50 protein-coding genes and 2 pseudogenes (1 of these 52 running past the window's edge) are annotated in these 57,671 nt (G+C 44.4%); 47 read left to right on the forward strand and 5 right to left on the reverse strand.

Translation table 11 applies throughout. The annotated features are described in order from the left end of the window. A partial coding sequence (locus WBS51_RS00005) for a transposase domain-containing protein (protein WP_342694028.1) occupies nucleotides 1-319 on the forward strand: 319 nt, incomplete at its 5' end. A gap of 337 nt (nucleotides 320-656) precedes the next feature. On the opposite strand, the pseudogene WBS51_RS15195 reads toward WBS51_RS00005, so the two are convergent. Next, nucleotides 657-905: pseudogene (locus WBS51_RS15195) on the reverse strand (IS66 family transposase); the annotation flags it as partial. A gap of 291 nt (nucleotides 906-1,196) precedes the next feature. Here WBS51_RS15195 and WBS51_RS00015 point away from each other — a divergent pair. From WBS51_RS00015 to WBS51_RS00065, 11 genes and pseudogenes are all read left to right on the forward strand, one after another. Continuing rightward, a complete protein-coding gene (locus tag WBS51_RS00015; protein WP_294462515.1) occupies nucleotides 1,197-2,699 on the forward strand; it encodes a CAP domain-containing protein in 1,503 nt (500 codons plus the stop codon). A gap of 45 nt (nucleotides 2,700-2,744) precedes the next feature. Beyond that, nucleotides 2,745-4,166 (forward strand): InlB B-repeat-containing protein, encoded by a 1,422-nt coding sequence (locus tag WBS51_RS00020; RefSeq protein WP_291682071.1) that lies wholly within the window; start codon nucleotides 2,745-2,747, stop codon nucleotides 4,164-4,166. Nucleotides 4,167-4,608: 442 nt separating this feature from the next. Continuing rightward, on the forward strand, nucleotides 4,609-5,877 hold the full coding sequence (locus WBS51_RS00025) for a lipopolysaccharide biosynthesis protein (RefSeq protein ID WP_291682072.1): 1,269 nt from the start codon (nucleotides 4,609-4,611) through the stop codon (nucleotides 5,875-5,877). Nucleotides 5,878-5,984: 107 nt separating this feature from the next. Beyond that, nucleotides 5,985-6,245 (forward strand): YfhO family protein, encoded by a 261-nt coding sequence (locus WBS51_RS15200; protein WP_370779770.1) that lies wholly within the window; start codon nucleotides 5,985-5,987, stop codon nucleotides 6,243-6,245. A 289-nt stretch (nucleotides 6,246-6,534) separates the two neighbouring features. Further along, nucleotides 6,535-6,756 carry an IS66 family insertion sequence element accessory protein TnpB gene (gene tnpB, locus WBS51_RS00030; RefSeq protein ID WP_291682073.1) on the forward strand — a complete coding sequence of 74 codons (222 nt, stop codon included), beginning with the start codon at nucleotides 6,535-6,537 and terminating at the stop codon, nucleotides 6,754-6,756. Nucleotides 6,757-7,048: 292 nt separating this feature from the next. Further along, nucleotides 7,049-7,362 (forward strand): annotated as a pseudogene (locus WBS51_RS15205) (hypothetical protein); the annotation flags it as partial. Between the two features lie 128 nt (nucleotides 7,363-7,490). Then, the gene (locus WBS51_RS00045) at nucleotides 7,491-8,429 is read left to right on the forward strand and encodes a glycosyltransferase family 2 protein (RefSeq protein WP_173747209.1); all 939 of its coding nucleotides are present in this window, start codon (nucleotides 7,491-7,493) and stop codon (nucleotides 8,427-8,429) included. Next, nucleotides 8,423-8,854, forward strand: coding sequence for a GtrA family protein (locus WBS51_RS00050; RefSeq protein WP_173747210.1), 432 nt, complete (start codon nucleotides 8,423-8,425; stop codon nucleotides 8,852-8,854). Before WBS51_RS00045 ends, WBS51_RS00050 begins: the two co-directional genes overlap by 7 nt. A gap of 33 nt (nucleotides 8,855-8,887) precedes the next feature. Further along, complete coding sequence (locus tag WBS51_RS00055) at nucleotides 8,888-9,841, forward strand: glycosyltransferase family 2 protein (protein WP_173747211.1); 954 nt, start codon at nucleotides 8,888-8,890, stop codon at nucleotides 9,839-9,841. 60 nt (nucleotides 9,842-9,901) lie between these two features. Continuing rightward, the gene (locus WBS51_RS00060) at nucleotides 9,902-12,454 is read left to right on the forward strand and encodes a YfhO family protein (RefSeq protein WP_330026894.1); all 2,553 of its coding nucleotides are present in this window, start codon (nucleotides 9,902-9,904) and stop codon (nucleotides 12,452-12,454) included. Then, nucleotides 12,447-14,240: a DUF6020 family protein gene (locus tag WBS51_RS00065; RefSeq protein ID WP_294462524.1), complete on the forward strand. Its 1,794-nt coding sequence runs from the start codon at nucleotides 12,447-12,449 to the stop codon at nucleotides 14,238-14,240. Before WBS51_RS00060 ends, WBS51_RS00065 begins: the two co-directional genes overlap by 8 nt. Here WBS51_RS00065 and WBS51_RS00070 read toward each other — a convergent pair. After that, nucleotides 14,174-15,745 (reverse strand): DUF6020 family protein, encoded by a 1,572-nt coding sequence (locus WBS51_RS00070; RefSeq protein WP_342694029.1) that lies wholly within the window; start codon nucleotides 15,743-15,745, stop codon nucleotides 14,174-14,176. The two genes, WBS51_RS00065 and WBS51_RS00070, sit on opposite strands and share 67 nt — an antisense overlap. A 739-nt stretch (nucleotides 15,746-16,484) precedes the next feature. Here WBS51_RS00070 and WBS51_RS00075 point away from each other — a divergent pair. From WBS51_RS00075 to WBS51_RS00085, 3 genes are read left to right on the forward strand one after another with little or no spacing between them, the layout of a single operon-like run. Beyond that, nucleotides 16,485-16,739 carry a hypothetical protein gene (locus WBS51_RS00075; RefSeq protein ID WP_294462527.1) on the forward strand — a complete coding sequence of 85 codons (255 nt, stop codon included), beginning with the start codon at nucleotides 16,485-16,487 and terminating at the stop codon, nucleotides 16,737-16,739. Beyond that, nucleotides 16,705-17,160 carry a hypothetical protein gene (locus WBS51_RS00080; RefSeq protein ID WP_342694030.1) on the forward strand — a complete coding sequence of 152 codons (456 nt, stop codon included), beginning with the start codon at nucleotides 16,705-16,707 and terminating at the stop codon, nucleotides 17,158-17,160. Before WBS51_RS00075 ends, WBS51_RS00080 begins: the two co-directional genes overlap by 35 nt. Nucleotides 17,161-17,202: 42 nt before the next feature. After that, the gene (locus tag WBS51_RS00085) at nucleotides 17,203-18,042 is read left to right on the forward strand and encodes a PLAT/LH2 domain-containing protein (protein ID WP_294462535.1); all 840 of its coding nucleotides are present in this window, start codon (nucleotides 17,203-17,205) and stop codon (nucleotides 18,040-18,042) included. Nucleotides 18,043-18,128: 86 nt separating this feature from the next. On the opposite strand, the gene WBS51_RS00090 is transcribed toward WBS51_RS00085, so the two are convergent. Together WBS51_RS00090 and WBS51_RS00095 are read right to left on the reverse strand one after the other, a co-directional pair. Continuing rightward, complete coding sequence (locus tag WBS51_RS00090) at nucleotides 18,129-19,301, reverse strand: MFS transporter (RefSeq protein ID WP_173747217.1); 1,173 nt, start codon at nucleotides 19,299-19,301, stop codon at nucleotides 18,129-18,131. Between the two features lie 15 nt (nucleotides 19,302-19,316). Continuing rightward, nucleotides 19,317-20,204, reverse strand: coding sequence for a LysR family transcriptional regulator (locus WBS51_RS00095; protein WP_173747218.1), 888 nt, complete (start codon nucleotides 20,202-20,204; stop codon nucleotides 19,317-19,319). 216 nt (nucleotides 20,205-20,420) lie between these two features. Between WBS51_RS00095 and WBS51_RS00100 the strand changes: the two genes are divergently transcribed. Beyond that, nucleotides 20,421-24,188 (forward strand): phosphoribosylformylglycinamidine synthase, encoded by a 3,768-nt coding sequence (locus tag WBS51_RS00100; protein WP_173747219.1) that lies wholly within the window; start codon nucleotides 20,421-20,423, stop codon nucleotides 24,186-24,188. A 49-nt stretch (nucleotides 24,189-24,237) separates the two neighbouring features. Here WBS51_RS00100 and WBS51_RS00105 read toward each other — a convergent pair whose 3' ends face one another. After that, entirely contained in the window at nucleotides 24,238-25,131 is an 894-nt protein-coding gene (locus WBS51_RS00105) for a LysR family transcriptional regulator (RefSeq protein WP_173747220.1), read from the reverse strand. A 130-nt stretch (nucleotides 25,132-25,261) separates the two neighbouring features. On the opposite strand from WBS51_RS00105, the gene WBS51_RS00110 reads away from it, so the two are divergent. The 31 genes from WBS51_RS00110 to murD all read left to right on the forward strand — a co-directional run. Beyond that, nucleotides 25,262-26,620 carry an MATE family efflux transporter gene (locus WBS51_RS00110; RefSeq protein WP_173747221.1) on the forward strand — a complete coding sequence of 453 codons (1,359 nt, stop codon included), beginning with the start codon at nucleotides 25,262-25,264 and terminating at the stop codon, nucleotides 26,618-26,620. A 180-nt stretch (nucleotides 26,621-26,800) separates the two neighbouring features. After that, nucleotides 26,801-29,401 (forward strand): YfhO family protein, encoded by a 2,601-nt coding sequence (locus WBS51_RS00115; RefSeq protein ID WP_342694031.1) that lies wholly within the window; start codon nucleotides 26,801-26,803, stop codon nucleotides 29,399-29,401. Between the two features lie 123 nt (nucleotides 29,402-29,524). After that, nucleotides 29,525-30,487, forward strand: coding sequence for an NADH:flavin oxidoreductase (locus tag WBS51_RS00120; RefSeq protein WP_330489586.1), 963 nt, complete (start codon nucleotides 29,525-29,527; stop codon nucleotides 30,485-30,487). Next, the gene (locus WBS51_RS00125; protein ID WP_330489587.1) at nucleotides 30,426-30,746 is read left to right on the forward strand and encodes an NAD(P)-binding protein; all 321 of its coding nucleotides are present in this window, start codon (nucleotides 30,426-30,428) and stop codon (nucleotides 30,744-30,746) included. Before WBS51_RS00120 ends, WBS51_RS00125 begins: the two co-directional genes overlap by 62 nt. Before the next feature lie 15 nt (nucleotides 30,747-30,761). Next, complete coding sequence (locus WBS51_RS00130; RefSeq protein ID WP_330489588.1) at nucleotides 30,762-31,430, forward strand: FAD-dependent oxidoreductase; 669 nt, start codon at nucleotides 30,762-30,764, stop codon at nucleotides 31,428-31,430. An 8-nt stretch (nucleotides 31,431-31,438) separates the two neighbouring features. Continuing rightward, entirely contained in the window at nucleotides 31,439-32,251 is an 813-nt protein-coding gene (locus tag WBS51_RS00135) for a shikimate dehydrogenase (protein WP_334295089.1), read from the forward strand. Beyond that, entirely contained in the window at nucleotides 32,229-32,396 is a 168-nt protein-coding gene (locus WBS51_RS00140) for a hypothetical protein (RefSeq protein WP_173747230.1), read from the forward strand. Before WBS51_RS00135 ends, WBS51_RS00140 begins: the two co-directional genes overlap by 23 nt. A 100-nt stretch (nucleotides 32,397-32,496) precedes the next feature. Next, nucleotides 32,497-32,730: a hypothetical protein gene (locus WBS51_RS00145; protein ID WP_173747231.1), complete on the forward strand. Its 234-nt coding sequence runs from the start codon at nucleotides 32,497-32,499 to the stop codon at nucleotides 32,728-32,730. Between the two features lie 84 nt (nucleotides 32,731-32,814). After that, complete coding sequence (locus WBS51_RS00150) at nucleotides 32,815-33,153, forward strand: LPS biosynthesis protein (RefSeq protein WP_173747232.1); 339 nt, start codon at nucleotides 32,815-32,817, stop codon at nucleotides 33,151-33,153. Next, entirely contained in the window at nucleotides 33,150-34,103 is a 954-nt protein-coding gene (locus WBS51_RS00155) for a tRNA dihydrouridine synthase (RefSeq protein ID WP_291682089.1), read from the forward strand. The genes WBS51_RS00150 and WBS51_RS00155 overlap by 4 nt, the downstream gene beginning before the upstream one ends. A 37-nt stretch (nucleotides 34,104-34,140) precedes the next feature. Next, nucleotides 34,141-34,908 (forward strand): sugar phosphate isomerase/epimerase family protein, encoded by a 768-nt coding sequence (locus tag WBS51_RS00160; RefSeq protein ID WP_291682090.1) that lies wholly within the window; start codon nucleotides 34,141-34,143, stop codon nucleotides 34,906-34,908. 107 nt (nucleotides 34,909-35,015) lie between these two features. Next, a complete protein-coding gene (locus WBS51_RS00165) occupies nucleotides 35,016-36,488 on the forward strand; it encodes a UDP-N-acetylmuramoyl-L-alanyl-D-glutamate--2,6-diaminopimelate ligase (protein ID WP_173747235.1) in 1,473 nt (490 codons plus the stop codon). Continuing rightward, complete coding sequence (gene priA / locus WBS51_RS00170; protein WP_173747236.1) at nucleotides 36,485-38,716, forward strand: replication restart helicase PriA; 2,232 nt, start codon at nucleotides 36,485-36,487, stop codon at nucleotides 38,714-38,716. Before WBS51_RS00165 ends, priA begins: the two co-directional genes overlap by 4 nt. A gap of 21 nt (nucleotides 38,717-38,737) precedes the next feature. Then, entirely contained in the window at nucleotides 38,738-39,217 is a 480-nt protein-coding gene (gene def / locus WBS51_RS00175; RefSeq protein WP_173747237.1) for a peptide deformylase, read from the forward strand. After that, nucleotides 39,214-40,146, forward strand: coding sequence for a methionyl-tRNA formyltransferase (gene fmt / locus WBS51_RS00180; protein WP_173747238.1), 933 nt, complete (start codon nucleotides 39,214-39,216; stop codon nucleotides 40,144-40,146). Before def ends, fmt begins: the two co-directional genes overlap by 4 nt. A 3-nt stretch (nucleotides 40,147-40,149) precedes the next feature. Beyond that, nucleotides 40,150-41,514, forward strand: a complete 1,365-nt coding sequence (gene rsmB, locus WBS51_RS00185; RefSeq protein ID WP_294459937.1) for a 16S rRNA (cytosine(967)-C(5))-methyltransferase RsmB — start codon at nucleotides 40,150-40,152, stop codon at nucleotides 41,512-41,514. Continuing rightward, nucleotides 41,502-42,548 carry a dual-specificity RNA methyltransferase RlmN gene (gene rlmN, locus WBS51_RS00190; protein ID WP_291682095.1) on the forward strand — a complete coding sequence of 349 codons (1,047 nt, stop codon included), beginning with the start codon at nucleotides 41,502-41,504 and terminating at the stop codon, nucleotides 42,546-42,548. The genes rsmB and rlmN overlap by 13 nt, the downstream gene beginning before the upstream one ends. A 1-nt stretch (nucleotide 42,549) precedes the next feature. After that, nucleotides 42,550-43,293 (forward strand): Stp1/IreP family PP2C-type Ser/Thr phosphatase, encoded by a 744-nt coding sequence (locus WBS51_RS00195; RefSeq protein ID WP_173747241.1) that lies wholly within the window; start codon nucleotides 42,550-42,552, stop codon nucleotides 43,291-43,293. Further along, complete coding sequence (pknB, locus tag WBS51_RS00200; protein WP_173747242.1) at nucleotides 43,287-45,506, forward strand: Stk1 family PASTA domain-containing Ser/Thr kinase; 2,220 nt, start codon at nucleotides 43,287-43,289, stop codon at nucleotides 45,504-45,506. Before WBS51_RS00195 ends, pknB begins: the two co-directional genes overlap by 7 nt. A gap of 150 nt (nucleotides 45,507-45,656) precedes the next feature. Further along, the gene (gene rsgA / locus WBS51_RS00205) at nucleotides 45,657-46,535 is read left to right on the forward strand and encodes a ribosome small subunit-dependent GTPase A (RefSeq protein ID WP_294459944.1); all 879 of its coding nucleotides are present in this window, start codon (nucleotides 45,657-45,659) and stop codon (nucleotides 46,533-46,535) included. A 5-nt stretch (nucleotides 46,536-46,540) separates the two neighbouring features. Then, nucleotides 46,541-47,197 carry a ribulose-phosphate 3-epimerase gene (rpe, locus tag WBS51_RS00210; protein WP_294459946.1) on the forward strand — a complete coding sequence of 219 codons (657 nt, stop codon included), beginning with the start codon at nucleotides 46,541-46,543 and terminating at the stop codon, nucleotides 47,195-47,197. Then, nucleotides 47,197-47,850 carry a thiamine diphosphokinase gene (locus tag WBS51_RS00215; protein ID WP_173747245.1) on the forward strand — a complete coding sequence of 218 codons (654 nt, stop codon included), beginning with the start codon at nucleotides 47,197-47,199 and terminating at the stop codon, nucleotides 47,848-47,850. Before rpe ends, WBS51_RS00215 begins: the two co-directional genes overlap by 1 nt. A gap of 33 nt (nucleotides 47,851-47,883) precedes the next feature. Further along, nucleotides 47,884-48,981 (forward strand): redox-regulated ATPase YchF, encoded by a 1,098-nt coding sequence (ychF, locus tag WBS51_RS00220; RefSeq protein WP_173747246.1) that lies wholly within the window; start codon nucleotides 47,884-47,886, stop codon nucleotides 48,979-48,981. 11 nt (nucleotides 48,982-48,992) lie between these two features. Then, the gene (locus WBS51_RS00225) at nucleotides 48,993-49,163 is read left to right on the forward strand and encodes an aspartyl-phosphate phosphatase Spo0E family protein (RefSeq protein ID WP_173747247.1); all 171 of its coding nucleotides are present in this window, start codon (nucleotides 48,993-48,995) and stop codon (nucleotides 49,161-49,163) included. A 245-nt stretch (nucleotides 49,164-49,408) separates the two neighbouring features. Beyond that, complete coding sequence (gene mraZ / locus WBS51_RS00230) at nucleotides 49,409-49,840, forward strand: division/cell wall cluster transcriptional repressor MraZ (RefSeq protein ID WP_173747499.1); 432 nt, start codon at nucleotides 49,409-49,411, stop codon at nucleotides 49,838-49,840. Nucleotides 49,841-49,858: 18 nt separating this feature from the next. Beyond that, nucleotides 49,859-50,800 carry a 16S rRNA (cytosine(1402)-N(4))-methyltransferase RsmH gene (gene rsmH / locus WBS51_RS00235; protein ID WP_291681646.1) on the forward strand — a complete coding sequence of 314 codons (942 nt, stop codon included), beginning with the start codon at nucleotides 49,859-49,861 and terminating at the stop codon, nucleotides 50,798-50,800. A gap of 30 nt (nucleotides 50,801-50,830) precedes the next feature. Further along, on the forward strand, nucleotides 50,831-51,313 hold the full coding sequence (locus WBS51_RS00240) for a hypothetical protein (protein ID WP_173747249.1): 483 nt from the start codon (nucleotides 50,831-50,833) through the stop codon (nucleotides 51,311-51,313). A gap of 54 nt (nucleotides 51,314-51,367) precedes the next feature. Continuing rightward, on the forward strand, nucleotides 51,368-53,482 hold the full coding sequence (locus tag WBS51_RS00245) for a peptidoglycan D,D-transpeptidase FtsI family protein (protein ID WP_173747501.1): 2,115 nt from the start codon (nucleotides 51,368-51,370) through the stop codon (nucleotides 53,480-53,482). A gap of 107 nt (nucleotides 53,483-53,589) precedes the next feature. Further along, nucleotides 53,590-55,314, forward strand: coding sequence for a peptidoglycan D,D-transpeptidase FtsI family protein (locus WBS51_RS00250; protein ID WP_173747250.1), 1,725 nt, complete (start codon nucleotides 53,590-53,592; stop codon nucleotides 55,312-55,314). Nucleotides 55,315-55,374: 60 nt separating this feature from the next. Further along, complete coding sequence (mraY, locus tag WBS51_RS00255; protein ID WP_173747251.1) at nucleotides 55,375-56,334, forward strand: phospho-N-acetylmuramoyl-pentapeptide-transferase; 960 nt, start codon at nucleotides 55,375-55,377, stop codon at nucleotides 56,332-56,334. Between the two features lie 25 nt (nucleotides 56,335-56,359). After that, on the forward strand, nucleotides 56,360-57,671 hold the 5' portion of the coding sequence (murD, locus tag WBS51_RS00260; protein ID WP_173747503.1) for a UDP-N-acetylmuramoyl-L-alanine--D-glutamate ligase. Its footprint extends 47 nt past the window's final position; only the first 1,312 of its 1,359 coding nucleotides appear in the window; the start codon lies at nucleotides 56,360-56,362; its stop codon lies off the right edge, out of view.

A 57,671-nucleotide genomic window follows, 5' to 3' on the forward strand; every position in this document is an offset into this window, starting at 1 on the left:
GAATCAGGAAAAATATCTCCGGGTATTTCTCACAGATGGAGATGTTCCGATTGATAATAATGCATCCGAAAGGGCAATCCGGGGTTTCTGTATCGGAAAGAAGAACTGGCAGATGATCGATACGATTCATGGATCCAAATCTTCCGCAATCATTTACAGTATTGTAGAAACTGCAAAAGCCAATAATCTGAAACCTTTTGATTATGTGCAGCATCTCCTGGAAGAGATTCCGAAACACATGAATGATAAGGATTGTTCTTTTCTGGAAGATCTTCTGCCCTGGTCAGGAAAACTTCCGGCAGGGATCCGCAAAGCTTAAATATCGGTGGCTGCAAAGCAGCCGCCTAAAAATGTCAAGGTACTCGCTATTTTGCGTTTACGAGAGTATGAAACTTTTTCTGTAAAATAAGAGGGGGTAAGTTGAGAAGTACCCGCCAAAATATAATGCGGTAGAATATAAAATCGCTCCAGCCCTTTGCGAGTTGGAGCAATTCACTATAATTCATATGCGATTTTTGATAGACTGGAGTTTTCACTCCAGGGTGCAAGTTCTGCGAGCTGTTCGTCCGTAATTTCTTTTGTGGGCCGATGCTCCAGTAGAAATTTCAGGCATCCGTATATATTCAGATTATGTACCTTTGCCATTTCAACCATTGTGTAGACCATTGCATTGGCATAGGCCCATCCACAGAATTACTAAACAGCCAGTTCTTCCGATTAACGGCAAACACGCGGATTTCATTCTCGCTGAGATTGTTGGTAAAGCTACAGCGTCCATCTTCCAAACAGGTCTCTGCAGTATCCCGGCAGTTAAGCACATAATTCACTGTTTTTTTCATACGAGTATTCCGGACTGGCTTGCGAGGCCTGCTGGTGGCAGTGTGAAAAGGAGAAATAAAAGACACTGGAACAATTTCATCAGGTAGATGGCATTTTTAAGAAGTTCAAGAAACGCATATTTATCGTTATCAAATTTATTTTGGCAATCGGTAAAAAATCTGCCAAAGAAAGCGGTTTGTATGGTATCGTGTAAATATAACTCCTTTACTGGTAGATATGGTTAATTGTTATTGGACGTCTCAATTTTAGCATAAATCAGTGAGGAGTTATTTTGTAGTAAAAAGAATCCCGTATTTATGCGGGTTCTGGCGTTTCGCAAACGCCTAAGAGAGATATTAAATAGGAGGAGAGAAAGGATGTACAAATTTTTAAAAAATACCGTAGTGTGTATTCTGGTAATGACATGTTTGGTTATGTTGGGAAACAGCAGAGTTCTTGCAGAAGGTGATATGAATGACAACATGCAAAACATGAATAGGTCCGGAATGGAAGAGGGAATAAACATTGGAGAGGCATTGAATGCAGGACAGGAGGTTTCGGTTTCTCAGTATGGGGCAGAGTGTACTGATATCTGGCTGGAAGGAACTTATTTGTACGAAGAGGCGTGGCAGATACTTGAATTGGTAAATCAGGAGCGGGCGAAGATTGGTGTACCGAAAGTTACTATGGACAAAGAGTTACTGCATGCTGCGATGACAAGAGCAATAGAAACTCAGATAGATTTCTCTCATACACGGCCAAATGGAGAGAGTTGTTTTTCTGTTTCGGATAAGGCATTTGGGGAAAATATCGCAGCGGGGAACTCTACCGCAGAGGGAACAATGAGACAGTGGATGAATTCACCAGGGCATAAAGCAAATATACTCGATAAAGACTTTTCAATCATGGGAGTAGGATGCTTTACGCAAGGCGGGATTAGATACTGGGTACAATTATTTGGAACCTCAGAAGCTGTATCTACAGATGAAAGACAAAACATTGACACACAAGAAGCGGTTCAAGTGATTACGGATAATATTCAATGTCAAATGAATGTGGGAGATCCGTATCGATTGGCAAGAGGAGAAAAAGAGGACTATGATGGAAAATTTGTGTTGTTAAATAATGGATGGAATATAGCCGTCACATGGATTTTGCCGTCAACAATTGAGTGGAGTAGCTCTGATACAAAAATATTTCAAGTTGATACATTGGGACATCTGACAGGAATAAAAGTCGGTTCAGGAACACTATCAGCAAAGCTGAAGGCAAGACCAGAGATACAGGGCACACTTGGAATTAATGTATATGATCCTTATGGTTTAGAAAATGTAAAAAATCTAAAAGCTGCTTCATCGGGGAAAAATAAAGTCTTTTTATCATGGCAGACAGCTGGGAATGCGGAAGGCTATTTGATTTACGCACAGAAGAATGGGAAATACGGCTATGTAGGAATGACAACAAAGGGAACTACATTTACAGACACAAAGGCATTAGATACAGATTACAATTATTATTGGGTATTCCCATATGTTACGGATCAGAACACAGGAAAAATGATTCCAGGCCCATGTGAAAAATACGTGTATGCAAAAGGAATCATTCCGGCAGTAGAAAATCTGAAAGCATCTTCTGTAAAAGGTGGAGTAAAACTGACATGGACAGAACAAAAGGATGCCGAAGGATATCTTGTCTATGGACAAAGAGTCGGTGGGAAATATGGTTATGTAGGGATGACAACGAAGGGAACTACATTCACAGATACGAAGGCTTCCAAAACTGCATATAACTATTATTGGGTATTTCCATATCACAAAGATGGCCAGGGGAATATGATTGTTGGTGGAACACCGAAGTATACATATGGACGTGCGTTATAAAACGAATTTTAAGAAATAGAAATTTATTATATTAGGGGTAAGCTTATGAAAAAACGAATGATTACATTAGGAACAGGTTTGATGCTAGGCATTTCATTGTTGTACAATCCTACGGCAACTGTTGTGTTTGCAGAGGAAACAGAGACGATGAATGAAACACAGGAAGTAAATGCACCTGAACAGATGGATCAGAAGTTTCATATTACAGTGGTACAGCCGGAAGCCGGAACCGTGACGCTGAGTAGTAACACAGCAAAAGAAGGAGAAACGGTTACAGTAAAAGTGGAACAAAGTGAGGGAATTCGCGTTGAAACTGTAGAGGTTACAGATGCTTCTGTATCAAAACAAGATGATAATATTTACACATTTCAGATGCCTGCAAGAGATGTTACAGTTGAAGTTATCAATCAATCGCTAGATGAAAAACACAAGGTATATATATCAGTGTCAAATCCTGCAACAACAAAGGTACCGGTGGGAACAGATTGGCATGAGGTAGTTGCAGGAGTTACTGAATGTAAAGCATGTGGATTTAAAGGAAGTAAAGAAAACATACGTCTGATAAGTGGTTCTTTTAACCAAGTAGGCAGTGCAACATTGAAGTTAGCATATTCAGAGGAGCATAACGGAATCCTTCATGAAACAACTGAGGAGTATACTTATACTGTAATAGATGGCTATAATGTCTATATATATCAGGAACCTGAAGCGGGCTGGCTTTCTGTTGATAAGGAAATAGCAAAAGCCGGCGAAATTGTTACTGCGACCGTAAAACCAAACCAGGGATATAAAGTAGATGCCGTAAGAGCATATGACAATAATGCGAAAAAAGTAAGTGAAAATACTTATACATTTGAGATGCCAGCAGAGAATGTAACAGTGTTTGCGATATATTCAAGGACATCTTTTACAACAGCAGTGACCAATTTAAAGAGTGTTCCAGCTGGAAAACAAAAGGTAAAACTTACTTGGAATTCCGCAGAAGGGGCAGAAGGTTATCTCGTTTATGCGCAGAAGAATGGGAAGTATGGTTATGTAGGAATGACAACAAAGGGAACTACATTTACGGATACAAAAGCATTAGATACTGATTATAATTATTATTGGGTATTCCCATACGTTACGGATACTGATACTGGAAAAATGCTTCCTGGAAAATGTACAAAATATGTATGGGCAAAAGGTGTGATTCCGGCAGTGCAGAACCTGAAAGCATTTTCTGCAAAAGGTGGAGTAAAACTGACATGGACAGAGCAAAAGGATGCTGAAGGATATCTTGTCTATGGACAAAGAGCCGGTGGGAAATACGGCTATGTAGGAATAACAACAAAAGGAACAACATTTACAGATACTAAGGCTTCCAAAACAGCATATAATTATTATTGGGTATTCCCATATCATAAAGATGGTCAGGGAAATATGATTGTGGGTGGAACACCGAAGTATACTTATGGAAGAGCATTATAGAAATTATTTATAGTATGAATCAAACAAAATAGTGGGGTGTTAAAGTATAAAAATAACCATTGGAAGATTTGATGAAAGAACATCCCCAAGGAAGATATTAAAATTCAAAGCAGAATCAACAGGTAAAAATAAAGTGAGGTTGTCCTAGGAAAAGGTGTCGGAGTCAGAAGGATATGTTATTAATAGGCAGACTGGTAATGGAGAGGCAGAGGCTATAGGCGAAATAAAAGGGGGAAATACAACACAATTTGTGGATACAGCGACATCTACAACAGAGAGAAATTATTATGGATTTGTTGACAGAAAAGCAGGAAAAGAATATACTCGGAATGTTATAAAAATAAGAAGTTAGGTTTGAAAAGTGTAAAAAAAGATAATATACTGCGTATATACGATATCTGAAAAAATAAAACATTAAGAAACAGAAGGGTAAAAATATAACATGATAAAATCTTTTTTATATGGAAGTAAAGATAAAATGAAGTCAGCATATTTGTGGAATACCAGTGCAGCTATGCTAAACGCATTTCAGACAGTCTTTATATTGATGTTGATTTCCAGAATTGATCCCATTATAGATGCGGGGGTATTTACTATAGCATTTGCCATCGGAAATCTTATGCTGGCTGTGGGAAAATATGGAGTCAGACAGTTTCAGGTATCAGATATAAAGGAAAAATATAGTTTTAGAGAATATGTCTTTTCACGTGTTCTGACTAGCATACTGATGATTACTGCGTCGGTTGTTTATGTGGGATATTATTATGTGATGGGAGTATATAATACAGAAAAGTGCTTGGTAATCCTCCTGGTATGCATGACCAAAGTTGTAGATGCTGTAGAGGATGTATTCCACGGTCTGTTACAGCAACATCTCAGATTAGACATAGCAGGAAAAATTCTTACTATAAGAATCGTCAGCTATATTGTTGTGTATCTTATCGTTTATACAGTTACGCAGGATTTGCTTCTCACTTCCTTTATTGCATTTGTAGTATCTGTAATCCAATTTTTGTTATTAAATTACATAGCATTTAAAGCATTTGATATACAGCGAAAGAAAGAACTGAGGCGTGCCCAGGTGAAGAACCTGTGCATAGAATGTCTCCCTTTATTTATTTCTTCGTATTTAGTGATTTATATTGGAAATGCACCTAAATATGCGATTGATAAGGTGATGTCCAGCGAAGCGCAGGCTTGTTTTACATACATTTTTATGCCGGTATTTGTAATAAGTCTTTTAAGTCAGTTTGTTTATCAGCCTGTTATTAGTAAAATGGCATTGCTTTGGCATGAACAAAATATTCCGCAGTTAAAAAAACTGATTCTTAGACAGATAGGGCTTATTTTATTACTGTCTCTGGTAGCTGTTCTGGGCGGGGATGTGTTGGGAATTCCGGTGTTGTCGATTATTTATGGTATAAACCTTGATGCATATAAAACATCATTGGTAATTTTATTGATAGGTGGTGGAGCTTTAGCTTTTGTAAATTTTCTTCAAATGATTATTACAATAGCTCGAAAACAGAAATTATTAATTATAGGATATCTTCTGGCATTTCTAGCATTTCTGTTTTTTGGGAAAACAGTTGTAAAATATTATGGAATTGTTGGTATTTCTGTTTTTTATACTGCAGTTGTAAGCGGTATAGGGCTAGTGTTTGCACTGTTAACTATTGGAATTATCAGTAAAGGGGAGAGAAGACGATGAGAAATGATGCATTTTTAGTTCCGTTATGTATTATTCTTCTTTATATGAATTTTTTATGGGGTGTCACCAAGTGTTAAATGGAATGGAAAGCTGGAAGTATTCTTTCCATGCAAGATTGGAGGAAATACAACGGTTTTGGTTGTCTATTATTTAGCTTCGCCATTAAATCTACTGCTATTATTTATACCAGTGGGAAAATAGCCCAGTTTCTTACTCTTTTAATTATTTTAAAGATGTCCTTATGTGGAGTTACGACTTATTTGTATTTGTGGCAGATGAATTTATCAAAAGGTGTATTTGCGCTTTTTCTGTCAACAGGATATTCACTGATGGGATATAATATCCTTCAGTGTAGCAATATTATGTGATTGGATGGTGTTATTATTGTAACAGCAAAATAGCAAGTATCTTTTCAAAATCGTCATATATGAGATAATAGGCTCATTACTATAAAGTCAAAAAAGTTTAGTAATCAACTTTCTTGACTGGACTACAGGAGGTGAGTCATGAAATCTCACACAAGCTTAGTTACACAGCAAACACGTTTGAGTGAATGGGTTGAACTGGTCAGAGACTGTCAAAACCGCCCCAGGGTATGAAGATTGATGAATGGTGTCAACTACATAACATTACGAAAGCAAGCTATTATTGGAGACTATGAAAAGTACGGGAGGCATTTTTAGCAACTGTCTTGCCAGAATCATACGTTTTCAGTTTCATCTCGATCCTTATGATAAGAATACATTATTCTTGTTTTGTGGCAAGCGTACGGACCGGATAAAAGGACTCCTCTGGGAAGGGAATGGGTTCCTGCAAGGTTTGGAAATCATTGCCAAAAGTCCAATTGAAGAAGTTCCGAATCTGGCGTTTTCCATGTGATTTGTGCAAAACGTAGAAAATAAAACCATTTTTATTCATGTCGATTTATTCTGTGCGATATAAAATTTAAAGTTATTCACATCATGAAAGTTGATTATGAGTTTTTATATTCTCATGATTCAAAAACTTTTCAGATTATGGATAACAGTCATAAATATCTGAATTTCCGGCAGTTATTTTCAGGTATTCATGACTGTTATCCACCGTCAAAATGACGAAGGATACAGAAAGCAAAAATGGTAAAAACTTACCATTTCTGCTATAATACCACTCAGAAAGGCGAGGTTCGGTTATGGCAGTTGAGTATACGGAAGAACAATTAAATACAGTTGATAAGTCGCTTCTTATCCATCTGCTTTTGCAACAGCAGGAACAGTTGGAAGCCTTAACAAAGGAACTTTGTGCATCAAATGAAAAATGCAGCTTCTGATGGAAACAGTTACCGGATGCAATTTCCAGGTATATGCCAGCAAAACGGATGAACATATGGTCAAAGCAGACTATCCAAAGACCTTGTTACATGGAAGCCTGGTATCACTATCTCTGGTAGCTGCAATCATCAATGGAAAGTATGTGAATGCAGTCGGTTATGCTCTGAACCAGGAAAAACATCAAGGTACTCGCTATTTGGCGTTTACTTACAAATAAACTTACACTTCCCTTTTCTCACAATCTGTAGTAAGATTACAAAGGAAAATGAAAGTTTATAATAGAAATTTAGAAGGAGTACAAAAGTGGATAAAATAGCAGTTTTAATTCCATGCTATAATGAAAGCCAGACTATCGAAAAGGTAGTAAAGGACTGGAAACGAGAGCTTCCAGAGGCTGTCATTTATGTGTATGATAACAATTCAAAGGACGGAACGGATGAAATTGCCAGAGAAGCCGGAGCGGTGGTTCGTTACGAATACCAGCAGGGAAAGGGAAATGTCATTCGCCGTATGTTCCGGGAAATTGATGCCCAGTGTTATATTATGATAGACGGAGACGATACGTATCCGGCAGAGATGGGCAGAGAAATGGTAAATAAAGTGTTGGAGCGAAATGTGGATATGGTGGTTGGTGACCGTCTGTCTTCTACTTATTTTGAGGAAAATAAGCGGCCTTTCCACAATTTTGGCAATAGTTTGGTAAGAGGAAGTATTAACCGACTGTTCAGAAGCAATATCCGGGATATTATGACAGGGTACAGAGCGTTCAGCTATGAGTTTGTAAAGAGTTTTCCGGTATTGTCTAAAGGATTTGAAATTGAAACCGAGATGAGTATTCATGCGGTAGACAAAAATATGGCCGTGGAGAATATAATCATTGAATACAGAGATAGGCCGCAGGGAAGCGAATCAAAGCTGAATACGTATTCAGATGGCTTTAAAGTATTGAAAACCATTGGAAGGTTATACAAAAATTATAAGCCCATGCAATTTTTTGGTATGGTATCTTTACTGTTGTTTATTATAGCAGCCTGTATGTTTGTACCGGTATTGATTACCTATTTTGAGATTGGGCTGGTACCGAATTTCCCTACCTTGATTGTCAGTGGATTTATGGCATTGGCTGCTCTGCAATCACTGTTTTCCGGCATGATATTATCTACCATTGCGGAACGGGAAAGACAGGAATTTGAATTCAGACTACAGCTGGTTAGAAGAATGAAAAAGGATGAATTATGTTAAAAAAACTGATGAAAAAATATGAGGAGCTTATTATGTACATCATAGTAGGGGTATGTACTATGATAGTTTCTCTTGTATCGTATTTTATTATGGCAAATACTTTGCAGATGTATTATCAGGCAGCCAATATTATCAGTTGGGTGCTGGCTGTGGCATTTGCTTATGTGACCAACAAAAAGTATGTGTTTAAATCTCCTTATACCAGTGTTCAGGCGACAACAAAGGAATTGGTCAGTTTTGTATCCAGCAGGGTGGCCTCTCTTCTTGTGGAAATTCTGAGTATGTTTTTCTTTGTTCAGGTCTGTCAGATAGATGATAATATTGTGAAACTGATGAACCAGGTGTTGGTAACTGTGTTGAATTATATTTTCAGCAAATTCTGGGTTTTCCGAAAGGAGAAGCAGCACAGAGGACAAGCTGAATAAAGTATGGCACTGTACAAAGGAGGAAGAAGAAATATGTCAGAAAAGATATCACTGGTAGTTCCGTGTTATAACGAAGAAGAGGTTCTGCCCTACTTTTACGAAGAATTTTGTAAAGTTGCGGAAAAACTTTCGGAATTTCAGTTAGAAGTGATTTTTGTAGACGATGGTTCCAAAGACAGGACGCTGGCTATTGTAAAAGAGCTGGCAGAGAAAGATACCAGAGTAAAGTACCTGTCTTTTTCCAGAAATTTTGGAAAGGAAGCTGCTATCTATGCCGGATTTCAGCATGCAGACGGAGATTATGTGGCAATGCTGGATGCGGATTTGCAGGACCCGCCCTCGATGCTGCCGGAAATGCTTCGCGGTATCCGGGAAGAAGGCTATGATTCGGTAGCTACCCGAAGAGTCAGCCGGAAGGGGGAACCGCCTATCCGTTCTTTTTTTGCAAGACGCTTTTACAGGCTTATGAATCGGATTTCCACTGCGGAAATTATGGACGGTGCCAGAGATTATCGTTTGATGACCAGACAATTTAAAGAGGCAATTCTGGAAATTTCAGAATACAATCGCTTTTCTAAGGGGATTTTCGGCTGGGTCGGTTTTAAGACAAAATGGATAGAGTTTGAAAACGTGGAGAGAAAGGCGGGAGAAACCAAGTGGTCTTTTTGGAAGCTCTTTAAATACAGCCTGGAAGGGATTATTGGATTTTCTACGGCGCCCCTGGCTATGGTTTCTATGTTGGGAGTCGGTGTATGCTGTATTGCTTTTCTATTTTTAATCTTCATCCTTATCAGAACCCTTTGCTTCGGTGACCCAGTGGCAGGCTGGCCCTCTATGACCTGCATTATCCTCATGCTGGGGGGAATCCAGCTTTTGTGTATAGGAATTTTAGGTATGTATCTTTCAAAAACCTATTTGGAAACAAAGAAAAGACCCATTTACATCTGTGGGGAAACAAATATAAAAGATAAAAGTATACAAGAATAATGAGAGAGGTTGTTCTTTCCGATGATAAAGAGAGGACAGCTTCTTTTGAATGTTTAAAATATGAAGAAAAATGGAGAAGCAAATATGAGGAAACGATATGAAAGCTGGATATGGGCAGGAATTATTTTTTTCATAATTGTTGGGTTGTTTGTACTCATACAGGCAGCCAGTGGCCTTTATCCGTTTGGAAGTAAAACGAATTTGCTCTGGGATGAGGAGATTCAGTATGTGGATTTTTTTGCCTATTATCGTGATGTGTTGCTGGGGAAGGCGAAACTTGGCTATTCTTTTTCTAAGTCGGCTGGTGGTTCATTAGTGGCATTGTTTGGATATTATCTGGGCAGCCCCTTAAATTTGCTGGTTGTCTTTTTTGAAAAGGAACAGATTCCTTTGTTTTTGTTTTGGCTGACGGCAGGAAAACTGGGATTGGCAGGAATTACATGTTCTGTTTTTATCAAAAAGCGATTCTCTGGTATTTCCAAAGAAATGGTGTGCATGCTTTCCGTTGCCTATGGTTTGATGCAGTATAATATTCTACAGCTATCCAATATTATGTGGTTGGATGGGGTGATTTTACTCCCGCTGCTATTATTGGCTGTCTATGAATTTGTGCAGAGAGACAGAAAACTAGGGCTTTTTCTGGCTGTATTTTTTAGTATCGCGATCAATTGGTATACGGGATATATGATAGGACTTTTTTCGGTATGCTATTATTTTTATGAGAGAATTCTTGCATTTCATCAGATTACAAAAAAGGAATGGGGACGTTTTATTCTGGATACAGTAAAGTGCGGAGTGACTATGCTTTCAGGACTTTTGGCAAGCTGCTTTCTGTTTTATCCGATTTTTGTAGGGCTGAAAAAGGGAAAACAGGCCTTTAACCCGGAAATTTTTCAGTTTGGGACGTATGATTCTTTTATAGATGTCTTTCAGGGATTTGCATTGGGGAGTATCGTTCCTACGGTCTCCTTGTATTGTGGTCTTCTCTTTTTTGGCTTTTTTATTTATTTTTTTATTACGAAAGAGATAAAAATAAAGGAAAAAGTGTTGGCGCTTTTGGCTGTAGGCTTTATGTTTACAAGCTGCTGGCTGATTCCGCTGGATTGTATTTGGAGCGGTATGCGCTATGCTGGTACTTACCGTTTTCGATATAGCTTCATTGTGACTTTTCTGGTGCTCTATCTGGGATGCAGAGGTGTACAGATTTACCAGCAGAAGAAAAATGGAAGGGCTATGGGGCTGATATTTGCAGTGGGCATTTTAATGATTCTGTTTTTTCAGAAGAAGAACGGATATTATGAAAAGCAAAATTTGTATGCTACGATAATTTTTCTTGTGGTATATGGGATTTTGTTTTGTGTGCTTGGAAAGAAAAAAATTCTGGAAAGAGTCCTGCCGGGGGTGCTGGCAGCAGAATTAGTCCTTAATGGCGTATTTACTTTTGTGATTAATTATGGCGCAAATCCGGATATTCGTGTTTATACGGACTATGTATCTCAGTCCCAGCAGCAGATAGAGCAGATTCAGGAAAGAGAAGAATCCGTATTCTATCGAATGGATACACTGGAGAAGAGGAATGATGCAGGGGATGGCTGTTCTGCTTTTCTAAATGAAGCTATGGTTTATGGTTACCATGGATTAGCCCATTATTCGTCTACTTATGATACGGATATTTCCAAAATGATTTTCGATGTGGGATATTCTACACTCTTGGATTTAAGCGTAATCCAGGAATCTATTATACCATCTGATGCGCTTTTCGGGGTGAAATATCTGCTTTCCCAAAAAGAGGTAGCGGGTTATGAGAAAGTGGATGAAATACCGGAATATAATGGGAAATCGGTATACTTGAACCCTTATGCGTTGGACGTAGGAATTGGAACAGGAAAAGAAATTTTGGAAAATATAGAAAATGCAGACCCGTTTGCCTTTCAGAATGAGTTATTTTCTAATTTACTGGGCCGGGAAGTTGAAATTTTCAAGAAGACAGAACCTGTGATGAAAATAGAGAATGGACAGGCGGAATTTCTACTTTCACAGGGAAATCCGGAAGATATTCTTTATGGTTATGTGGATTCCTGGATTACGGAACTACAGCTTTTTATTGATGGAACTTACCGATGTAATTATGCTACCTGGTTAAGTGAAAAGGTATTTTCTGCAGGATATGGAAGTCAGGACCATACGGTAACATTGACAAATTATACGGGGACAGAGCAGGAAATTTTTCCACATTTCTATTTTCTGGATATGGATGTATTTCAGGAGGTAATAGAAGAACTGAAAAATAAGGAGATGCACACAGAAATTTTTGAGGATGGGTATGTAAAAGGTACCTATGAGTCCGGCAGCGAAGGATATCTGTTGCTATCAGTGCCGTATGATGAGGGGTGGAGTGCCAGTGTCAATGGAGAGAAAGTAGAAATACAGAGAGGTGCCAACGCACTTTCATTGATTCCAGTATCAGCAGGAATCAATGAAATTGAACTGCACTATCATGTACCGGGAATCAAAATGGGAATCGTTCTTTCTGTAATAGGAGTTTTGTTGTTTGTGGGAATGTGTCAGACAGAAAAGTATTTTTGCAGACCAGGAAGGAGAAAGAATGGGTAACAGGAAACGGTTAAATGCAAACCAGGATATTTTTCTGTTGATTTTGGGAATCGCATGGGCAAATCTTATTTTTTTTCACCAGGAAAACTGGAAAATGGACCCATGGAAAGTGGGAATTATAGGCCTGGGCATTTATTTTTGTATCAAATGGCTTGGGGCAAGGAGAGAAGTCTTAAAAGATAGCCGGATGAGAGCTGGAAGTATTTTTTTTGGTCTGTTATTTGCGGCTATGGTAGTTGTCGGGGAAAAAATTCATGCAGGGGATTGGGAATTCCAGATGTTTTCTGCGGGAGATATTGTCTGGTTGATAGTATATTTTGGGACAGGAATGCTGCTTTTTCTCACACTGTCAACGTTTTTCTTTGACGGGAGGATGCGAAATTTGATGGAGAGGACTGGAAAAGATGAGAAAGGGGGAACGTGTAGGAAAGGAAATTGGTTGTTGTACAGCATTGTTTTCATGCTTTTCTGGACTCCGGTACTGTTTATTTACTATCCGGGGATTGTGCCGGAAGACGCCACAGTTTCTATAGCTATGGTATTGGGAGATTTGCCTTGGGATAACCATTTTCCGGTCTTTTATTCATTGCTTGCAGGAGGCAGTGTCTGGCTGGGCAGGGCTTTAGGAAATCCTAATCTGGGAGTGTTGTTGTATTCTCTGTTGCAGTTGGTTTCTATGGCATTTTTGTTGGGATATTTTTTAGAGTGGATGCAGAGGCGAATTCATCGGTTTTGTACATATTTTGCGCTGGCCTTTTTCTGTACTATTCCGGTATTCGGAAATTATGCCATTGTTATGTGGAAGGATCCATGGTATAGTGGGCTTTTGCTTCTTCTTGGTATGTTTTTATATGATAAAGCAGTTCTCGATAGAGATGCCTTTTTGAAAAGAAAAAATCTAGTATTGTATGGTGTGTTGGGAGTCCTAATTTCTCTTATGCGCAATAATGGGATATACATCATGATTCTTATCAGTGTGGTTCTAGTTTATATGTACCGAAAGAGGGTAAAGAGAGTGGCTCTTACTTGTGCTGTGACGATTCTTTGTATTTGTACTATAACAGGTCCGGTTTACAAGGGCGTATTTTCGGCTGAGAATGAGTTTGTGGAGTCTATAGGAATCCCTCTGCAGCAAATGGTACGAGTAGTGATAAAAGATGGAAATATGACAAAGGAAGATAAAGAATTTCTGAATCATCTTATGCCTATGGAAAAGTATCAGGAGTATTATAATCCCTTTTTGGTAGACCCCGTGAAGTGGGCACCGGAATTCCATACAGACTATCTGAATGCACACAAAGCAGCATTTTTTCAAACATGGTTTTCGCTTTTAAAATCTAATTTTGGAATTTATGTGGAACAATATCTTATGGGAACATATGGATTTTGGCATATTGGCGGAGATACGCCATATGAATTCGTAAAAACGCAAATTGCTGCAAACGACTGGTGGCTTTACCAGATAGCGCCATTTGAAAGCTATTTTAATTATGCCATGCAGGAAAAAATGAGTGGAAAGTATGATTTTATGGCCTCAGGGCTGTTGGTTTGGATTGCTCTTTATGACGTACTGCTATGCTGGGTAAAGAGAAAGTCCAGATACATTCTGCCGTTGTTGATTATGGTGGGGAATTGGCTTACATTAATGATTGCTACGCCTACAGCATTTGGATTGCGGTATATTTTTATTATGATGCTGGGAGTCCCTTTGTTGGTATTTTATCCTCTGTTGCTGCCTCCTTCTGAGGAGGAGGCAACAAGCAGAAAAAAGCACATCAGCATGTGATAGCTGTCAATATATCTAGGGTCCTGGGAAGGATTGGCAAGAAAGAGTATGCCTGTTAAAAGCAAGGCAGGCAGAAGCGCCAGCAATTCCCGAGACCTTTTTTTCTTTATGAGAAGACAACTGCATACAAGCAGGACAAAAATGGAAAAACCGCCACGCCAGCAGATAGAGGACCATACAGGAATCTGGTCAGAGTGACCAAAAAAGTTCTGTTGAATTCTGGTGGACAGGTTTGATTGAATCTGTAGCTCTGCAAGTCCTGGATAATTATCCAAGGCAGAACTGTAAATTGTGACAGGAATCCATTCATATCCGTCAGCCGGCGTTCCCATTTCCCAGATAATACTGGTCATATCAAAGTATGCAGTAAGATAAGTCACAGGATATTTGAATAAAAATTTTGCATTGAGCAGAAGAATTTTCTTCTGAAAATCTTTATCTCTTAGTTTTAAAGCATCGTCTCCTATGGCACCCCAAGTCCGGGACAAGGAGTCAGCATAATATTTGTCATAGCAGGACTGCCATTTTTCTAAAGGCATGATTTCTTCCAAAACAGCAATATCTTCTGCGTCTAAAGTTTCTTTGGAGGCCACAGCACCAGCCATGGATACTGGGACACTGTATTTTACATATTCTTCATTGGGTACCATGTGAAGAACATGGCTGCCCAGTATGTTGATTAGAAATACAGGTATCAGAATGGACACACCCAGAAGAAAGAGCAGCTGTTTTTTTCGTTTTTTTGTGTCAGTGTATTTCGACTTCCATTCATAGAGCAGGAGCGCCAGCAGGGTTATCAGAACAATTACGTTTCCCATATGCCGTATGGTGCAGACCATACAGGCAATCAAAGTAAATCCCATTATTTTATACCATGCAAACAGCTGCTTGGATTTGATAAAATCAAAGAGGAACAGGCAGAATAAAAACAGAGCAATGTTCCACAGAGTGTCTTTTTCGATATTTCCAAGTGCGCGGTAGCTGTAAATAAAAATCACACTGAATAGCGTATACAGAATATCGCCGTACCGGATGGAAGTGTATTTTTCCAAAAGATACACCGCATATTGACTGGCAAAGAGCCAGAGGAGTGTTTGCAGGATAACCAGGGGAAAGGGATTTCCGAAAATTCGCTGGATAATCTTTAAAATATACAAATAGGTAACAGGATGCCAGTTGCTGAAGGTATTGGTAGCAACGTCATTCCAGTTGCTGGCGGAGTCAGTGGAGAAAACGCCGGGATAGCAGCCTGCAATGATGAAAATGCTCAGTAGTGTAATGGGAATCATGACCAGATAAACCGGTGTTTTCCCAATTTTTCTAAAGGTAACGGGAAGAACAGTTTTCTTTGGAGAAAAGTTTCCTATGCGTAAAAGTAACAGGTAACAGGCCATAAAGCTGCAAAGAAGTAGAAACAGTTTTATGGTAAGCGGCAGTTTTTCTTTTAGGACTTCTGTCATAGAAGACATGCATAGATAAAGCAGGGAAAGAAATAAGGCAGTCATTTTCCAAGGGAGAGAAATGGTTTTAGAATGCGCTTGTGAAACAGGGAAACACAGGCTTTGGATAATTAGAATCAATATGGGGAACAGGCACATATAGAAGGCCTCATGAAAAAATGGTGTCATAATGGTAATCCTTTCGTTTTTGTTGATAGCTTTATTATAAGGGAAGAGACATGGGGATACAAGAAGAAAGAAAAATTGAGTTTTCCGATATTCATTATATATAGCCTTGCAGATAAACGGAAGATGTCTCCAGCCAATGTGTACAAAATATTAAATTCAACGATGTGCTTCATACGCAGGGTGTTAGTAGCCGCAAAATGCAGTACACAGATTAAGACGGGATTTTTATCGAAAAAGCGATAGAACAAGAGACAAATGAGGAACTGAAAAAAGTACTGATAGACCTGGATGAGTTTATGTTTGGGTAAAGGGGAATATCAGATGACCGAATGAATAAAAAAGTATTCAGTCATCTGCATAATTTCTTTATCCGACAATTTTTTTAATGGGAAATACGGATAATAGATAAACAGTTTTTTGAGAGCAAAATTAAGTTCATAGTTTTCCATGTTGTCTGTGTTATATTTCAGACAGTAACAAAATTGTTGCAAAACAAAGGTTGATGCAAACCTCCCGGGAATGCTTGGAACAGAGAAGGTGATGAAGAAAAAGCGAACAGAAGAAAGAACTGTGAAAGATAAAAGCAAACGCAAAGGATAAAAGAAAGGAATAGTAAATGAACAATGGAAAAATAAGAGATTGGCTGAAACAGCATGCGCTGGTTTTGGAGGAAGGGTTTTGCGACAGTTTGAGAAGCATTGCGGAAGAGTATAAGACCCGGTATGGCTATGGAACGTTGAACGAAGTATATAGGCTTCTGGGAATCAGCAGACAGCAGGTGACTTACTGGAAGGCTAATCCATGCAGTACACAAACAAAAAAAAAGGTATTTTACCGTGTTAGAGGCAGCGGAACTGTTTTGTTTGTCTGACGAAGCAGCAGAACTTCTGGCTAATAAGGCAGGTTTGTCTTTACAGGGGGAACAGGAAGAAAATACAGGTGTTCAGAAACTTTTTAAGCAATACACAGACAAGCAGAAAAAACTGTTTACAGAGGCCAATGTGACGGAACGTATGCTTTATTACATAAAGGCGGACAGAAAGCCGTCCAAGGAAAGTCTGCTTGCCCTTGTCATATCCATGGGAATGGAAACAGAGGAAATTCAGCAGGTATTGAGGACAGCGGGGTATGTGTTATCCAAATCCCTGCCGACAGATATGATTGTTTTGTATTTTCTGGAACATCAGTCAGAATGGAACAAAAATATTTCGCTGGTCTGGCAGATTAATGAGGTTCTGGACGAACTGGAACTTCCATTACTGGGAACCATACTGTACGGAAATTTTACGTAGCTGTTTCTTTCAAAATGTATACAAAATATGAGGAGAATGAGGATGGGAAAAACAAAATATGAACTGAAATTTCACACAGGAGATGAATGCTATGCGGGAACAGATTCCTGTATTTTTGTGACACTTTTCGGCACACTGGGGCAGTCAGATGAGTATGAGGTCAGCGAACGTATCCGCGGAAATGCGTTTGAGAGAAATCAGACGGATAAGTTGACATTAGAGTTGCCGCAGTCTATTGGCGACGTGTATAAAGCGGAACTGCGGAGTGACTGCAGATGGGGCGGTGCCGGCTGGTATCTGGATTATTTTGAAGTGCGGCGCCAGGAAAATAATGCGCCGACAGCACATTTTTCCTGCAGAGAGTGGATTGAAGACCGTAAAGTGAGAAAATACAGGGTGACTTCAGGCTTGAAGTATGAAGACCATAAAAGGGCAGAAGTGGTATGTGTACCCAGCGGTAAAAAAATTTATGTTCAGCCACATGGAAAAGTGGAATATAAGGAGCAATTAGAAGTAGCGGTAGGATATTCTCTGAGCGAAACGGTGGTTTCGCAGATAGGTACGAATACTTCTATTTCGTTGGAGGGAGGAGCTGGTCCGGGACAGGGATGTACTTCTGACCTGACGGCCTCTGTAAAGGGAGCCATTGGATTTGCGCTTACAAGTTTAAATTCGAATACCAAGGAAGAGAGCATTCAGTTCAATGCTTCTAAAAAAACAGATATTCAGACAACCATCGCAAACGATACAGATGAAGAAAAAATATACCAGGTTATGATGAATATTGCAAAAGATGTGCATAAAATTACCCTGGGACAGACACAGTTTGAAATTCCTGAATACATTAGCAATGAATTTGGTGGAATTCAGGAAATTAAGTAATCATGCAATCCCCTTTTTATTGATATACCCAAAAGTCTTGCAGGCCCCGAAGAATCCGGGGCCTGCAGTATATGCAGACAGAAAACTTATCCTCTCCGTTTTCCCAGTCCCCAGCTAAGCCCCCAAAGCCCTATGGGAAAGACCACGGCAGCCAGGATACCCAGATTTAATTTCCCTGTCATATCAGACAGGATTCCTACCACCGCAGGGCCGGCGGAGCAGCCCACGTCTCCGGCCAGGGCAAACATGGCGAACATGAAAGTACCGCCGCCCTTCAGATAGGAGGCCCCAAGGGAAAAGACTCCCGGCCACATCAGTCCCACAGAAAATCCGCAGAGGGCGCATCCTGCCAGAGAAAGCAGGGGCAGAGGCGAGAGGGCGGTAATCAGATATCCGGCCACACAGAGCACGGAGGTGGCTTTCAGGGACAGCAAAATATTCAGCTTTTCTCCCTTTCGTCCATAGAACAGGCGGCTCAGTCCCATACAGAATGCAAAGGCACAGGGGCCAAGCAAGTCCCCCATGGTTTTGGAAACTTTTAATCCTTCTTCAGCAAAGAGGGAGGACCACTGGCTGACTGCCTGCTCGGAGGCACCGGCGCACACCATGAGGAGAAACAGCACCCAGAAAACTTTATAGCGGAAAATGCTTTTAGGCAGTTTTGTTTCTTCGTCATCGCCGTGTACGGCATAAATGGGGACTCTGGTAAAAAGCAGGAAAGTGCCCAGAGGCACCAGAGCCCAAAGAGGCGGCAGAAACCGCCAGTTTTCAATGCCCGCCAGGGCAAAATACAGGGTGGAGAGCAGTACCACGCCCATGTGGCCCCAGCAGTAAAAGGAATGAAGAAAACTCATGCGGGCCTCTTTGTTCTCTCCGGGGCAGGCCTCTACCATGGGGCTGACAATCACTTCTAAAATACCGCCGCCAATGGCATTGCAGACCATGCAGAGGAGAATTCCGGCGTAGGGAGGCAGGACAAAGGGAATCCAGTAAAATCCCGTAAGTCCCAGCATGACCGTGAGAAAGGCGCACAGAGCGGCTTTCCGATAGCCTGTTTTTTCAATAATTTTGGGCGAAATCAAATCCACCAGAATCTGCACACAGAAATTCATGGTGATGAGAAGACTGATTTGATCCAGGGTAACGCCGAATTCCCTGCGGAAAGTGAGGAAAAGCAGAGGCGGCAGATTGTTTACAATGGCCTGGGTAATATAGCCCAGATAACAGCCGTAAATGGTGGCTTTTGCAGATAGTTTCATGTTAGTAAATCTCCTTTAGGTTGTTTCCGGCACCAGATACTGAAGAAACTTCTGAGCAGCCGGAGAAGTCAGAAGCTGTGGATTATAAGCCAAAATCAACTTCCGTTTGGGAATGGTTTCTTTTAGCTGTAGCTGGTAAAATTCTTTTTTGCGGTGTTCCAGCACATAATCCGGAACTGTGGTGATGCCCAGACCAATGCGGGCCAAATCCAGCAGTAAATCATTGCTGGAAAGTTCGGCCTCCGGTGTAAGGGAAAGTCCGTGTTTGCTGAAAGTCTGCTGCAGAAATCCGCTGGTGGTGCTGGTTTTGTCCAGCATCAGAATGGGATACCGGGTAAGCTGGGCCAGGGATAAAGTCTGTCCCTCCAGGTTGAAAAAGCGTTTTCCCGCAACGAAAATATCCTGAAATTCCCGAATGACACAGCAGGTATCTTTGGAAGTCAGATAGGGATTGGGCGCATTGGCTACAATGAAGTCCACCCGGTTGTTGTGCAGCAGGGAAACACATCCCCCGGAAGTGGAGTTGGTTACCTTAATGTGCACATTGGGAAATTCTTTATGAAACCGCTTAAAATACGGAATCAGAAAATAGCGGCATATGGTGTCGCTGGCCCCGATGCGCAGGGGCGTTTCCTGGGAAGGAGAATTTAAAATCTGGTTTTCTCCTTCGTACAGAAGATTCACCGCCGGCTCGACATGGCGCAGGAGTGCTTCTCCTTCCGGTGTCAGAGTGACTTTTTTTGTATTTCTGAGAAAAAGCGCATGCCCCAGCTTCTGCTCCAGTGCCTTTATGGACTGGCTGACTGCCGACTGGGAAATGTAGAGCTGCCGGGAAGCCTCAGAGAAACTCAGGGTGGTGGCAACGTAGTAAAAAACTTTATAAAGTTCAAAACTGATATCCATATAGAGTAAAATCCTTTCCTGAAAATGAATGGGAAACAGAAACTTCAAAGTATACTATATAAAGAGGAAAGGAAGATGTCAATGCATAAGTTTTACTTATAAAAAATATTAGTCATATTAATTTTACTTATAAAGTTTCCTATGCTACACTATCCATAGAAATGCAAAAGAAATGCAAAAATACCATTTGTCCCCATCGGGCAGAAAGGAGTCAATATGAGCAGCGTAAAGCGTGTCTATGTTGAGAAAAAAGCAGATTTTGCCGTGCAGGCAAAGGAATTACAGCACGAAATTGAGAGCTACCTGGGAATTAAAGACGTTACAGGCGTCCGTGTGCTGATTCGTTATGATGTGGAGAATATTTCCGAAGAGGTGTTTGAAAAAGCATGTACCTGTGTCTTTTCCGAACCTCCGGTGGATGATTTATTTAAAGAAACTTTTGAATGCAAAGAGGGAGACCGGGTATTTTCTGTGGAATATCTGCCGGGACAGTTTGACCAGAGAGCAGATTCAGCCGTACAGTGCGTACAGTTCTTAAAAGAGGACGAGCAGCCGATTATCCGCTCCGCAACCACTTATGTTATCGAAGGAAACATTTCTGACGGAGAACTGGAAGCGATTAAAAACCACTGCATTAACCCGGTGGATTCCAGAGAAGCAGAGGCTGAAAAACCGGAAACTCTGGTGACAAACTTTGACGAACCTGCAGATGTGAAAATTTTCGAAGGATTTGCAGACATGGCCGAGGCGGATTTAAAGGAATTATACGATTCCCTGAATCTGGCTATGACGTTTAAAGATTTCCTGCATATTCAGAATTATTATAAAAACGAAGAAAAACGCGACCCGTCCATGACGGAAATCCGCGTACTGGATACTTACTGGTCTGACCATTGCCGTCACACCACATTTTCTACGGAATTGAAGCATGTGACCTTTGGCGAAGGAGACTATAAAGCCCCCATCGAAGAAACTTACAAAAAATATCTGGCAGACCGTCAGGTGATTTACAAGGACAGAGACGACAAGTTTGTCTGCCTCATGGACCTGGCTCTTATGGCTATGAAGAAATTAAAAGCCGAAGGCAAGCTGCAGGACCAGGAGGAATCCGATGAAATCAACGCCTGCTCTATCGTGGTACCGGTAGATGTAGACGGAAAAGAAGAAGAGTGGCTCATTAACTTCAAGAATGAAACACACAATCATCCTACAGAAATCGAACCATTCGGCGGTGCAGCTACCTGCCTTGGCGGCGCTATCCGTGACCCGCTTTCCGGACGTACTTATGTATATCAGGCCATGCGTGTAACCGGTGCGGCGGACCCTACGGTTTCCGTCAAAGAAACCATGAAGGGCAAACTTCCTCAGAAGAAGCTGGTGCGCGGCGCTGCTCACGGCTATTCTTCCTACGGAAACCAGATTGGTCTGGCTACCGGTTATGTAAAAGAAATTTACCATCCGGATTATGTGGCAAAACGTATGGAAATCGGCGCAGTTTTAGGTGCAGCCCCAAGAAGAGCTGTTATCCGTGAAAATTCTGACCCGGGCGATATCATTATCTTACTGGGCGGACGTACCGGACGTGACGGCTGCGGCGGTGCAACCGGTTCTTCCAAGGTACACACAGAGGAATCCATCGAAACCTGCGGTGCAGAAGTACAGAAGGGAAATGCTCCCACAGAGAGAAAAATTCAGAGACTGTTCAGAAGAGAAGAAGTCAGCTATCTGATTAAAAAATGTAACGATTTCGGTGCCGGCGGTGTGTCTGTTGCTATCGGCGAACTGGCAGCAGGACTGAAAATTGATTTGGATAAAGTGCCGAAGAAATACGCAGGTCTGGACGGAACAGAAATTGCCATTTCCGAATCACAGGAACGTATGGCCGTTGTCATTGACCCGAAAGATGTGGAAACTTTCTTAGGTTATGCAAAAGAAGAAAACCTGGAAGCCATTCCGGTGGCAGAAGTTACCGAAAGCCCAAGGCTGGTGATGAACTGGAGAGGAAAAACCATTGTTGACTTGTCCAGAGCATTCCTGGATACCAACGGCGCACATCAGGAAACCGATGTCTATGTGGAAATTCCGGGAAAAGAAGGAAATCTGTTCGCGCATACAGAAGAAGTCTCAGATGTGAAGACAAAATGGCTGAATACCCTTGCTGACTTAAACGAGTGTTCCCAGAAGGGCTTAGTGGAAATGTTTGACGGTTCCATCGGCGCAGGCAGTGTGTTTATGCCTTACGGCGGGAAATATCAGCTGACGGAGACACAGGCTATGGTAGCCAAAGTGCCGGTATTAAACGGAAAGACAGAAACGGTTACTATGATGAGCTACGGCTTTGACCCATACCTGTCCAGCTGGAGTCCATACCACGGCGCTGTTTATGCAGTGACAGAATCTGTGGCAAGAATCGTGGCAGCAGGCGGAGACTACAGCAAAATCCGTTTCACCTTCCAGGAATACTTCCGCAGAATGACAGAAGACGCACACCGCTGGAGCCAGCCGTTCGCAGCGCTTCTGGGTGCTTATGCAGCGCAGCTTGGCTTTGGACTTCCGTCTATCGGCGGCAAGGACTCTATGTCCGGTACCTTCAATGAAATTGATGTACCGCCTACACTGGTTTCCTTTGCTGTGGATGTGGCAAAACAGAAAGATGTGATTACACCGGAACTGAAAAAAGCAGGCAGCAAGCTGGTATGGCTGCGTATGCCGAAAGCAGAATACGATTTGCCGGATTTTGAAGCCTTAAAAGAGCAGTATGCAAAACTTCACGAGGACATCCAGGCAGGCCGCGTGCTTTCTGCTTATGCCTTAGACCGTCAGGGTATTGCAGCGGCTGTTTCCAAAATGGCATTTGGTAATCAGATGGGTGTAAAAATAGAACAGAATGTGGACGAAAGAGACTTGTTCGGCGCAGGCTTTGGCGATATTATCTGTGAAGTGGCAGAAGGCAAAGTGGGCGAGCTGGCTATGACCTATACGCTGATTGGTGAAGTGACAGACCGCGCATCCATGGAGTACAAGGATATGAGCATTTCCATGGCAGAGGCTCTGGAAACCTGGAAGGCGCCGCTGGAAAAAGTGTTTAAGACACGCTCCGGTTCAGAGACCGACGATGCAACGGTAAGCATGGACAAGGGTGTTTACGACACAAAGGATATCCACATCTGTGCCCATAAGATTGCGCAGCCTACGGTATTTATTCCGGTATTCCCGGGTACAAACTGCGAATATGACAGTACAAAAGCCTTTGAACGTGCAGGTGCAAAAGTCATTACCAAAGTATTTAAGAATCTGGACGCAGCAGATATCCGCGATTCTGTGGAGACCTTTGAAAAAGCCATTGACCAGGCCCAGATGATTATGTTCCCAGGCGGATTTTCCGCAGGTGACGAACCGGACGGTTCTGCTAAATTCTTTGCAACCGCATTCCAGAATGCAAAAATCAAAGAAGCGGTTATGCGGCTGTTAAATGAGAGAGACGGTCTGGCCCTTGGTATCTGTAATGGTTTCCAGGCGCTGATTAAGCTGGGACTGGTACCGTACGGGGAAATCGTGGGACAGACAGAACAGTCACCAACCCTGACCTTTAATACCATTGGACGTCATATTTCCAAGATGGTTTACACAAAGGTAGTGACAAACAAATCCCCATGGCTGCAGAAAGCAGAGCTTGGAAAGGTTTACACCAACCCGGCTTCTCACGGAGAGGGGCGCTTCGTTGCCAATGACGAGTGGCTGAAAAAACTCTTTGAAAACGGTCAGGTTGCCACACAGTACTGTGATGTAAACGGCAATATTACTATGGACGAAGAGTGGAATGTAAACGGTTCCTACTGTGCAATCGAAGGTATCACAAGCCCGGACGGCCGTGTACTTGGTAAGATGGCACATTCCGAAAGACGTGGTGACGGCGTTGCCATGAACATCTACGGAGAACAGGATATCAAGATCTTTGAGTCCGGTGTGGAATACTTTAAATAAAATTCAAAATGTTATCAAAAAAACTGCTGTGTCTGACACAGCAGTTTTTTTATGGGGTTGGGAATTGTTCTGTGAAAATTTTCAGAAAATCTTTCATTTTCTTCACGCCTTCTCCCTGAACCCGCAGGCGGTGGAAGGTGAGATAGATATGGCGGCCTTCTTTCAGCCAGTTTGGACGGATGGTGCGGACACGGTATTGAGACAGAGATTCTGTCTGAGCCACAATGGAGATTCCCAGTTCTTGTTCCACCAGGCGGGCAATGGCATCCTCACTGTAGGCGAAGTGGGTAATGGCAGGTGTCAGCCCTTCTCTCTGAAAGAGAGCGGAAATCTGGCGGTACATGGGATAATCCTTCCGGTAGGATACGAAGGGATAGGCACACAGGTCTTCTAAGCGGTCCAAAGAACACTGGGCAAAGGCTTTGGTATCCGGCAAAAGCACCACCAGAGGCTGATACAGAAGAGGAATCTGTACTAACTCCGGCTCCGGTTTTATTTTGGAACAGATACCTAAGTCAAACCGGCCGCTTTTTAGTCCCGCGGCAATATCATCACTGGGCATTTCATCTGAATAAATCACATATGCTTTTCCGGCTTGGGAGAGAAAGTTTTTAAACAGCCGGGGAATGTAGCCGTAGGCCATGGACGCAGTATAAGCTACCCGGATTTCGCCGTTAAAGCTGTCTGCACAGGCGTTCATCTGTTTTTTGGCCTGTTGGGCCTGTAAAAGAATACTGTCCGCATAAGGAAGAAATGCTTTTCCCTGTGAGGTCAGCTCAACGCCTCGTCCGTTTGGTTTGAAAAGGGGGACGCCAAATTCCGTTTCCAGTTTTTTTATGGCAATGCTGAGGCTGGGTTGGGAAATGTTTTCCTGCAGGGCGGCCTTTCCCATGTGCTGCAGCCGGGCTGCTGCCTGAAAATAGCGTAATTGTTCCAAGGTCATAAAGAGCGTTCCTCCTAAAATTCATAGTAAAAATAAATGAATCTATAGAAATCATATATTTTATCTTTAGAAAAGTCAATGATACAATACCAGTTGGGAAAAATTTAAAGAAATTTGGGAGAATATGAAAATGGAAGATATCAAAACAAGCGAAAACAAAAAACAGAAAAGTATGGATTTGACGGTGGGACATCCGTTAAAGCAGATTCTTCTCTTTGCCCTGCCCCTGGTATTCGGAACCATGTTCCAACAGCTTTACAGTTTTGCAGATACCGTGATTGTAGGACGGTGTCTGGGTATTGACGCTCTGGCAGCAGTGGGGGCTACCTATTCCCTGCATTTTCTCATTCTGGGGTTTGTACAGGGGGCTTGTGTGGGATTTGGCATTCCTCTGGCCCAGAGTTTTGGAGCAGGAGAGAAGAGGGAACTGCACCGTTTCTTGTGGAATGGATTCTGGGTGGGAAGTTTTTTCAGCGTTCTGTTGACTGTGGGAACAGTGATACTGGCAGCGCCTCTTATGGCTGCTATGAATACGCCGGAAAATATTTTTTCTATGGGAGTATCCTATATTCGTATTTTATTTTTGGGGATTCCGGCCAGTATTCTGTATAACTATTCTGCCAGTGTGCTGCGGGCGCTGGGGGATTCCAGACATCCCTTTTATTTCCTGCTGTTTTCCAGTATCTTAAATGTTGTACTGGATTATGTATTTATTACAGATTTTCATACAGGTGTGGAGGGAGCAGCAGCGGCTACCGTTATCAGCCAGCTTGTCAGCGGGCTTTTGAATACCTGGTGGATGTTTCGGCGCATGGAATTGATAGAAATCCGAAGAGAAGATATGAGTCTTTCCTTTCGGCATATAAGAAAGCTTTGCATAATCGGACTGCCTATGGGGGTGGAGTATTCCGTATCAGCAGTAGGGGCCATTCTTTTGCAGGACGCCATTAACATCCTGGGCAGTGGAGCTGTGGCAGCGCAGACGGCAGGAGAAAAAATCCGCCAGATGTTTACGCTGCCTATGGAAAGCATAGGAATGGCCATGGCAACTTATGCAGGGCAGAACTTCGGCGCCGGCCGTATGGACAGAATTAAAAGAGGAATTCGGGACGGTATAGTCATACAGGCGCTCTACTGCGCGGTAGTCTGGGTGATTTTACTTCTGATGAAAGGGATTCTGGTACAGCTTGTGCTGGGCAGCGGCAGTATACAGGTTGCCCGGAATGCAGAAAAATATCTGATGATTTGCAGCTGCCTGTTTCTTCTTCACGGGCTTTTGATGATATTCAGGAACGTGCTGCAGGGTATGGGATATGCAGGACATGCCGTCTTATCCGGTATCTGGGAACTGGCAGGAAGAGGCCTGGGAGGCTGGATAGCGGTAAGCGGAGCTGGATTTACTGCCGTCTGTTTTGCAAATCCCATGGCATGGGGATTTGCGTTGTGTTACTGCGCGGTCATGGTACTGTGGTTTTTAAAAAGAAAATAAGAGTTTGATTTGCGTCTGAAAGCAGGTGTTGCTGTTTTTGGACGCATTTTTATGGTTTGATAAGGTATGAAAAACAGGAAATTAAAAAAAACTTAAGAAAAATATCAGAATTTTTATAGAAAAAAAGTCGCTTTTTGCTGTTATAATGGGGGTCGTAAAAGAGACAGAAAGGAAAACATCATGAAAAAAAGAATATTTGACCTTACGGGAATTGTACTGATACTGGGAACCTGGGTATTGTGCTGGCTGTTTGTTATGCAGTATGGCGTTTTCGGCTCAAAGGTAGACTGGATTAGCCAGCACAGCGTCATTCCTGATTACTTCCGGCAGAGGTTTTACGCAACCGGAGATTTGTTTCCGGATATTGCGTGGAACCTGGGAGGCGGGCAGAATATTTACAATTTTTCCTATTACGGACTGTTCAGCCCGGTGATTCTGCTTTCCTATCTTCTGCCTTTTGTGGAAATGGACCATTATATTATGTTCACCAGCATACTTTCTTTTTCAGCCTCCTCCTTTCTTTTCTACCAATGGCTGAAAAGAAATCTTTCCGACCGGGTTCTGTCAAGGGCAGCAGCCGTTTTATTTACCCTGGCGACACCACTTTTGTATCACTCTTATAATCAGCTGATGTTTGTGAATTATATGCCTTTTTTATGTCTGGCGCTGCTGGGGGTGGACGCCTATTGCCAAAAGCGGAAAAAAGGATTGGTGATTGCAGGGGTGTGCGGCATGATTCTGACGAGTTTTTACTTCAGTATCGGAGGCATGGCTGCCATTATGCTCTATGTACTGACAAAATTTGAGCGCAGGGAGAACTGGAAGAAAACGGGAGTGAAAATGTTCCAAAGAGGAACGAGGACGGCTGGTGTTTTGTTTCTCTGCGTCTGTATCTGCGGAATCCTGCTGGTTCCTACCGCTTTGGTGCTGTCCTCCAGAGGGCAGTCAGGAGGAGGCGGGATTTCGAGTTTATCCTGGACGCTTATGTCTCCTCTGCGGCTGCTTTACAGCCCTTATGGAGTGGGGATGTCTGCTCTTGGCATTGTAGCGCTTTTGGGGAATATTTTTCCGGGAAGCAGGAGACAGGACCGCCTGCTTTCTCTGGGCCTGGTGATTCTGTTCACAGTGCCGGTCTTTGGCTGGATTTTAAACGGCGGGCTGTATGTAAAAGACAAGGTCTTTATTCCTTTTCTGCCCCTGGTGGTTCTGGAAATTGCCAGGTATATACAGGAATTGAAACGTACCGCATGGATAAAGAATAAGCGGCGCATGGCGTTCCATATTCTGCCTTATCTGGCCGCCGCAGCCTTTATCTGCATACAGCGTGATACTGCGGGATTCCGGCAATACTGGCTGCCGGCTCTGGCAGACTGTGCGCTTATGCTGCTCTTGTATCTGGTGTATCTGAAATTTAACCGCTATCCGCTTCCTGTGTTTGGAGCCTGCCTGATTCTGTTTTTTTCCGGATGGATGGTGAACAAAAACAGCGCCAATATGATTCCGGCAGAAACTTACGAAAAGACGGTGCAAACAGATGTCACCAAAGCTATGAAGGAAATTTTGGAGGAAGACACGGGCTGGTACCGCATGGAAGAACAGGCAGGAGGGGCAGAGGAACTGGCGGATATTGACCGTATCCGGGATATCCGGCAGAATGTAACCTCCATGTATTCTTCCGCTTACAATGAGGATTATATGGAATTTAGAAACAAAACCTTTGGGCTCAATCAGCATTTCCGAAACTCTATGATGCAGGCGGTCTCCGACAATCCTCTGTTTTTGCAGCTTATGGGAGTAAAATATGTCACCGGTCAAAAAGCGCCGGCCGGCTATCAGCTTCTCAAAGAGGGAAAAGACGGCAATCTGTATGTGAATGAATCGGTATCTCCTCTGGCCTATGTGACTTCGGACACCATGGGAGAAGAAGCGTACCGTACTTTGCATTTTCCGGAAAATCAGACAGCGCTTCTGCAGAAAGCCGTGGTGAAGAACGCAGACAGTACGGCTAAACAGGGGGAAACCTTAGAGTCCATGTCAGCCTGTGGGTTTTCCATACCGGAACAAAACACAAAGAAAGGAAAGATTGAGAAAACAGACTATGGCTGGGAAGTGGAGGCAAAGGAAGAACTGCAGCTGACGATACCCCTCGACAGCCTGGGAGAAAACCAGGATTTGCTGGCTCTTTCTTTCAGGCTTACAAACAAAAAGCCCAACCAGGATGTATACATACGTCTCCAGGGACAGACAAACCGTCTGACCGCAGAAAATCATGAATATGCAAATCATAACAGAGATTTTTCCTTTACGGTGCAGCCGGATATGGAGAAGCGGCAGGTTACGCTGATTCTGGGAAAAGGACATTATGAAATCAGCAATCTGAAGGCCTATGGGGGCAATTTGGAAAGCCTGCAGGCAAATTCCAAAAAGCTGTATCAAAATCCGCTGGAACAGGTTTCCATAGAAGATAACCAACTGACTGGGAAAGTGGAGACATCCAGGGCAGGATATCTGATTACCAGCCTTCCCTTTGACAAACATTTCCGGGTATATGTGGACGGGAAAGAAGTACAGACCGAAAAGGTAAATACTGCTTTTCTGGGTGCCCAGGTTCCCAAGGGAAACCATACCATTACCATTGCATACAGAGCGCCGGGAAAAACCGCAGGACTGCTTCTCACCGGCGGAGGAGGTTTTCTGCTGTTTCTGGATAAAGTAAAAATCAAGAGAAGAAGCAGGAAGAAGAAAAACGGTATGAGAAGAAATGTACAAAAAGCAGCATAAAAAGGAAAAAGCAGTCGTCTCCAAAGCGGAGATGGCTGCTTTTTAAGCGTGTTGTTTATCTGAGTTATCCGTATAATGTTCTGCCACATAGTCATGAAAGTTTTTTACGGAGGAGGATAAGAGATGAAATTTGAAGCAATGTTTCAGCCAATCAAAATCGGAAACGTAACAATTCCCAACCGTTTTGTTATGTGTCCCATGGGAAATAACTTTGCAAATACAGATGGAAAAATGAGCGAACGTTCCATCGCATATTATGAAGCAAGAGCGAAAGGCGGCTTCGGACTGATTACCTTTGAAGCTACGGTGGTTTACGAACAGGCAAAAGGCGGCCCCAGAAAGCCTTGTCTGTTCTCAGACGATACGGTGGGCAGCTTTAAGGCGGCCATTGCCGCCTGTCATCAGGCAGGAGCAAAGGTATCCATTCAGCTGCAGCACGCAGGACCGGAGGGAAATTCAAAAGTAACCGGATATCCGTTGAAATCAGCAAGTGCGATTCCGGCTTCCGTAAAGACAGAGATACCGGAAGAGATTTCCACAGAAGAGCTTTACCGGTTGATTGAGGCTTACGGCGACGCGGCCCTGAGAGCAAAGAAAGCAGGAGCAGATGCCGTGGAAGTGCATTGCGCCCATGGGTATCTTGTAAGTTCTTTTATTTCCGAAAGAACGAATAAACGGCAGGATGAATTTGGCGGATGTTTTGAAAACCGTATGCGTCTGGCCAGGTTAATTATTGAAAATATCCGAAAAAAAGCGGGAAAGGCGCTGGCAGTTATCTGCAGAATCAATGCCTCTGATGATGTTTTGGGAGGACAGACTCCTCAGGACGCGGCAGCCGTGGCTTCTTATCTGGAGAAAGAGTGTGGTGTGGACGCCCTGCATGTATCCAGAGCCGTACATCTTCACGATGAATATATGTGGGCGCCAAGCGCTCTTCACGAAGGCTTCAGCGCAAACTGCGTGACGGAAACATATTCCGGTGATTACGGTAGGACGTTATACAGAGCCTCAGTATGCAGAACTGATGGTGGAGGAAGGAAGAGCGGATTTGGTTGCTTTTGGACGCCAGAGCATTGCAGACCCTAATCTTCCCCAAAAGGCAAAAGACGGAAAACTGGATTTGCTTCTGCCTTGTATCGGATGCCTGCAGGGCTGTGTGCCTCATATGTTTAAAGGAGAGGCTATTACCTGTCTGGTGAACCCTCTTGTGGGAAGGGAAATGGAACTGTTTCCCGCAGAGCAGAAAAAAGACGTGGCGGTTATCGGCGGAGGTCCGGGAGGACTGTATGCTGCCTATATCTGTGCACTTCGGGGACATAATGTTACCTTATACGAAGAAAAATAGAAGCTGGGCGGAAATATGCGTCTGGCGGCTTATCCTCCGGGAAAAGGATGTATCAATGGCATGATTTGCGGGTATATCAATAACTGTAAAGCCCAGGGTGTAAAAATCGAAACCAATACACCGGCAACACCGGAACTGATTCGCGAGAAAAATCCGGATGCAGTGATTGTGGCAACCGGCTCCAATCCTCTGGTGCTTCCGATTCCGGGAATCGAAAAGGCAGTCCATGCAGCGGATGTGCTGGAAGGGAAAGTAAAACCTGGAAAACGTGTGCTGGTAGTCGGCGGCGGCATGGTCGGCTGCGAAGTGGCAGATTTTCTCGGGGAACTGGGACATCAGGTATCCATTATCGAGCTGCGGAGTGAACTGGGAGCAGATGTGATTCCTGAGCATAAAAAATTCCTTATGAAAGAACTGAAAGAATACCAGGTAGAGGGAATTACAGGGGCAAAAGTGACAGGCTTTTATGAAGACGGTGTTTCCTATGTTCTGGAAGACGGAACGGAAGGCCGTGTCGAGAACATGGATAGTGTGGTGCTTGCCATGGGATACCGCAATCATGAAGTACTGAGTGAAGCGATAAAAGATATTGTCAAAGAAGTCGTTGTGATAGGCGACGCAGTCCGTGCGCGCAGGGCTCTGGATGCCACCGATGAAGCCCTCAAAGCGGCGATGTCAATTTAGAAAGGAGCATACATATGGAAATCAATGGAAAAACAGAACTTTTTTGTCTTATCGGCTCTCCGGTAGGACACTCCGGTTCTCCGGCTATGTACAATTACAGCTTTCAGAAGACAAATCTGAACTGTGCGTATCTGGCTTTTGATGTAAAGCTGGAAGAAACCGAGGCTGCTGTCAATGGTTTGAAAACCCTTGGCTGCAGCGGCTTCAATGTGACTATGCCCTGCAACACCATGGTGATAAAGGACGGAAAGCTTTACGGACATAACACAGATGGCATAGGATTTGTGAAAAATCTGAAAGAACATGGTGTGGATGTAAAAGATAAGGTGATGACGGTGATGGGAGCAGGCGGCGCCGCTACAGCTATTCAGGTGCAGTCTGCTTTGGAAGGTGCCAGAGAAATTCACATTTTTAACCGCAGGGACGAATTTTATGCAAATGCAGAAAATACAGCAAAGAAAATTGAAGAGCGCGTTCCCGGTGTAAAAGTAAACGTATATCCTTTGGAGGATGAACAGAAATTATATGAAAAAATTGGGGAAAGCCATATTCTTGTGAACGCAACCAAGGTGGGTATGAAACCGATGGAAGAGGAATCTCTGATTAAAGATACCAGGGTATTCAGAGAAAATCTTGTGGTTGCAGACGCTGTTTATAACCCAAGAGAGACAAAAATGCTGCAGGAAGCGCAGGCAGCAGGGTGCAAAATCGCACTGGGCGGTATCGGTATGCTTCTTCGTCAGGGGGAAGCAGCTTTCCGGATTTTTACCGGAGAGAATATGCCCACGGAGGAAGTTTATGAAAAATTCTTTCGCGAATGAAACGAATTTTTTAAATCCTATGGAACAGGACATAGAGCGAATCCGAAAACAGTTGGGAAAAGGAATGGAAATCGGGGAAATTGCAGATAAATTGCACTTGGACAGGGAGTACGCCTGGTTTCTGTTCTGGTTTGGAATTGTATGAGAAAAACGGATTTGACTTTCCGTTCCTTCTGTGATTTTTTTAGCAAAAGTAAAAGATGGTTTTGTAACCGTCATCCGGTATCGAAAGATACCCGTAGTAAATGAGAAAGCAAGACTTTTATTGTGGCAGAGGTCATGATAAGAGTCTTTTTCTTTTTTCTGATACCTCTTTCACAGGTACTTGCTTTCTTACTTTTGCGGATTTCGTTTTCGACGGTTTTGTGGCGGATTATCTGGTGCAGAATAAAATTTCAGATGCCAGAGAAGAGATAGAAGATGGGATTTACCATGTGAGAACAATCTTAGAAAATTTGTACAGGAAACTGGAGGTGTAAAAAGACGATGAGAGAAGTTTTAAAAGTGAAGAAACTGTGCTATACTTTTGACGTAAAAAAGTAAGAAAGAGTTGGAGGGATATCATGCAGATAGAGAATCACCCCAAAGAACTTGCGGCCATGGAAGAATTTCACAAAGGAAACCGCAGGGAGGGGCTGAAATTACAGGAAGAATTTGTCGCAGAATTCCGGGAAGCTTACAAAGATAAAGACCACTGTCCCTGCCAGAAGGCCTGTGGCTATCATGGAAACTGCAGGGAATGTGTAACCATACACCGGGCTCATCAGGAGCATGTGCCGAATTGTATGCGTCCCATGCTGAACCGGAAGCTGAAACTTTTATCTGAATTAACAGAACATACACTGGCAGCGGAAATTGAAGCGCCCAAAGAGATTTTAAGAAAACAGGAGAGCAGTACATGAAGTATTATTTTGCCCCTATGGAGGGAATTACAGGATACGTGTACCGAAGCGTGCACCACAAATTTTTTTCGGGAATCGATAAATACTTTACCCCGTTTCTCTCCCCAGGCCCGAAAAAAGTACTGACAGACCGGGAAATCCGGGATATTCTGCCAAAAAACAATCCTCAGATGTATGTGGTACCGCAGATTCTCACCAACCGGGCGGAGGATTTTATTCGTGTGGAAAAAGAGCTGGAAAGCTATGGATACCGGGAAGTCAATTTCAATCTCGGCTGCCCCTCCGGCACGGTGACAGCGAAGAAAAAAGGAGCAGGTTTTCTGGAATATACGGAAGATTTAAAACGGTTTCTGGACGAGGTTTTTCAGAAGCCCTGTCTGGAAATTTCCATAAAAACCAGAATCGGAAAAGAGGACCCGGAAGAGTTTGTCCGGCTTCTGCGTATTTATAACCAGTACCCTTTGAAGGAACTGATTATCCATCCAAGGGTACAGACGGATTATTACCGGAATACGCCCAATCGGGAAGTTTTCGCAGAAGCGATAAAAAACAGCGCAAATCCTGTTTGTTATAACGGAGATTTGTTTGATTTGGAAAAATGTAAGGCGTTTGAAACCGAGTTTCCCCAGGCGGATATCTGTATGCTGGGCAGAGGCCTTCTGGTGAATCCGGCATTGGTGCGGGAACTGCAGGGTGGAAAAATGCTGGAAAAACAGGAATTGCGGGAGTTTCACGACGCATTGTGCCGGGAATATGAAACGGTAATGAGCGGGGACAGAAACGTCCTGTTTAAAATGAAGGAACTGTGGTTTTATATGGGACATCTTTTTGAAGAGAATAAGAAGCAGATGAAGAAAATCAAGAAATCACAGAAGCTTTCTGATTATATGGAGGCCGTGGACAGCCTTTTTGAAGAGGGCGAATTTCACGCTTGGGGAACATTTGAGTAAAACCGGAGAGTGACAGGAGAAGACAGGAGGCAGAGCCATGATTTATATCAGCCATCTTTTACCAGATGAAGAAATGCAGGAAGTAATCGCTCAAACCGGGGCAGGAGTGGAAAGCATTGAATTTTCCATTTCCGAAAATCTGGATTCCTTATCCGCACACATTGCTTCCTATAAAAAGCGGCTGGCTTTTATGGGTGCAGACAGGCTGACCTTGCACGGTCCTTTTCTAGACTTAAACCCCATGACTTATGACAGTGGGATTGCCAGAGTCACGAAACTGCGTTTTGCCCAGGCGTATGAGGCAGCAAGAGAACTGGGAGCAGAGAAAATCGTGTACCATTCCGGTCTGTATCCGGACGCTTACCTGCTCATTGGCTGGGCAGAGCGAATGGCAGATTTTTTCGGGGAGTTTCTGGAAGACAGAAGAGACATAGACGTGGTTGTGGAAAATGTCTTTGACAGAACCTGGAAACCTTTAAAGGATATGGTGCAGAGGGTGGGAAAGGAGAACTTTCACTTATGTCTGGATGTGGGACATGCCAACCGCTATTCCGAAATTTCGGTACGGGAGTGGTGCCACAATCTAAAAGAGGATATGACACATGTGCACGTGCATGATAATTGCGGAGACAGGGATGCTCATCTGGCTGTGGGAGAAGGCAAGATTCCCTGGGACAGTATTTGGGACGCTCTTAGGGAAAGAAAAGAGATGACCTACACCATTGAGTGCAGTACAAAGGAGGCTGTTTTAAAGTCCTATGCACGGATTAAAAAAGGCATTTTCCAAAATCTGAAAAATCTATAAATATGCAGTTAGAAACAGGCGAAGGGCTTGCCCCTTTGCCTGTTTTTATGTTATCCTAAATAGTAAGACAAAAAATTACCCGACAGAATCGAAAGGGGAATGTAAACATGAAGAAATTAACAGACTTACTGGAACATGTGGAGTACCAATGTCTCCAGGGTACAACAGATAAAGAAATCACCAGCGTGGTATATGATTCCAGAAAGGCAGAGCCGGGGTCGCTGTTTCTCTGTATTAAGGGGGCAGTGTCAGACGGACACAGCTATGCAGCTTCCGTTGCGGAAAAAGGCGCTGCGGTACTGGTGGTGCAGGACGAAGTAGATGTGCCAAAGGATGTGACGGTTATCCGGGTAAAAGACAGCCGTTATGCCATGGCCTGTATTGCGGCAGCCTGGTTTGATTACCCGGCCGCAAAGCTGAAAACCATAGGAATTACAGGTACGAAGGGAAAGACCACCACAACATATCTCGTAAAATCCATTCTGGAAAATGCGGGACATAAGACCGGGCTTATCGGAACCATAGAAACCGTTATTGGAGACACCCGCATTCCTTCTGCCAATACTACACCCGAATCCTATCTGGTGCAGGAATACTTTGCAAAAATGGCAGAGGCGGGCTGTGACAGTGTGGTCATGGAGGTTTCCTCCCAGGGACTGATGCTGCACCGCACCGCAGGATTTACCTTTGATATCGGTATTTTCACGAACATTGAGCCAGACCATATCGGGCCCAATGAGCACAAGGATTTTGAAGATTATATGCACTGCAAATCTCTTTTGTTCCAACAGTGCAAGGTAGGCATTTTTAATGGAGATGACCCGCATTTAGCCCAGATTTTAGAAGGTCATACCTGTCAGGTGGAAACCTTTGGTTTTTCCGAAAAGGCGGATTTGAGAGCGGAGAACACCAGACTGGTAACGGGCAAGGGAACTCTTGGCATTGCTTATGACTTAAAGGGACTTCTGGATTTTCCGGTGGAAATCGACCTGCCGGGTAAATTCAGTGTGTACAATTCGCTGACTGCCATTGCTGTCTGCCGTCATTTCGGTGTTTCCAAAGAAAACATTCAGAAAGCCCTGAAAAACGCAAAGGTAAAAGGCAGAATTGAAATGGTGAAGGTTTCCGATGCGTTTACTCTGATGATTGATTATGCACACAATGCCATGAGTCTGGAAAGTCTTCTGGTGACACTGAAAGAATACCGGCCAAACCGTCTGGTATGTCTTTTTGGCTGCGGAGGCAACCGTTCGAAGCTGCGCAGATATGAAATGGGAGAGGTGTCCGGGAAACTGGCAGACCTTACCATTATTACCTCTGACAATCCAAGAGACGAAGACCCTCAGGAAATCATCAACGATATTAAGGTGGGCATTGGCAAAACCACAGGAGAGTATGTGGAAATCATTGACCGGAAGGAAGCCATTGCCTATGCCATTCACCACGGACAGCCGGGGGATATTGTGGTGCTGGCCGGAAAAGGCCATGAGGATTACCAGGAAATAAAAGGCAAGAAATATCCTATGGATGAGCGTGTGCTGATACAGGAAATTCTGGAAGAAGACAGAAAAAATAAATGAGCAGGATTTATGCAGATATTATCGTAGACATTTCCCAGGAGAAGCTGGACAAAAGTTTCCAGTATGAAATACCGGAAGAACTGCAGGGACAGGTGGAAATCGGAAAGCGGGTGCGGATTCCCTTTGGAAACGGGGGAAGAGAGCTGACAGGTTATGTCATCGGACTTTCCGAAGAACCCAAAATCGAGCCGGACAGAATCAAAGCAATTCTGGCTGTGGAAGACCGGGGCATGGAAATTGAATCCCGCCTCATTTCCCTGGCAGGATGGATTGCCCGGCAGTACGGCTCTACCATGAATCAGGCATTAAAAACCGTTCTTCCCGTCAAGGAAAAAGAAACGGCAAAGGAGAAGAGATACCTTTGTCTGGCAGCGCCGGAAGAGGCTTGTATACCTTTTCTGGAAGAGTACAGGAGAAAACATTACAAAGCAAAAGAACGGCTTTTGCAGGCATTAATGGAAAAGAAAACACTGGAATACACCTATGCTGCGGCAGAATTGAAAATTACGGCTTCAGTTATACGGGGACTGGAGGAAAAAGGCCTTCTTAAGATAGAGCGGGAGCGGGATTATAGAAATCCGGTTTTCAAAGGGGAAGACAGAAAAAATCTGGAAATCTCTCCTCTGAGCCCGGCGCAGAAAGAGGTGTGCAGGGAAATTTTTGCAGAATGGGAAACGGAACATCCCCGTCCCTGTCTCATAAAAGGGGTGACGGGAAGCGGAAAAACGGAAGTTTACATGGAACTCATTACCCATGTGTTGGAACAAGGACAGCAGGTCATTGTGCTGATTCCGGAAATTGCCCTGACCTATCAGAATGTGTCCCGGTTTTATCGGCGCTTTGGCGACTGTGTGTCTCTGATAAATTCCCGGCTTTCCAAAGGGGAGCGTTTTGACCAGTTTGAAAGGGCGAAAAAAGGGGAGGTTTCCATTGTCATCGGTCCCCGTTCCGCCCTGTTTACGCCCTTTCCCAATCTGGGCCTGATTCTTATCGATGAAGAACACGAAGATTCCTATAAAAGTGAGAAGACACCTTGTTACCATGCCAGGGAAACGGCAATCCGCCGGGGGGAAATGGAAGGCGCCCATGTGGTGCTGGGGTCGGCTTCTCCCAGTGTGGAAAGCTATTATAAGGGAAAGACAGGAGAATATAAACTCTTGTATCTGGAAGAGCGTTACGGCGGCAGCCGGCTTCCCCAGGTTTTTGTGGTGGATTTAAAGGAAGAATTAAAGACGGGAAACCGTTCCATGTTCAGCAGTGTTCTGACAGAAAAAATCCGGGACAGACTGCAGAGGAAGGAACAGGTCATGTTGTTTCTCAACAGGAGAGGATATACGGGATTTGTCAGCTGCCGTTCTTGCGGACATGTGATGAAATGTCCTCACTGTGATGTCTCTTTGACCTCCCACAGAAATGGAAGGCTTATCTGCCATTACTGCGGTTACGAAACCTGGGATGTGAGCAAGTGTCCGGTGTGCGGTTCGCCCTATATCGGCGGCTTTAAGGCAGGAACCCAGCAGATAGAAGTTCTTTTGCAGAAAAGTTTTCCGGGAGCCGGGGTGCTGCGCATGGATGCGGACACCACAAAGAAGAAAGATGACCATGAAAAGATTCTGGCTGCGTTTGCCAGAGGGGAAGCGGATATCTTAATTGGCACGCAGATGATTGTAAAAGGTCATGATTTCCCCAATGTGACTCTGGTGGGGGCTCTTGCAGCAGATTTATCCCTGTGCAGCGAGGACTACCGGGCAGCAGAAAAGACATTCCAGCTGCTTTTGCAGGCTGTGGGAAGGGCTGGCAGAGGACAGCGGGCCGGAGAAGCGGTGATTCAGACGTACCATCCGGAACACTACAGTATTCTGGCAGCACAGACCCAGAATTATGAGGACTTTTACCAGCAGGAAATCCGTTACCGGATGCTTATGGATTATCCGCCTGCAGCGGCTATGGCGGCCGTCAGAGGAGCCTGTACAGACGAAGCCCTTTTAAAAGAGGCCATGTCTTACTGCCGGAAATACGTAAAGCGTATCTATCCAAAAGAAGATTTGGTTCTCATCGGACCGGCGCCGGAAACGGTATCGAAGGTGCAGGATTATTACAAAATGGTGCTTTATATGCGCCACAAGGACCGGGAAATTCTGGTAAAACTAAAAGACGCTCTGGAAAAATATATTGCGGTCAATAAAGGCTTTCAGAATATTTATATACAATTTGATTTTAACGTTTAGAAAATCCAAAGGAGAATAGAAATGGCAATCAGAAAAATCAGAACAGAAGGCGACAGCATTTTAACAAAGGAATGTAGAAAAGTAGAGAAAATGACACCGAAAATCCAGGAACTCATTGATGATATGTTTGACACTATGTACGAGGCTTACGGCGTAGGACTGGCAGCCCCTCAGGTAGGAGTTTTAAAGCAGATTGTAGTCATTGACACCACAGGGGAAGACCCATTGGTGCTGATTAACCCGGAAATTATAGAGACTTCCGGTTCCCAGACAGGAGATGAGGGCTGCTTAAGCGTTCCGGGTATGTCCGGAACGGTCACACGTCCAAACCATGTAAAAGTAAGAGCCTTGGACGAAAACATGGAGGAATATATCTTAGAGGGAGAGGAACTGCTGGCCAGAGCTATCTGTCATGAGACAGACCATCTCCATGGCAGACTGTATACAGAACTGGTAGAGGGTGAACTTCACCGCACGAGTTATGAGGAGGACGACGAATGAGAGTAGTTTTTATGGGAACTCCGGATTTCGCAGTGGGAACTCTGGAGGAAATCATCAAAGCCGGACACGAAGTAGCCGGGGTAGTGACACAGCCGGATAAGCCAAAGGGCAGAGGGAAAACCCTGATGCCCACACCGGTGAAGGAAGTAGCGTTAAAACACGAAATTCCTGTTTACCAGCCGAAAAAAGTGCGGGAAGCGGAATTTGTGGAAACGTTAAGGAAAATCGCTCCAGATGTAATTGTAGTGGCGGCCTTTGGACAGATTATTACAAAGGAAATCCTGGAAATGCCAAAATACGGCTGTATCAATGTACACGCTTCTCTTCTTCCTGCCTACCGAGGGGCAGCGCCCATTCAGTGGTCCGTGATTAACGGAGATAAAGAATCCGGCGTTACCATTATGCAGATGGACGAGGGGCTGGATACGGGAGACATGATAGACAAAGTTGTAGTTCCCATTGCAGCGGACGAAACCGGAGGCAGCCTGTTTGATAAATTAAGCCAGGCAGGAGCCAAACTCTGTACAGAAGTATTGGAACAGTTAGAAAACGGCACCGCCGTAAGAGAAAAGCAGCCGAAAGAGAGCACTACGCCATATGCTGCCATGATTGACAAGAAAATGGGAAACATTGACTGGAGAAAGCCTGCAAAGGAAATTGAGCAGCTTATCCGGGGATTGAATCCCTGGCCCAGCGCATATACAAAGCTGCAGGGAAAAACACTGAAAATCTGGAAGTCAGAGGTCAGAGAGGAAAGCTTTGGAACTCAGCCGGGACAGGTTGTGGGAATCGAAGAAGACGCCCTGCTTATTCAGACCGGCAAAGGCAGCCTGGCAGTAAAGGAGCTGCAGCTGGAGGGCAGGAAGCGCATGGACACTTCTTCTTTCCTGCGGGGCTTTTCGGTTTCGGAACATGAGGTTTTAGGATAAATTATGATGAACAAAGTAAACTTAAGAGAATTGATTCTGGAAATTCTTCTGGAAATCAGCAAAGGGGAACGGCACAGTCATCTGATAATACGGGGAACGCTGGAAAAATATCAGTATCTGGAAAAGCAGGAGAGGGCTTTCATTACCAGAGTCTGTGAAGGCACTCTGGAATACCGTCTGCGTCTGGACTATATTCTGAACCGGTATTCTACTGTTCCCACAGAGAAGATGAAGCCGGTTATCCGGGAACTTTTGCGAAGCGGTGTGTATCAGATGCTGTATATGGACAGTGTACCGGACAGCGCAGTGTGCAATGAAGCTGTGAAGCTGGCCAGAAAAAAAGGTTTTTACAACCTTACCGGTTTTGTAAACGGTGTGTTAAGAAAGGTAGCCAGAGAATACGGCAGTATTCGGTTCCCGCAGAAGAGTCAGCCCGTGGAATACCTCTCTGTGATGTATTCTATGCCGATATGGCTGGTAGAACGCTTTCTGAAGGATTACGGATTTGAAAAGTCTGAAAAAATTTTTGAGGCTTTTTTAGAGGAGAGTCCTACCACTATCCGTATAAGAGAACATCTGGTAGATAAGCAGGCGGTGCTGGAGAGCCTGGAAAAACAGAAAGTTCTTGTAGAAAAGGCGCCTTATGTAGAAAATGCCTATTATCTGAAAAATTATGATTATCTTCCTGCCTTAGAGGCGTTCCGTATGGGAAATATCCAGGTACAGGATGTCAGTTCCATGCTGGTTGCAGAGATTGCAGACCCCAGGGAGGGGGATTATGTGATTGATTTGTGCGCGGCGCCGGGAGGAAAGAGTCTGTGCATCGCGGATAAGTTGAAAGGAACCGGGCGGGTGGACGCCAGGGATATCAGCAGAACCAAGACGGACTTGATTCGGGAAAACGCTATCCGTCAGAATTTCCTCAATGTGGTAGTGACTGAAAAAGACGCCACAGAACTGGATTCGGAAGCTCTGGAAAAGGCGGACATTCTTCTTGCAGACGTTCCATGCTCCGGTCTTGGGGTTATCGGAAGAAAGACGGACATTAAATACAACATCAGCCAGGCAGGTATTCAGGAACTGGCTGCCCTGCAGCGGAAAATTCTGGAACAGGCATCTACTTATGTGAAGCCGGGTGGTACCCTGATTTACAGTACCTGTACCGTTACCCCAGAAGAAAATATAGAAAACGTGCAGTGGTTTACAGAGCATTATCCCTATGAACTGGAAAGTCTGGACCCGTATCTGTGTGAGGAACTTAGGGGAGAAACTACAAAAGAAGGCTATCTGCAGCTGCTTCCGGGGATTCATCACTGCGACGGATTCTTTATAGCCAGATTGAAGAGGAAAACAGAATGGAACAGATAGAAATTAAATCACAAAGTCTGAAGGAATTAAAGGAAACCGTGGCAGCACTGGGAGAAAAGCCTTTTAGGGCGAAACAGCTCTATGAGTGGATACACCAGAAACTGGCCGTGGACTTTGAGGAGATGACCAATCTGTCCAAGGCTTTTCGGGAAAAGCTGAAACAGCAGTGCGTACTGACTGCGCTGGAGACTTTGGAGGTGCAGACATCCAAAATAGACGGTACCCAGAAATATCTTTTTGCCCTCTCTGACGGGAATGTTGTGGAAAGTGTGCTGATGAAATACAAGCACGGCAACAGCGTGTGCATTTCCTCTCAGGTGGGCTGTAAAATGGGCTGCCGGTTCTGCGCTTCTGCCATTGGAGGCTGGACCAGAAATCTGCTGCCTTCGGAAATGTTGGACCAGATTTACCGGATACAGCAGATTTCCGGGGAACGGGTGTCAAACGTAGTGGTCATGGGAACCGGAGAGCCTTTGGATAATTACGAGAATCTTTTGAGATTTATCCGTATGCTTTCGGACGAAAACGGGCTGCATATCAGCCAGAGAAATATCACGGTGTCCACCTGCGGCATTGTGCCCCGGATGTATGATCTGGCAGAGGAAAATCTGCAGATTACCCTGGCCATTTCTCTTCATGCGTCCAATCAGGAGAAAAGGGCGGAACTGATGCCCATTGCCAATCGGTATTCTATTGGAGAAGTGCTGGAGGCCTGTCGGAATTATTTTGAGAAAACAGGCAGAAGACTGACTTTTGAGTACAGTCTGGTAGGCGGAAAGAATGATTCCCAGGAGGATGCAAGGGAGCTGGCAGAGCTGATTCGGGGGCTGAACTGCCATGTGAATCTCATTCCCGTAAACCCCATTAAAGAGCGGGATTTCGTGCAGTCAGAGAAAAAAGTTATAGAGAATTTTCAAAATAAACTTGAAAAATACCAAATAAATGTTACTATTAGAAGGGAAATGGGCAGAGATATTGATGGTGCCTGTGGACAACTAAGGAAAAGTTATATCGATAAGAAAGAGGACTCGTAGGATGAAATCATATTCTGTAACGGATGTGGGACAGAAACGTCAGGTGAATCAGGACTATGTTTTTGCTTCTGAGGAACCGGTTGGAAATCTGCCGAATCTCTTCGTGGTTGCAGATGGTATGGGAGGCCATAAGGCGGGAGATTTTGCTTCCAGCTTTGCGGTGCAGATTTTACTGCATACCATTTTGGAGGACGAAAATCAAAATCCGATTAAAATTATCCGCAATGCCGTGGAAGAAGCAAATCGAAAAGTTCTCGAAGAGGCGAAACAGCATGCGGAGATGGAGGGCATGGGAACCACCATGGTTCTTGTAACTATCGTTGACGATTATGCGTATGTAGCAAATGTGGGAGACAGCAGACTATATTTAATCGAAGACAAGATTCTTCAGATTACAAAAGACCATTCTCTGGTAGAGGAGATGGTGAGAAGGGGATTAATTACAAAGGAGGAGGCCAAGACGCACCCGGATAAGAACATTATTACCCGTGTGCTGGGAATCGGTCCGGAAGTGGAAGTGGATTTCTTTGATATTCACTTAAAGGAAAACAGCACTTTGCTGCTTTGCTCGGATGGATTGTCCAATATGGTTTCCGATGATGATATCTGGAGAATTGCAAATACAAGCAGGGATTTGAGAGAGACGGGCATGCGCCTGGTTTCCCTTGCAAATGAAAACGGCGGTAAAGATAATATAGCAGTGGTACTGGTACAGCCAGACACAAAAGAGGTGGAAGTATGTTAAATATGGGAGTAATTGTAGGCGAGCGGTATGAGATTGTCGGCTGTGTAGGCTCCGGCGGTATGGCCGATGTATATAAGGCAAAAGACCATAAGCTCAACCGCTTTGTCGCTATGAAGGTGCTGAAACCGGAGTTCAGCGCAGATACGAATTTTATCCGGAAATTTCAAAGAGAGGCCCAGGCAGCAGCAGGTTTGGCACACCCCAATGTAGTGAATGTGTTTGATGTAGGGGAGGACCAGGGCATTAATTACATTGTAATGGAACTGATTGAGGGAATTACCTTAAAAGAGTATATTTCCAAAAAGGGAAGACTGACGGTTAAAGAAGCGACCAGTATTGCCATTCAGGTATCCATGGGTCTGGAGGCTGCGCACAACCGGAACATCGTACACCGGGACATTAAGCCTCAGAACATTATTATTTCAACAGACGGAAAAGTAAAGGTAACGGATTTCGGTATTGCCAGAGTTGCTTCTTCCAATACAATCAGCACCAATGCCATGGGTTCTGTACACTACAGTTCACCGGAGCAGGTACGGGGCGGATACAGCGACTTTAAGAGTGATATTTATTCTCTGGGTATTACCATGTATGAAATGGTAACCGGAAGAGTGCCCTTTGACGGGGATACCACAGTGGCCATTGCCATTAAGCATCTGCAGGACGAAATGGTACCTCCTTCCCAGTATGTGCCGGAACTTCCCCACAGTCTGGAAGAGATTATCCTGAAATGTACCCAGAAGAGTCCGGACAGGCGATACAGCACCCTGGCTGAACTGATTAATGATTTGAAACATTCTCTCATTGACCCCAACGGAAGCTTTGTCAATCTGTCGCCTCTGAGCAATCATGCACAGACCATTATGATTACACCGGAGGAAATGAAGCAGATTCAAAACGGCGGATATAACACCTCTTCTTTCTATGAAGAAGACGACGATGATGAGGATGATGACGATGAGGAAATCTACGAAAAGCCCTCAAAGAAGAAGCGTCGCCGCAGAGATGAAGAAGACGAGGATGACGAAGAAGATGAAGAGGATGATGACGAACGCGGCGGTGTGAATACCAAGCTGGAAAAAGCCATGACCATCGGTGGACTGATTATCGGCGGTATTATCATCTGTATTCTGATTTACATGGTAGCTTCTGCAGCAGGACTGGTAAGTCTGGGCAGTAAGAAGGACAATGACGCAGATACACAGAAGGAACAGGCACAGGATGCCACAGACGAAACGGTAAACAAAGTGACGGTTCCGGATTTGACAGGTAAGACAGAGGAAGAGGCTGGAACAGAATTAAATGCCCAGAATCTCGGCAAGAAAAAAGGCGGAGAAGAAGCTTCTGATACTGTAGCAGAAGGGCTGATTACCAGAACAGAGCCCGCAGCCGGAACCCAGGTGGACAAAAACACACAGGTGGTTTACTATGTCAGCACCGGAAAGGCGGAAGAAGACACTAATGTGACCATTCCATCCGGACTGGTTGGAGAATCTTTGAGTTCTGTACAGTCTACTCTGCAGGATTTAGGGTTGAAAATCAATGTAGAGAAGCAGCAGAGTTCCAGTGTGGAAGTGGGAAAAGTTATTTCTCTGAATCCGGGAGAAGGAACTTCTGTGGCAAAGGACACAGAAGTTGTAATTACCGTCAGCACCGGTGAAGGTGACAAGATGGTAGCAGTACCGAATGTACGGGGAATTGAGGCGTCAGAGGCAGAAGCAACTCTGATAGCCCAGGGCTTGATTGTAGAAGTGGAAAAAAGCGACAGTGAAGATGCCAATGTGGCTTATGGCGAAGTGTATGCACAGACACCGAAGGCAGGAAACCGCGTAGAAGAGGGAACTACCATTACCATTAAAGTTCGTACAGAGGGAGCTTCTTCTTCCACTGGAACAACCACAGACGGAACCAAAGTAGAGGCAGGACAGTGGGCAGCTATTGAGCCGAAACTGAAAAAGCCGGACAACTACCAGGGAGGCAATGTACAGCTTCGTCTGGTACAGGATGGTGACGGTGACCAGGAGGAAGGCGGTACCGTTATTATGGAAGGATCCCCCATTGATTTTGATTCCAATGGCGGCTATTATTCCGTGGGAAGCATTGTAGGAAAAGACGGGGTAGAAAGCGGAACGCTGTATCTGGCGGAGCAACAGGAAGACGGAAGTTACCAGACTTTGTGGTCTTATGAACTGAAGTTTTCAGAAGTAGAATAAAGAAAATACAGAGAATACTCCTTTTGACAGGAAGACCGTCAAAAGGGGTATTCTTTTTTCTTGCCTTTGAATTTCAAAGAGTATATAATATTTACAGTATGCAGATTATGTGATATAAATAAAAAGTTGTAAAAATATAAGGTAGGTTACATGCAGGGAAGAATCGTAAAAGGAATTGCCGGATTTTATTATATTGCGGCAGAAGATACAGAAACGTATGAATGTAAAGCAAAAGGGATTTTCCGCAAGGAAAAACTAAAGCCCTTAGTAGGAGATTATGTGGAGATCGAGGTGCTGGACCGGGAACACAGGACTGGCAGTATTACGGCTGTGCTGCCAAGGAAAAATATACTGATTCGTCCGGCTGTGGCAAATATTGACCAGGCGCTGGTGATTTTTGCGGCAAAGGAGCCGGGGCCGAATTTCTCACTGTTGGACCGCTTTCTGGTGACGATGGAGCGGCAGGATATTCCGGTGATGATTTGCATAAACAAGCAGGATTTGGCAGAAGAAGCAGAAACACAGCAAATCCGGGAATGTTATGAAGCCTGTGGTTATGAGGTGCTCTTTACCAGCGCCAGCCAAAAAGAAGGCATTGAAACCTTAAAAGAACGTCTGAAAGGAAAGACCACGGCTGTGGCGGGTCCCTCCGGTGTGGGCAAGTCTTCGCTGACGAATCTGCTGGCGCCGGGGATTGAGATGGAAACGGGGGAAATCAGCAAAAAACTGGGGCGGGGACGACATACCACCAGACACTCTCAGTTGATTGCGTTGGGGGAACATACGTATCTCATGGATACACCGGGTTTTACCTCTTTCTATGTGGAAGATATGGAAAAGGAAGAACTGCGGTATTATTTCCCGGAATTTCAGCCCTATGAAGGACAGTGCCGTTTTCAAGGCTGTACCCACACCCATGAGCCGGGCTGTGCGGTGAAGGAAGCATTGGAGCAGGAGAAAATAGGAAAGCAGCGATATGGGAACTACCTGGAAATGTATAGAGAACTGGAAGAAAAAAGGAGGTATTAGGAGGCGTGGAATATAAATTATCACCATCCATTCTGGCGGCAGATTTTGCCAATCTGGGCGCAGATATAAAAAAGGCACAGGAAGCAGGCGCAGACTGGCTTCACATTGATGTCATGGACGGGCAGTTTGTACCGTCTATTTCCATGGGGATTCCGGTTATAGAATCTCTTAGAAAGGCTGTAGATATGTTTTTTGATGTGCATATCATGGCTTTGGACCCCACCCACCTCGTGGATGACTTTATAAAAGCAGGTGCAGATATGATTACTGTACACGCAGAGACCTGCCCCCATCTGGACAGAACTTTACGGCTGATTCAGGAGAAAGGCTGTCGGGCAGGAGTAGCCATTAATCCGGCAACGCCTGTAAATGTGCTGGAGCATGCTATAGAACTGGCAGACATGGTACTGATTATGACGGTAAATCCCGGCTTTGGAGGACAGTCTTATCTTCCCTACTGCAGCGAAAAGGTGCGTCAGGTACGGCAGGAGGCTGAAAAGAGAGGTCTGGAACTGGACATTCAGGTAGACGGAGGTATAAACAGAGACACTATTTCAGAAGTTCTGGAGGCAGGGGCCAATGTAATTGTGGCAGGTTCTGCCGTCTTTAAGGGAGACATTGCAGCCAATGTAAAAGAACTGAAAGGAATGATGAACGGGTAATGGATACGGTTTTAGTGTGCGGCGGCTGTTTGCAGGAGGAGTTTGCACGAAACGTTATAGAACACATGCATCCCGACTGCGTTATCGGAATTGACCGGGGACTGAATTTCTGCTATAGAAATCATATCCGGCCCGACTATATTCTGGGAGACTTCGACAGCATTGACAAAGAAGTGCTGGCTTATTATGAAAGTCAGCCGGATGTTTCCGTGAAACGGTATCAGCCGGAAAAGGATGCCACAGACACGGCTATCGGCATGGAACTGGCTTTCAAGGCAGGCAGTGACCGGATTTTTCTTCTGGGCGCTACGGGAGGAAGGTTAGACCACTATATGGGAAACCTGAAAACTTTGATTACGGCTTCCAGGCGGAACTGTCAGGCATGGATTCTGGATGAACAGAATGCAATTACTCTGCTTTCCCGATCCGCAGAATTGAAAAAAGCGGAGCAGTTCGGAACGTATATTTCCTTTTTTTCCATGGGAGACTGTGTAAAGGGGCTGACTTTGCGGGGATTTAAGTATCCGCTGACGGATTATACCATGGATAATGCAGACGGCATTGGTATCAGTAATGAAATAGAGGCAGAAACAGCGTCTGTCACCTTTTCAGAAGGACAGGTCTTAATGATTATGTCAAAAGACAAAATTTGAAGATAAAGCAAAAAGTAAAGTGAGGATTTTATTATGAAATTAGGTATCGTGGGACTTCCCAACGTAGGAAAGAGTACATTGTTTAACTCTCTGACAAAGGCAGGAGCAGAATCAGCAAACTACCCTTTCTGTACCATTGACCCAAACGTGGGAATCGTAGCAGTTCCGGACGAGAGACTGAAGCTTTTGGGCGATTTTTACCAGTCTAAAAAAGTAACTCCGGCTGTCATTGAGTTTGTAGATATTGCAGGTCTGGTAAAAGGCGCGTCCAAAGGCGAAGGTCTGGGAAACCAGTTTCTGGCCAATATTCGTGAGGTAGACGCCATTGTCCATGTAGTACGTTGCTTTGAAGATGAAAACGTGGTACATGTAGACGGTTCTATCGACCCGTTAAGAGATATTGAAACCATTAATCTGGAACTGGTTTTCTCTGATTTGGAAATTTTGGAGAGAAGAATTGCAAAGACCACCAAGTCCGCCAGAATGGATAAAGACGCGGCAAAAGAACTGGAATTTCTGAAAGGAGTAAAAGCCCATTTAGAAGACGGAAAGCCTGCGGCAACTCTGGAACTGGAAGATGAAGACCAGGAATTATACATGAAGGAATACAACCTGCTTACCTGGAAACCGGTTATCTATGCTGCCAATGTTTCCGAGGATGACCTGGCAGACGACGGGGCTTCCAATCCTCATGTACAGAAGGTAAGAGAATATGCTTCTCAGACAGGCAGCGAAGTTTTTGCCCTGTGTGCAGAAATCGAACAGGAAATCTCTGAACTGGAAGAAGACGAAAAGAAAGAATTTCTGGAAGATTTGGGAATTAAACAGTCCGGTCTGGAGAAACTGATAGTAGCAAGCTACCGTCTGCTGGGACTTTTAAGTTTCCTGACTGCAGGAGAGGATGAAACAAGAGCCTGGACCATTAAGGTGGGTACCAAAGCGCCTCAGGCTGCAGGAAAAATACACACAGACTTTGAACGTGGATTTATCAAAGCGGAGGTTGTGAATTATCAGGACCTTCTGGACTGCGGTTCTTATGCAGGAGCCAGAGAAAAAGGTCTTGTGCGCATGGAAGGAAAAGAGTACGTGGTGCAGGACGGAGATGTGATTTTATTCCGCTTCAACGTATAAGGAGGGTGCCTATGACCCAGAGTGAACTGAAAGAGAAAATTGAAGAAGTAAGAAAAACTCTTGATACGGCCATTGAAACCAAAGCCGGTTTCGGAAAAATATTGGATATCAGTCAGTCTTTGGACAGATTGATTGAAGAATACATGCAAATGAATACCCAGAGTTGCATGGTAAAGCAGTAGGGGAAAGAAGAGATGGAAGTTTCTGGAAAACCTTGATTTTCCGGGCTTTTTTCTCTTCTTTTTTTGCACAAAAACATATGTTCTCCCTTGCGCATTTCCCATTCTTGGTATAGAATGAACACATAAGTGGTAGAAAGTGGTGAAAAGTGGTAGTAAATGGGTGGCTTGTGGCAGAAGTACCCCGTATGGACCATGGAGGAGACGAAGGGGAGATTCGTTTCTTCACGAAAGAAGGTGTCGTTCATATGTTCATGGGAGAGTACAGTCATACAATTGATGCAAAGGGAAGGATGATTATTCCCTCCAAGTTCCGGGAAGAGCTGGGAGAAGAATTTGTACTGACCAAGGGTCTGGATGGCTGTTTGTCAATCTATCCCAATGATGAATGGAAAGCCTTTGAAGAAAAGCTGAAAGCTTTACCGCTTAATGATAAAAATGCAAGAGCCTTCTTACGTTTCTTTGTAGCCAGCGCAACTGCATGTGAACTGGACAAGCAGGGGAGAATTCTCGTGCCGGCAACGCTGCGGGAATTTGCCGGTTTGAACAAAGATGTGGTATTAACTGGAAATCTTACAAGGATTGAAGTCTGGAGTAAGGAAAAATGGTTGGAAAACAGCAATTACGAGGACATGGATGCCATTGCAGAGGGTATGCAGAGTATGGGCATTATTATCTGAGTATGCTAGGAGAGAAAAATGGAATTTAAACACCAATCCGTATTACTGGAAGAAACAGTCGGGAACTTAAGGGTAAAGCCCGACGGAACTTACGTTGATGGAACACTGGGAGGCGGCGGACATTCCTATGCGATATGTCAGCAGTTATCTGCCAAGGGGAGCTTGATAGGTATAGATCAAGATGAAGCTGCAATAAGAGCTGCGGGAGAGCGGTTACAGGAATTCAGGGAGAATGTAACCATCGTCCGCAGCAATTATTGCAACATGAAAAAAGAATTACAAAAGATAGGAATCACATCAGTTGATGGGATTGTTTTAGATTTGGGAGTATCTTCTTACCAGCTGGATAACAGCGAGCGGGGATTTACCTACAGAGAAGATGTTCCTCTTGACATGCGTATGGACCAGAGGAATCCCCGGACCGCAAAGGATATTGTGAACACTTACAGTGAAAGTGAACTGTACCGCATTATCCGGGATTACGGGGAAGATAAATTTGCGAAAAACATTGCAAAGCATATCTGTCTTGCAAGACAGGAAAAGAACATAGAAACCACGGGAGAGCTCACGGAGATTATCAAACGGGCGATTCCCATGAAAATGCGAGCAGTTGGAGGGCATCCGGCGAAAAAGACTTTCCAGGCTATCCGAATTGAGTTGAATCAGGAATTGGATGTGCTGAAGAATACACTGGATGATATGATTGACCTTTTGAATGATGAAGGAAGGATTTGTATTATTACATTTCATTCCCTGGAAGACCGGATTGTAAAGACTATTTTTAAGAAAAATGAGAATCCGTGTACCTGTCCCCCGGGATTTCCGGTGTGCGTATGCGGAAACGAATCAAAAGGGAGAGTGATTACCAGAAAGCCCATTCTGCCAAGTGCAGAAGAACTGGAGTATAACAAACGTTCTAAAAGCGCCAAACTGCGGGTTTTCGAGAGGGTGAAACAGTAACAGGAAATAACCTGACAAGGGGAGAGTTTCATGGCAAGTACAAGGAACCGAAACAAATATGACAACAGAAGAGTGCAGAAGCGCGGGGCGTACTTTGAAGATGGAAACGCTGCGCGCCGTTTGGAAGAGGTACCTGGTCGGCCAAAGAAGAAACTGAGCAGGACGGTACAGAAGAACCGGGCAAAGAGTACAAATATGGGAAAGGGTTATATTGCCTTTCTTACCTTTGTGTGTGCCTTGGCTACAGGTGCCTGCGTGCATTATATCAAATTGACTGCGGAGCTGACGGCACAGAAAAGTGCACAGGCGCAATTAGAATTAGAACTCAATGAACTGAAAGCAGATAATGACGCCTACTACAGCGATGTGATGAGCAGTGTGGATTTGGATGATATCAGAGACCGTGCCATCAATGAGCTGGGGATGGAGTATGCAACAGAAGACCAGATTAAATACTATGTTCCGGGAAACAACAGTTATGTAAGACAGTATCAGGATATTCCGGAAGAATAAGCAGGTGAAAGATTGAGAAAAGACGAGTCAAGACAAAGAAAACTTACAAAAAAGATGAAACTAAAGCTGGCGGGGGTATTTGGCTGTTCTCTGCTGGCTTTAGTCAGTTTATTGGGAGGAATTACCATTATCAATGCCAAGTCGGGAAACCGTTATACCCAGCAGGTGTTGTCCCAGTCCCAGCAGCAGTATACAAATACAACGATTCCTTTTAAGCGGGGCAGTATTACGGACCGCAACGGTACTATTTTAGCCAACAGTGTGAAGGTGTACAACCTGGTTTTGGACTGTGTGGAAATTAACAAGAACCCGGAAAAGTATAAAGAACCTACGAAGGCAGCGCTGGAGGAGTATTTTGGCATTGACCAGGATACAGTCGAAGACCTTTTAACCGGGGATGACACCAAGGCGAGCCAGTATCAGATTCTGCAAAAGGAAGTTACCATGGAAGAGAAGAAGGCATTTGAAGCCTCTTTGGAAATTCCGGAGGATGAGGAAGAGAAGAAGGCTCTGGGCGAGGAGGAAGTGACCCGTCGCCAGAGCGTCCGTGGAATTTACTTTGAAGAAAACTATAAGCGGATTTATCCTTTGGAGAGTCTGGCTTGTGATGTCATTGGATTTACCGACTCAGATGATACGGCAACCTGGGGGCTGGAAGGGTATTACAACAGTACGTTAAATGGCAGCAACGGGCGTAAATTTGGGTATATGGGTGAAAATGAGACACTGGAGCAGACCATTATTGAGGCGGAGAATGGAAAGAATCTGACCACTACCATAGATGCTACGATTCAGGAGATTGTGGAAAAGTATATTTCCGCTTTTGACCGGGCGCTGTCTGCCGGTCCTAATAACAAAAAGAATGCTAAGAAAAAGGGCGCGGAAAATATAGCCGTCATTGTGGAAGACCCCAATACCGGGGAGATTCTGGCTATGGCCAGTTCGGGAACGTATGATTTAAACAATCCCAGGGATTTAACGGGAAGTTATACAGATTTGGAAATCGCAAATATGGACGATGAAGAGACAAAAGAAGCTCTGTTTGCCATGTGGAAAAACTATTGTGTCAGCCAGAACTATGAACCGGGTTCCGTTATTAAACCTATTGTAGTGGCCAGCGCCCTGGAATCCGGCGCCATTACGGAAGACAGCCGTTTTGTCTGCGACGGCGGAGAGGAAATCGGAGAGGACTATGTGCGTTGCGCTGTTTATCCCGACAGCCATGGGGCGGAAAGCGTGGGAGAGGTTATTCAGAACTCCTGCAATGACGGTATGATGGCCATCGGACGGAAAATGGGGGCCAGTCTGTTTCTGGAATATCAGAGCAAGTTTAATTTTGGTACCAGAACCGGTATTGACCTGCCAAGTGAGGAAACGGGACTTCTGTTTTCAGAAGATAATATGTATGAGATGGAATTGGCTACCTCAGCTTTCGGCCAGGGATTTAACTGTACTATGATTCAGGAAATTGCAGCCATGTCTGCGGCAATTAACGGCGGTGTTTATTACCAGCCCCATCTGGTAAAAGAAATTACCGATGAAGATGGAAAAGTTGTGAAAAATATCACTCCTACCATTTTAAAACAGCCCATATCAGAAGAGGTTTCTGCAGATGTGCGGGAATACATGGGTATGAGTGTGGAGAGCGGTACCAGTAAGTCAGCTAAAGTCAAGGGATATTCCATGGGCGGTAAGACTGGTACAGCGGAAAAGCTGAATGAAAAGGAAAAGGGAAACTATCTGGTATCCTTTATCGGTTTTGCCCCTCTGGATAAGCCAGAAGTCATTATCTATACGGTTGTAGATACACCAAACGTGGAGGAACAGGCTTCCAGTACGTATCCTCAGTATCTGTCCCAGGCGATTCTGTCTGAGGTACTGCCGTACATGAACATCTATCAGGACGAGCCGACAGACGAAGAAACCGTACTCTGGGAAGGTTTCTACGGAGTGCCCAAGATGACAGATATCATCAAAGACGGTGTGTCCAATCCATATGGCACCATACTGGACCAGGGCTTCGGTGACGGAGACCCACAGGAAGAAGAGGCCAACAACGAGGAAACAGATGGCATTACCAACGAAGACGCAGGCATTGACGAAGATGACGCCACCTACGAAGAAGATGCCTATGGTATGGAAGACTTGGAAGACCAAATAAGAAGATAAAAAACAGTGTTGCTGCAATTCCTTCGTGCGGCAACACTGTTTTTCGTTCTAAAGAAGAGGCAGGAAATCATATAGTATAGGGATAAGCTGTTTGTCGGGGCTGAAAGTTGAGGAAAAACAGAACCTATCATAAAAAGAAAACCGTGGTAGTCTTTGCTGCCTGTGTGCTGATGCTTATGGGACTTATGGGACGTATGGTCTATCTTATGGTCATCCGTTCAGATTATTATGCGAAGAAGGCAGAGCAGCTTCATGAAAGGGAGCGGGACATTAAGGCGGCCAGAGGCAGAATTCTGGATTGTAAAGGGGAGGTGCTGGCGGATAATAAAGCGGTGTGTACGATTTCTGTGATTCACAGCCAGATAAAAGAGCCGGAAAAGGTTATCCGTATGTTGGAAAAAGAGCTGGGGCTGTCTTACGAAACTGCCAAAAAGAGAGTAGAAACCGTGTCTGCCATTGAACGGGTCAAGACCAATGTGGAGAAAAGTGTGGGGGACAAAATCCGAAGCTATGGGCTGGAGGGCGTCAAAGTAGACGAAGATTTCAAGCGGGATTATCCTTATGAAGAACTGGCCTCCAAGGTGCTGGGGTTTACCGGAGGGGATAATCAGGGGATTATCGGACTGGAAGTAAAGTATGAAGATGTGCTGCAGGGCATTAATGGCAAGATACTCACCACCACAGATGCCAGAGGGGTAGAGTTGTCCGAATTGGGAGAGTATCGGGCAGAGCCGGTGCCGGGGTATGATTTGCACCTGAGTCTGGACAAAAATATTCAGATGTACGCCCAGCAGGCCGCAGAGAAAGTCATGGAGGAAAAAGAGGCGGACGCTGTGTCCATTCTGCTGCTGAATCCCCAGAACGGAGAGATTTATGCCAATGCCAATGTGCCGGAATTTAATTTGAATGAGCCGTTTACTCTGAATACGGATATAGACACTTCCGGTATGACAGACAAGGAATTGCAGGATGCCTGCAACCAGATGTGGAGAAATCTCACAATCAATGATACCTATGAGCCGGGGTCTACTTTCAAAATTATTACCATGGCAGCCGGACTTTCCCAGGGGGTGGTACACCGGGATGACCGCTTTTCCTGTCCCGGTTTTCGGGTGGTGGAGGACAGAAGAATTCACTGCCATAAAAGAACAGGACACGGGGCAGAAAGCTTTGTGGAAGGGGCCATGAATTCCTGCAATCCGGTGTTTATTGAGGTAGGGCTGCGGCTGGGCGTGGACAATTATTACCGATATTTTCAAAAGTTTGGCCTTCTGGAGAAGACCGGCATTGATTTGCCGGGAGAGGCGGGCACCATTATGCACAAAAAAGAAAATATCGGGGAAGTGGAACTGGCTACCATTTCTTTTGGCCAGTCCTTTCAGATTACGCCTATACAGCTGGCTACCACAGTCAGTTCCCTGATTAACGGAGGAAAACGGATAACACCCCACTTTGGAGTAAGGGTGACAGACCGGGAAGGCAATCTGGTAAAAACGCTGGACTATAAGGAACAGACCGGAATTGTCACGCCCGAGGTGTCAGAAGAAGTCCGCTACATTCTGGAAAAAGTAGTATCTGAGGGTTCAGGAAAGAACGCAGCCATAGAGGGCAGAACCATTGGGGGAAAGACCGCCACTTCCCAGACTTTGCCAAGAAGCGCTAACCGCTATATCTCGTCTTTTCTGGGCTTTACTCCGGCAGATAATCCCCAGGTTCTGGGTATCTGCGTCATCCACGACCCTCAGGGCATTTATTACGGCGGAACCATTGCCGCGCCTGTGATAAAAGACATCTTTGAGAATATTCTGCCCTACATGGGGATTGAAGGTTGATAAATGAAGGAAAAAGCATTATACTAGGAAGAGCAAAAATACATAAAAAAGAGGTGTACTATGACAGATTTTAAAATGGTTGTACCGGTACTTGTGGCGTTTGCCATCAGTGTCATATTAGGTCCCATTATCATTCCCTATCTGCGGAAACTGAAAATGGGACAGACAGAGCGTAAAGAGGGAGTACAGTCCCACCTAAAGAAAGCCGGAACCCCCACCATGGGCGGTATTATTTTCCTTCTTTCCACAGTGGTGACTTCCCTGCTCTATGTAAAAGATTATCCGAAGATCATTCCTGTTTTGTTTCTCACACTGGGATTTGGAATCATTGGTTTTCTGGATGACTACCTGAAGGTTGTGCTGAAGCGTTCGGACGGCTTAATGCCCATGCAGAAAATGGCATGCCAGATTGTGGTAACGGCTGTGTTTGCCTTTTATCTGGTGAAATTTACCGATGTGCCTCTGACTATGAAAATTCCTTTTATTCCGGGACATGAACTGGACTTCGGTATTCTCACCATTCCGCTTATCTTTATTGTAGTCATCGGTACGGTAAACGGTGTAAATTTTACCGACGGACTGGACGGGCTGGCTTCTTCTGTAACCATTATGGTGGCTACCTTCTTTTCCGTTATTGCCATTGGGACAAAGAGCGGGATTGAACCCATTACCTGCGCGGTGGTGGGGGCTTTGATGGGCTTTTTGCTGTTCAATGTGTATCCGGCCAAGATTTTTATGGGAGACACGGGCTCGCTGGCTCTGGGCGGTTTTGTGGCAGGTACGGCGTATATGCTGCAGATGCCACTGTTTCTTTTGATTGTAGGTCTGATATATGTGGTGGAGGTGTTGTCTGTTATGATTCAGGTGACTTACTTTAAGGCAACCCACGGGAAGAGATTCTTTAAAATGGCGCCCATTCACCATCACTTTGAGTTGTGCGGCTGGTCTGAAACCAGAGTCGTAGCAGTATTTTCCATTATCACGGCTGTTTTATGTCTGATTGCGTTAATGGGTGTATAGGAGAAAAATTATGAGTTTACACAAAATGGAATTACAGGGGAAAAAGGTGCTGGTGTTTGGTTCCGGTATCAGCGGAATCGGTGCGGCAAAGCTTCTGGAAGCCGTAGGCGCCCGGGTTGTCCTGTATGACGGCAATGAGAAACTGAAAAAGGAAGAGCTTCAGAAGAAGCTGCCCAAAGGCTCCGCCTGTGAAATTGTACTGGGCGAACTGAGTGGCGAAGTGATTTCCACTCTGGATTTGGCAGTGATGAGTCCGGGAGTACCTCTGGACATTGCGCCTGTGGAGCGTATGCAGGCTGCAGGCGTGCCGGTGTGGGGCGAAGTAGAACTGGCTTACCGCATGGGCGAGGGAACGGTGCTGGCCATTACAGGGACAAACGGAAAGACTACCACCACAGCGCTCCTTGGAGAAATCATGAAGGCTTACGCGAATTCGGTGTTTGTAGTAGGAAATATCGGAAATCCCTATACAGAGGCGGCTTTGTCCATGAATGAAGACAGCTATACAGTGGCGGAAATCAGCAGTTTTCAGCTGGAAACCACCCACACCTTTGCGCCAAAAGTTTCTGCTATTCTAAATATTACAGAAGACCATTTAAACCGTCATCATACTATGAAAGAATATATTCGTGTGAAAGAACTGATTGCAGCCAATCAGACAAAGGACGATTTCTGTATTCTGAATTATGAAGACGAAGAACTGCGCAGGTTTGCAGAACACTGTCCGGCAACGGTTGTTTTTTTCTCCAGTGAGCGAAAGCTGGAAAAGGGCGTGTACTTAGATGGTACGAGGATTGTGCTGAAAACGGACGCAGAAGAGGTGGAACTGGTACGCACTGAAGAACTAAAGCTTCTGGGACAGCATAATTACGAAAACGTTATGGCAGCAGCGGCTATGGCTTACTGCGCCGGGGTGCCCAAGGAAGTTATCCGAAAGGCAGCGTCTGCATTTCGTGCCGTTGCACACCGTATTGAGTTTGTGGAAGAGATTCATGGCGTGGCTTATTACAACGATTCCAAGGGAACCAATCCCGACGCAGCCATTAAGGGCATACAGGCGATGAACCGCCCGACGTTCCTCATTGGCGGAGGATACGATAAAGAATCTTCTTATGAAGAGTGGATTCAGGCCTTTGAGGGCAAGGTAAAGGAATTGGTGCTTATTGGACAGACCAGAGAGAAAATAGAAAAAGCAGCTCACGCATGCGGCTTTTACCATACCATTCTGGCAGACAGCCTGGAAGAAGCGGTGAAAATCTGTGCCGAAAAAGCCCAAAAAGGAGATGCCGTTCTGCTTTCTCCTGCTTGCGCAAGTTGGGGGCAGTTTGACAACTATG

The organism is Blautia acetica (genome assembly GCF_038739805.1).
In the GTDB taxonomy this organism is placed as follows: Bacteria; Bacillota; Clostridia; order Lachnospirales; family Lachnospiraceae; genus Blautia.

Bases quoted from the DNA above. Each gene is read 5' to 3' on its own strand.
- WBS51_RS00115 (WP_342694031.1), top strand. From the start codon at position 26,801: ATGAAAAAAAGAATATTTGACCTTACGGGAATTGTACTGATACTGGGA.
- WBS51_RS00100 (WP_173747219.1), top strand. From the start codon at position 20,421: ATGAGCAGCGTAAAGCGTGTCTATGTTGAGAAAAAAGCAGATTTTGCC.
- WBS51_RS00240 (WP_173747249.1), top strand. From the start codon at position 50,831: ATGGCAAGTACAAGGAACCGAAACAAATATGACAACAGAAGAGTGCAG.
- WBS51_RS00130 (WP_330489588.1), top strand. From the start codon at position 30,762: ATGCGTCTGGCGGCTTATCCTCCGGGAAAAGGATGTATCAATGGCATG.
- WBS51_RS00165 (WP_173747235.1), top strand. From the start codon at position 35,016: ATGAAGAAATTAACAGACTTACTGGAACATGTGGAGTACCAATGTCTC.
- WBS51_RS00195 (WP_173747241.1), top strand. From the start codon at position 42,550: ATGAAATCATATTCTGTAACGGATGTGGGACAGAAACGTCAGGTGAAT.
- WBS51_RS00050 (WP_173747210.1), top strand. From the start codon at position 8,423: ATGTTAAAAAAACTGATGAAAAAATATGAGGAGCTTATTATGTACATC.
- WBS51_RS00065 (WP_294462524.1), top strand. From the start codon at position 12,447: ATGGGTAACAGGAAACGGTTAAATGCAAACCAGGATATTTTTCTGTTG.
- rsmB (WP_294459937.1), top strand. From the start codon at position 40,150: ATGATGAACAAAGTAAACTTAAGAGAATTGATTCTGGAAATTCTTCTG.
- pknB (WP_173747242.1), top strand. From the start codon at position 43,287: ATGTTAAATATGGGAGTAATTGTAGGCGAGCGGTATGAGATTGTCGGC.
- WBS51_RS00145 (WP_173747231.1), top strand. From the start codon at position 32,497: ATGAGAAAGCAAGACTTTTATTGTGGCAGAGGTCATGATAAGAGTCTT.
- WBS51_RS00090 (WP_173747217.1), bottom strand. From the start codon at position 19,301: ATGAAACTATCTGCAAAAGCCACCATTTACGGCTGTTATCTGGGCTAT.
- WBS51_RS00020 (WP_291682071.1), top strand. From the start codon at position 2,745: ATGAAAAAACGAATGATTACATTAGGAACAGGTTTGATGCTAGGCATT.
- priA (WP_173747236.1), top strand. From the start codon at position 36,485: ATGAGCAGGATTTATGCAGATATTATCGTAGACATTTCCCAGGAGAAG.
- WBS51_RS00015 (WP_294462515.1), top strand. From the start codon at position 1,197: ATGTACAAATTTTTAAAAAATACCGTAGTGTGTATTCTGGTAATGACA.
- WBS51_RS15200 (WP_370779770.1), top strand. From the start codon at position 5,985: ATGCAAGATTGGAGGAAATACAACGGTTTTGGTTGTCTATTATTTAGC.
- ychF (WP_173747246.1), top strand. From the start codon at position 47,884: ATGAAATTAGGTATCGTGGGACTTCCCAACGTAGGAAAGAGTACATTG.
- tnpB (WP_291682073.1), top strand. From the start codon at position 6,535: ATGAAAAGTACGGGAGGCATTTTTAGCAACTGTCTTGCCAGAATCATA.
- fmt (WP_173747238.1), top strand. From the start codon at position 39,214: ATGAGAGTAGTTTTTATGGGAACTCCGGATTTCGCAGTGGGAACTCTG.
- WBS51_RS00075 (WP_294462527.1), top strand. From the start codon at position 16,485: ATGAACAATGGAAAAATAAGAGATTGGCTGAAACAGCATGCGCTGGTT.
- WBS51_RS00225 (WP_173747247.1), top strand. From the start codon at position 48,993: ATGACCCAGAGTGAACTGAAAGAGAAAATTGAAGAAGTAAGAAAAACT.
- WBS51_RS00150 (WP_173747232.1), top strand. From the start codon at position 32,815: ATGCAGATAGAGAATCACCCCAAAGAACTTGCGGCCATGGAAGAATTT.
- WBS51_RS00140 (WP_173747230.1), top strand. From the start codon at position 32,229: ATGAAAAATTCTTTCGCGAATGAAACGAATTTTTTAAATCCTATGGAA.
- mraZ (WP_173747499.1), top strand. From the start codon at position 49,409: ATGTTCATGGGAGAGTACAGTCATACAATTGATGCAAAGGGAAGGATG.
- WBS51_RS00095 (WP_173747218.1), bottom strand. From the start codon at position 20,204: ATGGATATCAGTTTTGAACTTTATAAAGTTTTTTACTACGTTGCCACC.
- WBS51_RS00125 (WP_330489587.1), top strand. From the start codon at position 30,426: ATGGTGGAGGAAGGAAGAGCGGATTTGGTTGCTTTTGGACGCCAGAGC.
- def (WP_173747237.1), top strand. From the start codon at position 38,738: ATGGCAATCAGAAAAATCAGAACAGAAGGCGACAGCATTTTAACAAAG.
- WBS51_RS00155 (WP_291682089.1), top strand. From the start codon at position 33,150: ATGAAGTATTATTTTGCCCCTATGGAGGGAATTACAGGATACGTGTAC.
- rlmN (WP_291682095.1), top strand. From the start codon at position 41,502: ATGGAACAGATAGAAATTAAATCACAAAGTCTGAAGGAATTAAAGGAA.
- WBS51_RS00060 (WP_330026894.1), top strand. From the start codon at position 9,902: ATGAAGAAAAATGGAGAAGCAAATATGAGGAAACGATATGAAAGCTGG.
- WBS51_RS00120 (WP_330489586.1), top strand. From the start codon at position 29,525: ATGAAATTTGAAGCAATGTTTCAGCCAATCAAAATCGGAAACGTAACA.
- WBS51_RS00160 (WP_291682090.1), top strand. From the start codon at position 34,141: ATGATTTATATCAGCCATCTTTTACCAGATGAAGAAATGCAGGAAGTA.
- WBS51_RS00070 (WP_342694029.1), bottom strand. From the start codon at position 15,745: ATGACTGCCTTATTTCTTTCCCTGCTTTATCTATGCATGTCTTCTATG.
- WBS51_RS00245 (WP_173747501.1), top strand. From the start codon at position 51,368: ATGAAACTAAAGCTGGCGGGGGTATTTGGCTGTTCTCTGCTGGCTTTA.
- WBS51_RS00085 (WP_294462535.1), top strand. From the start codon at position 17,203: ATGGGAAAAACAAAATATGAACTGAAATTTCACACAGGAGATGAATGC.
- WBS51_RS00055 (WP_173747211.1), top strand. From the start codon at position 8,888: ATGTCAGAAAAGATATCACTGGTAGTTCCGTGTTATAACGAAGAAGAG.
- WBS51_RS00215 (WP_173747245.1), top strand. From the start codon at position 47,197: ATGGATACGGTTTTAGTGTGCGGCGGCTGTTTGCAGGAGGAGTTTGCA.
- WBS51_RS00025 (WP_291682072.1), top strand. From the start codon at position 4,609: ATGATAAAATCTTTTTTATATGGAAGTAAAGATAAAATGAAGTCAGCA.
- WBS51_RS00105 (WP_173747220.1), bottom strand. From the start codon at position 25,131: ATGACCTTGGAACAATTACGCTATTTTCAGGCAGCAGCCCGGCTGCAG.
- WBS51_RS00110 (WP_173747221.1), top strand. From the start codon at position 25,262: ATGGAAGATATCAAAACAAGCGAAAACAAAAAACAGAAAAGTATGGAT.
- rsmH (WP_291681646.1), top strand. From the start codon at position 49,859: ATGGAATTTAAACACCAATCCGTATTACTGGAAGAAACAGTCGGGAAC.
- rsgA (WP_294459944.1), top strand. From the start codon at position 45,657: ATGCAGGGAAGAATCGTAAAAGGAATTGCCGGATTTTATTATATTGCG.
- mraY (WP_173747251.1), top strand. From the start codon at position 55,375: ATGACAGATTTTAAAATGGTTGTACCGGTACTTGTGGCGTTTGCCATC.